Below are 57,671 nucleotides of genomic sequence, written 5' to 3'. Positions count from 1 at the left end.
TATGGCTTCTCTTATCGTGCTCAATTTTCGGCTTGGTATTCATTTCGGCCGTGACTATCCTAAAAGCTCAACAACAATTTACCGATTTAAAAGAAGAACAATACGAGAGATTAGTCAGCTCCGCGGTCCGAAATATTGAGTATTTTTATCAAGAATTTGCCGACGGTAGGCTCAGCGAAGTCGACGCCAAGAAAGCGGCAAAAGCGGCTCTAAAAAAAATGAGTCTAGACGAGCATAATCAATTTTTTATCCACAACTCCGACTCAACATTGTTAGTTTTTCATCCTAGATTGATTACTTACAATGATGATACTGAAACTACTCATCGGTTATCTCAGAATTTTGAAAAAACTCGAACAAAAACGATGACGGATAAGTTTGGCATCATCGAATCGGGTTTAAATTCAGGAACACTCTTTTTGGAAGCCTACCCAGAACAAGAATCTGGATTAATTGAATATTGGTATTATGAATTAGGGGAGCAGAACTTTCCTTTTGTAAGCAGAATAAATGCTGAAAAACCAACTGATTCTGCGACCCGTATTGGAGCGTATGGTAAACATTTCGAAGCATGGAATTGGATTGTTTTTACCGGCGTCGATCTAGATGCAGAGGAAGCCTCATTTGCTTCCTGGCTTACTTATCTTTTGACTGCCGCTGGCATCACTATTTCCATATTACTTTTCTTCGGATTTTGGATTTCGTCGTCAATCTCTAAGCCCTTACAGTCTATCACTACATTAATGACAGACATTTCAAGCGGCAGCGGAAATCTAACCAAACGACTAAGCTCGAAGGGTCACAACGAACTTACGCATTTCGCCGATAGCTTTAATACCTTTGTCGAAAAAATTGCTGACATTGTTCAAAAAGTATCTCGCACCACACAATCCGTTTCCGCACATTCTTCTGACTTATCGAAATCTATGGAGCGCACGGTTTCCCTAGCGGACGAACAGCTCGCTGAAACAGAGATGCTTGCTAGTGCGACCAATGAACTCTCTTATTCTTTGAAAAGTGTGGCCGAACGAGCGCAAAATTCTTCGAAAGCGGCAAGCTCCGCGCAAGAGGCATCGGATCAAAGTGCTGAGGTAATGACGAGAAACATTAAAGCGATTAATGCACTCACCGACGCACTATTGAATACTCAAGGAGAAGTTGAAAATATGGAAGCCTTTAGCGATAAAGTGTCTTCCGTACTAGAAGTAATTGTCGGTGTAGCCGAACAAACAAATTTACTCGCCTTGAATGCGGCGATCGAAGCAGCGAGAGCAGGAGAACAGGGAAGAGGTTTTGCCGTCGTTGCCGATGAAGTGAGAACGCTTGCCAGAAGAACACAGAAATCAACCGAAGAAATTCATACGATAATCGAAAATTTGCAGTCAGGCACAAAGAAAGTCGTCGATGCGATGAAGGATGGCCTAAGAAATTCTGAAATTTGTGTGACTACGGCTACGGAATCTAATCAGGTATTGACGCAAGTAAAAGCCTACGTAGAAGAAATTTCACAAATGAATATTGATATTGCAGCCGCAGTAGCTCAGCAATCTAAAACGACACAAGAAATAGCTGAGAGCAGCCAGAAAATTGCCCAGAATTCAAAACGAACGCTTGATGACAATGAAAAGAATCAACAATCGAATCAGAGCATGAGTACACAGGTGCAAGAAATAGACGGCTTAGTGAAACAATTTAAAATCGACTGAAGTCAGTCCTTGTCTATTAGCTTTATGAAAAAAGTAAAGTCGACACGATAGTCGTCCAGGTAAAAGCAACAAATACTAACGCGACAAAAACTGCCGAAGATCCCATATCTTTTGCTTTGCCACTAATCGGATGTATTTCTCCACCAAAACGATCTATTGCTGCCTCTACAGCGCTATTCAATAACTCCACGATCAATACCAACAATACGCTGCCAACCAAAGCAATCTTTTCTAATCCTGACACGTTCAGTAACATTGCCGTGGGTAACATAATCACCGCGAGTAAAACTTCAAAACGAAATGACGCTTCACCTTTCCACGCATGCCTAAAACCTTGGAAGGAAAATCGACCCGCATTAGCTAAGCGTTTTAACTCCGTCGTAATAATATTCATATTTTAAGTTCATTTAGGAATCGGTATTTACTATTGGATAAAATTAACTCGATATAGTTAAGCCGACACAGCGGCCTATGAAGTCTAATACTAAAATGTTAATTTTTTATTAAAACTCGGAAACCAAACAATGCCGCGTAAATACCTCTGCACAATCAGCCGGTCGCGGACATCGTCATTTTTTCGCTGAGTGGAGGCATGGGTAGTTTTGGCAAACTGTGGGTGGTCAACAGTAATCCCTGTTGATAATAGTCAGTGCTTAGCTGATGTTCGCCCAGATGAGCTAATAATCGAGCCAATTCCGCATACGTTTCAGGTTCTTTTCTTAACTTCAAACTACTTTCGAAATAATCACGCGCGCTTTTCCATTCAGCATTTCGCAAACATAAGCGACCGAGCGTAAGCAATAAAAATGGATTCCCGGGACGCTCCTTAAGCCAACCTTCCGCAGTTAACTGTTGCTTTTTAGTATCTCTGGCCTTAACTTTGCCAAAATACAAAATTAACTCGTCGTTCCATTGTCTCTTGAGTTCACGCCGCAAAAAAGTCGCCGCGCCTTCTTCATCGCCCATCTTTATCATCTGACTAACATATAAAGTAGTGATATCTGAATTAATTCGAATGGCTTTGGGTATTTCGCCCCACTCTTTTTCCAATAATTGTCTAGATTTATCATCAGGCAACGCTTTTGCTTTCTCAGCGACTTGATCTAGCAATGACAAATACATTGTGTGTTCCAAGTCATCTATCTCCGCATCAGAACGTATTTTATTACGTCTAAGTTCTGGTATTAGCGCCTTCAGCGCTCGCCAGTCTGAGAGAGAGGTGTAAGCCTGCTGCAATAGATCTAATACAACTGGATGATGTGGCACTAGCTGTTTTGCACGCTCTAAATTTGCAATACATTGCTCGTATTTTTTCCCTACTAAAAACATTCTCGCCTGAGTTAGAGCAATCGCAAGACCGCTCTGTGGTGATATTTTTTCAGCTTCATGTAAAAGAGAAAAAGCCTCTTGATGATTACCTAATTCATAAGTACTTCGTGAAGCAGCGAGGTAATTTATTAATGGGTACTCAGTATTTTTTACTGACTTTAAGAGGTTCGCCCTTGCTTGTTTCCAATTCCCTTCGATAAAAGCAATTAATCCCTTTGCCGTTAACTTTTGAGTTCGTTTGCTGCGCCGCGCTAAAAAGTGATTTGCGCCACTACCCAAAATACCAGACAAACCAAAAATTATGCGGGCAATGCCATACAAGGTGGCACAAACGACGATCAGTACAAAAACACCGGTCCAGAAACTCATCTCAACGCTAGTGCCACCTAAAGAAATATAGATGTATCCACTGCCTTCAGATATTTTCTGAAACAGAAATGCGCCTGCAACCAGACCAAGACAAAGCAATAAATACAAACGTTTCATTACTGTGTCACCGTTTGAACTGGCTGATCTAAAGATGAGCTTTCGACACTGGAGTCAGTGGGTTTTACTTCAGTAGGTTTTATCTTATGCAATTTCTCTAGGTAATCACCAAGCACAATCTGTGATTGCTGGATATCGGGAATAGACTGCTCAACCGGCTCGGCTTGAAGTTTCTCAATTAACGCCGATAATTTTTCAGCTTGCGCCTCGTCACTGTTGGCGCTTCCCGCAGAAAAATATATCAGCACTAGTTCTTTTGCTTTCGTTAAACTGGAATTATAAATTTCCTGCTGCTCTCGCAACAAAGCCAATTGTGCTGATTCCAATAGCATTGTTAATCGCACTTTGGCTATTTCGCTCTGCTGAATGGCAACTGAAATATCCACGTTGTCTTCTATGTGTCGAACACGAAAGTAACTTTGAAAATGACTTAGTAATTTTTTGAAGCTATTTTTTATCGCCCCGTCTTTGGCATCCCTACTGCTCTCCACAAGAGGGTGTTCTGATTCTTTAATATCTTGAAAATTTTCAGGAATAGAATTGGGCAGCCCGTCTAATTGTTTAATAATCGCCGCGAGCTGCAGGTAAATCCCTTCTCGATCAATAGTGCCTGCTAATTGCAATGCAGTTATATCATTCGCCAAAGCTTCTCGCACGCGATACAACTCAGGATCTTTTTGCGCCTTAACAATATCATCAGCTGCCTGCAATAATGCTAATGCACCGATAGTCGATTTTTCCATTTGCAATCGCTGTACCGCTAAGCGTGTTAAATAATAGGCTTCCGCTAATTTCCAATCGTCGGTACTCGTCGTTGACAAGGTTAATAGTTGTTCTCTATAACCTTCTAATTGTCGCTCCAAATAACTTTCGAGTTGCTGTGCGCGCTGATCATAACTAGAAGCGTCTTGCGACTGCTCCTGCATTTTATTTTCAACGGCAAGCAGTGCGTTTGACATATTCGAATACTGTTGAGATAACAGCTGCGCTTGTTGATTAATTTTATTATCTAAATCCGCAACGCTTTGTCGCTCTAATTGAAATTGCTGCCAACCGAAATATCCCGCGCCTCCCGCAGCAGCAAGTATCACAACTATAAACAGCACAAGTATTGCCGTTAAACCACTAGATTTTTTATTCGCCTGGACGGTATTTTCAGTTGAAGTTGTAGAAGTGGGTGTCGGAGTTAAAGATTGCACGTCGCTCGTCGGCTCATTGCCATCTTCAGATGCGGCGGTCTTTGGGAGTTCTTCTTTGCCAGCGGGAAAGCTAGGATCATGTTCCGGATTTGAAGCGGACTTCAATAATTCTTTTTCGGAACTTGATGCTTGATCTGGATTCTTGTTTTTACTCACAATAGCACTCGCCAATTCTGCTTACACATGATCCGGCATTCTACATTAAATGAGCTAAGCTCAACATCTCTACAATGAAGACGAAGCTCTAGTAATTAGCACGGGGATCATGCCAATAGAGCGCCAAATTTAAGACTGCCGCCACTTCATTAGCGCCTCAGTCATTGCGTCATCACTTGCATTCCTTGCGACAATAACCTTGCTAAATCCCGAGTTTTTTGCAATTTCTGCAACCCGAATACTCGGCACCAATATGGCCGATTGGAAAAGTGTTGAAAACTGGATGTTTTTCACCGCAACTAGCAAATTTTCCAAGCTTTCACCGCTATGAACACTGACTACCCACCGCGATTCTAAATGACGCTGCTGAAAAGACATTAACTGCTCATCGAGGTTATCGGGTAGTGCTCGTTCATATAGTTCGCAATATCGAACCTCTGCGCCTCGTTGCTCAAGTACTTCAGCGATTTTAGTTCGCCCACCAACGCCTCGAAATATAAGAACTTTGGAGCCATCTACCGACTGGAGTTGGGGCAGTTGCAATAGCGCCTCGCTATCCATGGCCTGCGTATTCGCTTCAACCTTCAAACCAAGGTTTTGTAGTGAGGAGGCTGTGCTGCTACCAATAGCGTAATAATTTTGCCCAACTGGTAGTTGGGGCCAATAATGCTCGACCCACGTCATCCCATAATTCACGGCATTTTGACTAACGAAAATAAGATGTTGGAATTGATCAAGCTCTTGAATGTTATTTTTAATTGCTTGCTCTTGCTCGATTTCGCTTACGGGTATTATTTCAAGAACTGGGATAGAAAGTGTTTCTGCGCCTAAGGACCGAAGTAAGTTTTGCCAGCGAAGCGCTTGTTCGCGAGGCCGTGTGATGAGTATATGCAGGCCAGATAAATCAGACACGACTAATGGGCGAAAGCCGTAAGAATTTTATCAGCGCCCGCTGCAATCAATTGCTCCGCTAATGTCGTACCCAACTGGTCTGCGTCCTGAACCGCACCTCTAATTTCTTTTTGAATTATTGGCGTGCCACTCGGATCACCCACCAAAGCACGTAACCACAACTGCTGTTCTTGTTCACCCTCTCGTACATGGATGGCGTAAGCGGCGATGGGCACCTGACAACCGCCTTGCAGTCGACGCACTAATGCTCGTTCCGCGGTAACAGTTTCGGTGGTTTTTTTATCTGCCAAGATATTTAACAGTTGTTGAGTTTCTTTATCACCGCTTCGACACTCAATACCGACAGCGCCCTGCCCACCCGCAGGCAAACTCGTTTCAACAACAATTTTTTCGCGAATGCGATCCTCAAAACCCAAACGTATTAATCCTGCCGCCGCCAAAATAATTGCATCAAAATCACCCTTATCTAATTTGCTCAAGCGAGTATTTACATTACCTCGTAAAAACTCAATTTTGAGATCGGGACGCAGCGCAAGTAGTTGGCATTGACGGCGCAGACTGGAGGTGCCCACTTTACTACCGGCGGGTAATTCTTGGAGGCTATTGAAATGTTCGGAAACAAAAGCGTCGCGAGGATCTTCGCGCTCACAAATAACTGCAAGCTCTAGACCGGGGGGGAATTCCATCGGCACATCTTTCATGGAATGAACCGCAATATCAGCGGTGTTTTCCAATAAAGCGTGTTCGAGCTCTTTAACAAAAAGGCCTTTACCACCGACTTTCGCTAATGGAATATCAAGCACCTGATCACCCCGGCTAGTCATCGGCACAAGCTCTACTTCTAACTTAGGATGCGCCTGCTCTAAACGCTGTTTTACATCGTTAGCTTGCCAAAGTGCCAAGGCGCTTTTGCGCGTTGCGATACGTAAAACTTTTGGCATTGGATATTCCCGATGAAAACTGTATTGTTTAAAACTTAATGACGCTTTGCTTCTTTATTTACTGATAGCTACATTGACATCAACTGACAACTACATGGAAGTCAGTAGCTCACGCAAACGAGAAACGTGTCGACGGCTTACAATGGGTTTTTCTTCTATATCTTTAAGGCGAACTCGGTACTGACCCTGCGCATTCCTTTCCATTCCTTCGATAGCTTTTATCGCCACCAATGCATTTCTATGAATACGTACAAACAAATTGGTAAATTCATTTTCCAATTCTTTCAAGGTGTCATCAATTAGCGTCTCGCCCTCAATATGATAAACCGTGACATATTTGTGGTCGGCGATAAAAAAGCGCACGTCGTCGAGTGGAATGAGTTCAACACCACGACGAGTTTTAGCACTAATATGTTTTCGCTGATCAGCTGGCGCTTTGCGTTCAGATAACGCTGCTAATTGAACTTTATTAAGTTTTTGCGCTTTTAATAATGCCGCTTCAAGGTCTTCTTGTTTAACCGGCTTTAGCAAATAACCCACCGCATCGGTAGAAAACGCATCGAGAGCATATTCATCGTAGGCAGTACAAAAAATTACCGCCGGGGGGTCTTCCATATTGGTTATTTTTTTCGCTGCACTGATTCCATCTTCTTCCGGCATGCGTACATCTAATAACACAACATCGGGATCATGTTCTGCAACTGCTAAAAGTGCCTGCTCAACATTTTCTGCTTGAGCTACAACTTCACAATCTTCTAGCTTGCTCACCATTCGCGCCAATCTATCGCGGGCTAAAGGCTCATCGTCGACAACTATGACATCCATAAAAAATGTTCCTATTGTTAGTTATTAGTGTTTCGAAATTATAAGCGTTTATATTCAAGACATTGGATAGCGAATCTCACTGATATAGTTTTCATCGCGGGGCCCAGCGATAAAACTTGCGGCATCGCCATAATAAGCCGCCAAACGGTGGCGAATATTATCGAGCGCAACACGATTACCGGGTTTTGAAGTTTGCTCAGCGCCTTGTGGTAAAGGATTGCGAACGGCAATGGTAAGCAAATTTTCCGTTGCTTGCACCGATATCTCAACAGTACCGCCATCTACCCGCGGCTGAATGCCGTGATAAATTGCATTTTCAATAATCGGCTGGAGCAGTAAGCTAGGAATTTTCGTCTCACTCGGAAAGCTGCCTACTTGCCAATCCATTTTCAAGCGCGGCCCCAATCGCAGTTGCTCGATACTAATATATTGCTTACACAATGCCAATTCATGACCCACCGGCACTAAACCAGGTTCTGCCAAACTCGCGCGAAATAAATCCGATAGGTCTTCAACTACATGTTCGGCTCGCTCTGGGTCAGAACCAATTAAGCTGACAATACTGTTCATGCAATTAAACAGGAAATGTGGCCGTATCCTCGATTGTAAAGCCTGAATACGCGCTTTTAGCTCAGCCTCTTCCTGCTCCAGCAATTGTTGCTGAATATAGAAATATCGCAGAACAATTCCCGCAAAAATTGCCGCTAATAAAAGATTGGTAAGAATTTGCCAATAATCAAACTCATCACTTCTTGACACCCATTCACCTAGCACAGAAACAAAAAGTGTTACCACCAGCACCAGGCCAAAACTCATTGATCCCGCGAAAGGCAGGGAGTGACGGCCGAGATAAGACCGCAGTGGACACAATAAGGCCGCACTCAACAGAATTATCCACTGCACCATAAAAGACACCGCGCCTAGCTGCTGCCAATCCACGGGATACACACCGACGTCTGCCAACACTAGTGCCACTGCCAGAAGTTCTCCACCGATGATCAAAGTAAAGACCGATTGCACTTTACATAAATCAGGGAGAAAGCCACCACCGGCTTCCAAAGATCTCATTGATTTGTTTGATGCCCGCAAATTAATAGCGCTACCCTCTCATCCCTTATCATTATTTGCTTTCGCCTGAGCTATAATGGCGCGCGGTAAATTTCATGGCTTACAAAATAAAGTAAGCACTGACCATGAAATAGGCGTCATCCTAGGTTGGACCGAGTCATAGAGTCAATTATTTTTGCCTTGACGCGTTCAAGAATTTCAAATTTTTTAGTTAAAAATCAATGTGGAAGCCAACATGAGCGATAAAAACCCTGCTGACAAACTATGGGGCGGTAGATTTACCGAAGCAACCGACGCTTTTGTTGAGCGATTTACGGCCTCCGTCAATTTTGACAAGCGCCTATATCGCCATGACATTCAAGGTTCGATCGCACACGCGACGATGTTAGCTAAGGTGGGCGTAATTAGTGATGAAGAAAAAGACGAGATCCTCGGCGCGCTCACCGCGATAGAACAAGATATAGCAGCAGGGCAATTCAGTTGGTCCGTCAGCTTGGAAGATGTTCATATGAATATTGAAGCTGAGCTAACGAAACGCATTGGTATTACCGGTAAAAAGTTACATACCGGCCGCTCTCGAAACGATCAAATCGCCACGGATATTCGCCTTTATTTGCGTGATGAAATTGACAATATTGCGAAAGAAATTACACGTCTACAGCAAGGCTTAGCAGAATTAGCAAAACAAGAAGCTGATACCGTGATGCCTGGGTTCACCCATCTGCAATCTGCGCAGCCGGTGTCATTTGGACATCATCTTTTAGCCTGGTACGAAATGCTCGAGCGCGACTTTGACCGACTGATGGATTGTCGCAAGCGTGTCAATCAATCGCCTCTTGGCGCTGCCGCTTTGGCGGGAACTAGCTATCCAATCGACAGAGAACTTACCGCCTCTCTTTTAGGTTTTGAAAATCCAACACGCAATTCGCTGGATTCCGTCAGCGATCGTGATTTCGCCATCGAGTTTTGTTCCTTCGCCGCGATGTTAATGACTCACCTTTCTCGCGCCAGTGAAGAAATTGTATTGTGGTCGTCTGCACAATTTAATTTTGTAAATTTACCTGACCGTTTTTGTACTGGCTCTTCGATAATGCCGCAGAAAAAGAATCCCGATGTCCCCGAACTTGTGCGCGGCAAAACAGGGCGCGTGAACGGCCATTTGGTCAGTTTGCTAACCTTAATGAAATCACAGCCTTTGGCTTACAACAAAGATAACCAAGAAGATAAAGAACCGCTGTTTGATTGCATCGATACTGTCAGCGATTGTCTGCGTGCCTTTGCGGATATGGTTCCAGCCATAGAAGCCAAACGCGACAACATGCGAACGGCAGCGATTTCAGGATTTTCTACTGCGACTGATCTTGCAGACTATCTCGTTCGTAAGGGTATCGCCTTCAGAGATGCCCATGAAATTGTTGGCAAGGCGGTTAACTATGGTGTGAGCACTGGCAAGGATTTGTCCGAGATGTCCCTTCAAGAATTGCGAAATTTTTCCGAACAGATCGACGACGACGTGTTTGCAGTTCTCACTTTAGAAGGCTCAATTGCCGCTAGGAACCATGTCGGTGGCACAGCGCCAGCACAAGTTAAACAAGCAGCGACGGCGGCTCTAAAAAAATTATCGTCGCGTATTTCATCTTAAACAGCTCGCACTAAAAATCATTTGGGTTTTGATAATTTTTTGTCCAAAACACGAATGATTTTCCCCTCTCGATATAACCAATTCTTATAGATAAAATATTTCAGATTCAGTTTTTGAGTACTCCGCGATAAATAGTCTATCCTTAACCTACTGAATTAATAAAATTTCATAATTGCGATATTAATTCTCAACACCAATCGACAACCTCGGTGATATTGGATAGCCAATGACCCGCAAAAAGAACTCCATAGGCGACATAAACAAAACTGAGGATTTTTCCTGGGACGATGAACCTTCGTACTCACGTATTGATTCTGAAGAGATAAAAAATAATTTTATTCACCTGATTTCAGAAGCCTCCAGTGTAGGCTTTCTCGAATGGTTTCCACCGAAAAGAGATTTTATCTACAGCGAGAGTTTAGCAAAACTCCTCGGATATCAAGACGGCCAACTTCCGCTTGATGCAGATAATATAACTGCACATATTTATTCAGAAGACTATCCAAGGATTCGCCGGCAGTTTGTTCAAGCCTATGCGCAAGGAACCGACTTCGTCATCGAGTTCCGTATGCACATGCAGTCAGGAGAACCGCAGTGGTTCCAACTAACGATGCGGGTCATTGAGAAAAATGAATCTGGCAAGATATGCAAAGCACTGGGTAGCGTAACAAATATAGATTTCATTACCAAAGCGATGGAGCGCTGGGAACAACATGCTGAAACGGAAAAATGGATAAATAAAACGATAAGCGATCTCCTCATGGAAGAAGACAACGCGAAAAATAAATGTCTTGATGCCTTGTGTCAGTTTTTGGATGCGGATCACGCACTGCTGAGGGAAGCTCATGGAACTGGAAAAACGTTGAGGCTCGCTGCTTACGGAAACCACCCTAGTTGCTCGCCAATGGACGATATTCCACCCTATATTTCACTCGAAGAATTTTCCCAGGCGTTTGGCTCAATCCAAGATAACAAACCAGAAATAGTAGAAAATTTAATACCAGATCACGACTTGCCATCTTTTATAGATAGGGAAGTAACATCACGAAAAATCACCTCCTACATGGTACTACCCATCTTTTATCAAGGCCGGTTTGATTATTACCTTTCCGTCATCTGTATGAACAGGACGAGATCCTGGTCCAAAAATGTACTTCGTATTGCTCAAATCATCGGCAACACCTTGGCAATGGTTGCCGCTCGGAAAAAACTAACGCGAGAATTTGAAAAAAATGAAATACGCTTTCAAAATGCATTAGATGCTACGCAAGACGGACTTTGGGATTGGAATATAGACACAGAAGAATTTTACGTTTCACCCTCTTTCTTGTATATGCTCGGTTATGACGAGGAGTATCTGCCACTAACAGAGAAAAAAATTAACCAATTTTTTACGAAACCAGACAACCTTAATTCAATTTTTTCATTAAAGGGGTCCGCGTCTAGTCAGAATCCTAATCAAATCGAACGACGATTAATCATGCGGCACCGTAAGGGAAATAAAATTCCAATTTTGTTGCGTGGCAAATACACAGAGTGGAATAATGCTGGAAAACCAACGCGTTGTGTCGGAATTAATATAGATTTACTTCGATATCAGCAACTTCTAATAATAAAAATGGACGATCAAACTGCCGCTATGCAACCTATAGATGAATCTCTTTCTAAAATAAAAATATTATTAGTCGAAGATAATCCTATCAACCAACAAGTCGCCCGTGGCATCTTAGAACGCAAGGGTGTAAAAGTGACAATTGCTAACAACGGCAAAGAAGGGGTGGAAATTTTGGAAGCCTCTCCACTTGGAACATTCGATATTGTGTTGATGGATATGGAAATGCCGATCATGGATGGCTATGAGGCAACGCGGGTACTACGCAGCAAAAATCAATTTTCTAACCTCCCTATTGTCGCGCTAACCGCTCACGCAATGCCGGAAGACAGAGCCCGGTGTCTTAGCATGGGCATGAATGATCACATACCTAAACCGGTCAAGCCCGACCTGCTCTACGAAACCATTGCGAAATATACCGCCGAGAGCTGAAACCCTTTCTATCTAGAATAAAAACAAATAATACCAGTGAATGGTTTATCTTTATTTATCCTCGACTTACTACTTTTCTCTCCAAAACCGCAACTACAAGCTCTTCAATTGTCACCAAAAAAACGGAGATTTAGCGCCAAGTTCATGTGCAGGGCTACTATTTAGCGGCTACGCTTTTAGATGATGCTAACAAACTGATAAGACCGTGAATGCCAGGGCTCAAAATCACCAACCAATCGATTGAAGATGGCTTAGATCGAAAACACCTTACAATCATTAAGCGACGTTTCCTTCACGTAAATGAAGAAAGGAAAACCCGCGCGCGCTCTGTACTCGCAAATCGCCAAAGAATATTCTTCGACTTATTACCACTAATATTTCATATCAACCATCCCATGTTACCGGGTTACGTAAGTGGTCTTAATTGTTTTGGAATTAATCAGTACGAGCCAAATCAAAACGAAATAAAACTTACTCAATCAATTTCAAAAAGTTTTCGCTATAACAAACGCGCCAAGATCAAAGATGATATTCAAGCAATTTATGTGATGGGTAGTGTTGGAACAATCGCCCATAGTGACAGCAGCGATCTAGATATCTGGATTTGTTACTCCCCAGATTTAACTCACCAACAACATCAAAAACTGCAACTAAGATGCGATAAAGTTAAGGCCTGGGGAGCGCAACTTGGGCTAGATGTTCATTTCTTTTTGATGGATCCCGATGTGTTTCAACGTGGCGAAGTTTCCAGCCTTTCAACGGAGTCCAGCGGCAGTGCACAACATTTTTTATTGCTCGATGAGTTTTATCGAACAGCAATTTATCTTGCCGGTAAATTACCACTATGGTGGTTCGTTCCTAGCAACTGCGAAAACAATTACTCGAGCTATTCGAGAATACTATTAGAAAAACGATTTATACGCGAAGCCGAAGTTATTGACTTCGGTCCCGTTGCGCAGATACCGAAAGAAGAGTTTATTGGCGCCGGTATTTGGCAGCTATATAAAGCCATCGAATCGCCTTATAAATCTCTGTTAAAGCTATTATTGTTAGAAGCCTATCTTCACGAATCTACTCATCGCGATCATGCGCACCCGCTTTGCCTCGATTTCAAACAAAAAATTTATGATAGCGAGCCAAACTCCGACGACCTAGACCCCTACATTATTATTTTACGGAAAATAGAACTTTGCCTTAACCAACAAAAGCAGATTGATAGACTACAGCTCGCTCGACGCTGTCTATATTTTAAAACGGATAAAAAACTGACCAAACCAAGCAGGGACAGCGAAATTCTTTGGCAGTTTAGTTTACTTAAGAAAGTAGTTGCTGAATGGTGTTGGAGTTCCGAGTATGTTTCATTTTTGGATAATCGAAAACATTGGAATATTAAACAATCAATATCAGAGAGTGAAAATCTTATCATTGAGCTTAAAAAAAGCTATCAATTACTTCTTGAATCAAAAAATGAATCGTCTAACACGGCATTAATCACCCAACATGAGTTTGACGTTTTAGGGCGAAAACTTGCCGCTAACTTCGGTAGCCGCGAGGGAAAAATTCCGCTGATCCATAAAGATTTATCGGATCAGGTAGGCACTACGATCCTCTGTTTTTTACATTCTGAGAACTCAAAAGACTCAGCACGTCCATGGGCCCTTTGTAGTGGAGATATCACATTAGGATACGATCGTAGCCAAGCACTTCAACAATCCACTGAAGTATTACCTTTGATTGTCTGGGCTCATTGGAATGGTGTTCTTACCAATCGAAGTCAGTTTAAAGTCGTTCACAAAAATAACACACCCTCGGTTGAAGAAATCCTAAAGGTTAGTAATTTTCTTCGCCACCAACTACCGAGGCGTTCAACAATTGCTCATGAGGCATTTGAGAAAAATGCTTCTACCGAGGCCTTGATTTTTTTGGTTAATTTCGCCAAAGAAAAATCAGGCAATAGTGAACTAAAGCAGATGGCCAGAATTAGCGATCAAGACGATGCATTTAGTTATGGTGTATTTCATGAAAATCTTATTTCAACTATTGATCTTGTCACGCGAAACAATTGGGGCGAAGTGACTGTACATCGCTTCGACCAAAATGCAGTAGTCGATTGCGCACAATTCATTTTAGATCTAATCGACAAAAGCGCGTCGAAAACTCCTCCAGGGTTTCATGTTTATTGCGACACTCCCAACTATGGCCTCGCAATCGAAAGACGTTTCAAGAGTTTGATCGGCGATTTGTTCGAACATTTTTTATTTCGCTCCTCACATACGACACCAAGCTTTTTCTTCGCGGTAGGCAGCGGGTACTACGCTTTATCGCGAAATTTCGGTGGATTCGAGTTTACTCATCTAGCAAACTACAGCGACTTAGTGCGCACACGTAAATTCTTTAATAATCGCCACACACCTTGTGTTCTCGACAGTCACATTTCGCCACCAAAAGAGTGGAAGCATCATTGATCGGCGACCGCTTGATTTAATTCGGCGGCGCACCTCAGTATGTATTTTTACCATCATATCTTTAGACCCAAACGCGATCATTGAGGCCAGCGCCCAACAACCGTATACTTGCCATCGCTTGGCTTAACGGAGTCGATTCTTTAAGCCAATACTAAGAACTTAATTACCCTTGTCGCCAAAACCATGATGAATGTAGCAATTCAGCAACATAGTCTTGCCCTTAGAATTCTCTCGATTGCGAGTTGCCTCGTTGTGGCTTTATTTTTGGGTGGCTGCGGTCAAAAAGGCGATCTTTACATCCCACAGGACGAGCAAGCACTGACGATGGGCACCGCTAAACCCGCTAACAATAAACCTACCGAGTTATAGTTTATTCGGTCATCTCTACGCCTCTATTTTTTATCTACATCTAATTAACTGAGTTTCCCAATGACAGCATTTGAATATCGTAACGATGAGTTACATATCGAACAATTACCGCTAAAAAATATCGCCGAGCACGTTGGAACGCCATGCTATATCTATAGTCGCTCGGCTATTACAGACGCTCTAAAAGTGTATCAGCACGCCTTAGGTGATCATCCCGGCCTGGTTTGTTACGCGGTGAAGGCGAATTCAAACTTAGCGGTTTTACACGCCCTAGCAAAAGCTGGGGCCGGTTTTGACATTGTTTCAGGTGGCGAATTGAGCCGTGTCTTAAAAGCCGGTGGGTCTCCAGATAAGATTATTTTTTCTGGTGTGGGTAAAACACGCGAGGAGATGCGCCAAGCCTTAAACGCTGGAATATCTTGCTTTAATGTGGAATCAACCAGTGAACTTGATCGCTTGGCTGAAGTGGCAAAAGACCTTGGCAAAATTGCGCCGATTTCTCTGCGGGTTAACCCAGACGTCGATGCAAAAACACACCCTTATATTTCCACTGGCTTAAAAGACAATAAGTTTGGTATTTCTATTGATATTGCCGAGCAAACATATCAACACGCACAATCATTACCCAGTTTAAAAATTGTTGGTATAGACGCGCACATCGGCTCCCAGTTGACTGATCTGCGGCCATTAGAGGACTCTTGTGATCGCTTGCTGGCCTTACATGATCGCTTAGCAGCACAAGGTATCGAATTTCATCATATTGATGTAGGTGGCGGTATTGGTGTCGTATATAAAGACGAAACGGCACCGCCAATTGCTGAATATTTCGCAACGCTAAAAGCAAAGATTGCTGATCGCAAACTGGCAATTTATTGCGAACCCGGACGCTCCATCGTTGCCAATGCCGGGGTGTTGCTGACCAAGGTTGAATACCTAAAAGAAACCGCAACGAAAAACTTTGCGGTTATTGATGCAGCGATGAACGACTATATTCGTCCCGCCCTGTACCAAGCCTGGCAACATATTTTACCCGTCGATAAAACTGATGAGGCAATTGATGAAAAAAACTGGGATATCGTAGGTCCGGTATGTGAATCAGCCGATTTTATTGGTCGTGACAGAGCACTAAAGCTAAAGCAAGGCGACTTATTGGCAATTATGTCGACAGGCGCCTATGGCTTCGTAATGAGTTCGAACTACAATACTCGCGGTAGAGCAGCCGAAGTTATGGTTGACGGCGATCGTTTTCAAATCGTCAGACAACGAGAATCCTTCGACGATATGATTCGCGGAGAGGAAGTCTTTAAAGATTAAACTGCGTTGTAATATTTTTTTTATCAGCAATGCTAAACATAGGAAGCCCCATTAGGGACGAAAATGCGCTTACGATTTACTAAAATGCACGGTTGCGGCAACGACTTCGTGATGATTGATGCGATCAGTCAATCGGTGAAGCTATCGCCGGAAAAAATTCGTTTCATTGCCGATCGACACAAAGGTATCGGTTGCGATCAGCTCTTAGTTGTTGAAGCGCCGCGTCGTCCTGATGTCGATTTTTTCTATCGCATATACAACCAAGATGGCGGTGAAGTTCAAAACTGCGGAAATGGCGCTCGCTGTTTCGCAAAATTTGTTCGCGATCGCCGGCTAACGGCTAAGAAAAAAATCAAAGTTGAAACCGTTAACGGTTTGATGACACTCGACGTCCAAGCCAACGGAGACATTAGCGTCGACATGGGCGCACCAATATTAAACCCGGCGGATATTCCTATGCTTGCCGATTCTCAGGCGATTAAATATCCGGTTCAGCTAGATGACAAAACGCTTGAGATTTTTTCGGTGTCCATTGGTAATCCCCACGCGGTGATTCTGGTTGATGATATTGATTCTGCGCCCTTGCAAACCACTGGCGTACAGTTACAAGCACATGCCATGTTTCCTGAAGGTGTTAATGTGGGCTTTATGCAAGTATTATCCCGCGATGAGATAAACTTACGCGTGCTCGAACGGGGCGTCGGTGAAACCTTAGCATGCGGCACTGGCGCTTGCGCCGCTGTAGTTGCAGGGATCCTTTGTGGCCTGTTGGACACTGAGGTAAAAGTTAATTTACCGGGTGGTCGTCTATTAATAACTTGGCCTGAACCAGGAGCTTCCGTTATTAAAACAGGGCCAGCAACAACGGTTTTCCACGGACAAGCCTACATCTAAACAATATAGACGCATCACAACTCTATTTTATTGAAAGCGATATGAAAAATTCAGACAACGGTTCTTCAAACAAGAATAACAAAACAAATGCAGTATCAGATCGCGATGTTCGTGGTTATTTAAAAGAACATCCCGATTTTTTTAGTCACCACCCAGATTTACTTGAAGACATCACTATTGCACACGATAGTGGCGAGGCGGTTTCATTAGTTGAGCGACAAGTTTCGTTGCTGCGTGAACGCAATATTGATATGCGACACCGACTCAACAAGTTACTCGACAACGCCCGTGAAAACGATAAGCTTTTTGATAAGACTCGCCGTCTAGTATTAACACTTATTGAGGCCCGCTCACTAACGGAAATCGTCGATGGACTGTATGGAAATCTTGATCGTGATTTTTCAATTCCATACGTTTCATTAATTATTTTCGGTGATGTCTCGCGGCTACCTTCATCCCCTGCGCGAGTCGTTCCTATTCAAGAAGCTAAACAAGCAGCAAGCCGGGTACTAAGCGCTAACAAAATTGTTTGTGGTGGGCTTCCCGAAGCAGAACTGCAATTTTTATTTGGCGAACAAGCAAAAGACATCGGCTCCGCGGCATTAGTGCCCTTGCTGCACGGAAACTGTTTCGGGCTTTTCGCTGTGGGGCATACCGACCCCCAACATTATCGTTCCAGCATGGGGACTTTATTTTTGAGCCATATCGGCGACGTACTTAATCGAGTCATCCCTCCGCATTTGACAAATTAATGAGTTTTTAATCTAAAGGCTGATAGCGAGAATGAAGATTGCCGAAGCAATAGAATTATTTCTTCAAACTCAGCAAGTCGAGAGACAATTGTCGATTCATACAGTTAACAGTTACCGACGAGATTTGGAAAAATTATCTGCGAGCTGCTCACTACAAAAACTCGAATCAATTTCTGAAATCAAAGCCCACAATCTTCGCCACGCGCTAACTCAACTTCACAAACAAGGTTTATCTCCTACCAGCTTGCAACGCTGGTTAAGCGCCTGCCGTTCGTTTTTTAATTTTTCACTGGAGAAAAACTGGCTCTCACTAAATCCTGCCCTAGGTATTCGTGGTCCAAAAAAATCTAAGTCATTACCTAAAACACTCGACGTTGATCAGGTTTCTCAATTCGTCACCATCACAGGCAATACAGATTTGGATATCCGCGATAGAGCAATATTAGAATTAACTTACTCTTGCGGATTAAGGCTGGCGGAAATAATAAATATCGATTTATCAGATATAGATTTACAGGCCGCTCAAATTTCAGTAACAGGCAAGGGCAATCGAACAAGAATGCTGCCCATTGGCAGTTATGCGATTAATGCGGTAACGAGTTGGTTAAAAGTCCGAGAAAATTTTTTACTGCTAGCAAAAAAATCGAAAAATATAAAAGAAGGGGCGTTTGAAAACGATCAGGAAGCGTTGTTTATTAGCAAGCGAGGAAATCGTTTACATCCCAGAACGATTCAAAAACGTTTCGCAAGTATTGGTGTAAAACAAGGAATCGAGATACCCTTACATCCCCATATGCTAAGACATTCTTTTGCCAGTCATCTACTTGAGTCGAGCGGTGATCTTCGGGCTGTCCAAGAATTATTGGGCCACGCGAATATATCCACAACGCAAATATACACGCACTTAGATTTCCAGCACCTTGCCAAGGTCTACGACCAAGCTCACCCTCGAGCTCAACGTAAGACGACGGATGACAATTAACGTTCTTTCTTTATAAATCGATTAGCGACTTTAGTTAGATAGGTCGGCCGCCGTAATTACTGGTTGGTTTTTTGGGAGGGTCTGCAACAACGTTTGGCGCAATTTCATTGATCGCCCCACCCATTTGTAAAAAATGTTCAATTTGATCTGATAGCTCAGTACGAACTACTGCTCTAGAAGTAACGGTGCGATCTTCTGGTCGATCGTCGCGACTGCCGAAAAAATCTTTTTCTGCGCTTTCCATTTATGGAACTCCAAAGTTTTTAGGTTTACAAAATACTTATTTAAAAGTTTTGAATGTGGACCACCAGTATCGGCTAATAGGCTGACTGACAGTCCGATTCATTTTTTAAAATGTTTGAGCAAACTGACCTATGTTGGTGCAATCACTCAATTAAAATTCTTGGGCTACGTAAACTACGTCACATTTATTTCGTAGCGAAGTTATTTATAGTTCAAGGGTTTTGACTCGCCAGTGATGACCACTGTTTTTTTTAGGCCTATTTGCTCTTAGAGTAGAGGCGTTTATCTCAATCGTTATATCGAGTGCTTCCGTTTTCAAATTAATACTTAGATTTCATTGCGCTACAGGCAGAATTGAATACCGCAGATGAACTTATCTACCACCCATCATAGAAACCCTATTAACGCCGTTTACTACGAAACGCCTTTTGAGGGCCTTGTATGTATTTAATTTCTAAAAACAACTCCACAAAGCCCGTAGTGGGTACCAGTGCCTGTTTAATGGGGGAGGCCGTTCGTTATGACGGTGCTGACAAAAAACATGCTTTGTTAAATGAGGTATTGGCTCCTCATCTTCAGCTTCAGTCATTTTGCCCCGAAGTCACTGCGGGCTTGGGGATTCCTCGCCCCCCTGTCAGGTTAGTTGGAAGCCCTGACAATGCGCGGCGCGCTATAGGGGTAGCCGACAGCGGGATTGATGTGACTGAGAGACTACTTGAAGTAAGTACAAACTATCTCCAATACGCAATAAGTTCGGAGCTTTGTGGCTTTATCTTTCAAAGCCGATCACCAAGCTGTGGCTTCCAATCAACCCCTATTTATGGCGCTAAGCCAGGGGAGCCTTTGGCGTTTGGTAATGGAATTTTTGCAGGCTTCATTCATAGCCAGCTAAATTATTTGATTTGTGTCGAAGATACTTGGCTTCGCGACAAAGGCCAGTGTTACTTATTCCTAGCGGCGGTCATCCTCACCCGGGGCCAAGAGTTTTCAGGACACGTGGATCCTGAGCTAATATCACTCATCACCGGTCAGCCGTCTGGCGATGGAGAAACGTTAAGGGATGGGATTGGCGAAGGTTTAGCGATATTGTTGAGCTTACGCGAGTTGGAAAAACCACTACCAGAGCTTTCATCCATCAGAAACGAAAAAGCCGCCTTGTGTCGGCGGCTTAGTGAATACTTCGAAGCTTAGACCCGTGCCCTATACAGCGTCAGCGCCTGTTTCGCCGGTGCGGATGCGAATAATCTGATCCAAGGGCGTGATAAATATTTTGCCATCGCCAATTTTGCCAGTCTGTGCAACCTTAGTGATGGTTTCAACAACCTGATCAACAATACTGTCGTCGAGGGCCAATTCGATTTTAACCTTAGGAAGAAAATCGACGACGTATTCAGCGCCTCGATAAAGTTCAGTGTGACCCTTTTGACGACCAAAGCCCTTAACCTCTGTCACTGTCATGCCTTGTACGCCAACTTCAGACAAAGCGGTTCTAACGTCATCTAATTTGAAGGGTTTTATTACTGCAGTAATCAATTTCATTAGGAGTTGTCCTTTTATTATCTTTCTTCTTCGATCAATTTTAGTTCTTAATCTCTACTTCAAGCAGGGCCGTAGACTCTACCGCTAAATATGCACCGGGCGCAATCCGAAAACCAACGAAGTTGCGGAACCGATTTTCGGCTAAAGATACACGCAATACCCGCAAAAATCATCTGCTCGATTGCGATGCCAAAGCAAGGCGATCAAAACGGCTTGAATTCAAAACAAAAAAGCCCAAGGTTGGCAACTGCTAACCTTGGGCTTTCGATTTTTTAGGGTATTTAGTTCTAGATAGTGGGCATCGCGTAGTGTTAAAAAATACTAAACTCCACGCTCCGCCTGACTATTAAGATGACTTAGTGAATTCAGGATAAGCTTCCATTCCACATTCTGCCAAATCAACACCTTCGTATTCTTCTTCTTCAGAGACTCGGATACCGATAACAAGTTTGATGATTATCCAAGTTACCAAGCTCGCCGCGAATACCCATACGAATATAGTGAGCGCGCCTATTAACTGCCCCATAAAGGTGGCGTCAGCATCGGTAAACAGTACAGCAAAGATACCGAATAGGCCTACAACACCGTGAACGGAAATTGCACCGACGGGATCATCAATCTTTAACTTATCAAGACCGAGGATACTGAAGACAACAATTGCGCCACCGGCGGCACCGATTAATGTAGCTTCCCAAGCAACGGGATCTGCCGGTTCTGCAGTAATTGCAACAAGGCCAGCCAAGGCGCCGTTAAGAGCCATAGTCAAATCCGCTTTGCCAAAGATGATACGAGCCACAATTAAAGCCGCAATCAATCCACCAGCCGCAGCTGCGTTTGTGTTTACAAAAACATTAGCGACTTCATTTGACACTGCGATTCCACCCAGCTTTAAGGTAGAACCACCGTTGAAACCAAACCAACCCAACCAAAGAATAAAAGTACCCAAGGTCGCTAGAGGTAAGTTCGCTCCAGGGATCGCATTTATTTCACCATTCGGGCCATATTTACCTTTACGAGCTCCAAGAATTAATACACCAGCCAATGCTGCAGCGGCACCCGCCATATGTACAATGCCAGATCCAGCGTAATCGCTATAGCTCAACTCAAATAATCCGAACACGCTATTACCGCCCCAAGTCCAACCACCTTCTAATGGATAGATCAAGCCAGTCATAACAACAGCAAAAGTAAGAAATGCCCACAATTTCATTCGTTCGGCAACCGCGCCTGAAACAATAGACATTGCGGTTGCTACGAAAACAACCTGGAAGAAAAAGTCAGATGCGCCTGAATAAACTGAATCGCCATCAAAACCATTTTCGGCGCTCGCCGCCAAGGCCGCAGCAACATCAAGAGATTCGACAGAATCAACACCCGATAAAAAGTAACCTCCACCGTACATAAACTCGTAACCACAAACCATATACATGGTTGAAGCCACCGCAAATAGGGCAACGTTCTTAGTTAAAATTTCAGTCGTGTTTTTGGATCGCACCAACCCCGCTTCCAACATTGAGAAGCCGGCGGCCATCCACATAACCAGCGCGCCGCACACCAAAAAATAAAAGGTGTCCATCGCATACTGGAGTTCAAAAATTTGATTTTCCATTGCAATTCTCCAAAGGAATTTATTAGTTTTTTATAGAGCGTCTTCGCCGGTCTCACCGGTGCGAATACGTACAACTTGCTCAAGTGGAGAAATAAATATCTTGCCGTCCCCAATTTTTCCACTGTGTGCAGTTTTGCTAATCGACTCTACTACGCTATCAACTTGGGAATCACCAACGGCAACTTCCAGTTTTGTCTTTGGCAGAAAATCAACAACGTATTCTGCGCCTCGATATAATTCTGTGTGGCCTTTCTGACGACCAAAACCTTTTACTTCAGTTACTGTAATTCCCTGTACGCCAATTTCAGAAAGCGCTTCACGAACAGCATCGAGCTTAAATGGTTTAATGATTGCTGTTACAAGTTTCATAAAAATATCCTCAAAGGTGTCTTAACTTTCCTAGACTATTGAAAAATTAAATGTCAAAAAAAACTGGTGGAAAATTCCACCAGTTTTTGTCGCTTGTCTTATTCAATAGGAAGGCTGTAAGAAACTACGAATTGCGCATCGTCATCTACGAAATCTTCATCTGCAATAAACTTGCTAACAGTGAAAGAAACGTTGTCGTTGTACGCATAGCTCAAATCTAAATGAGTTGGTTTTTCACCAGAGATTCCAACAAGCTCGTCACTGTGTTGGCCAAGCGTTACCGAAAAAGCACCAAACGTAGCGCCCAAAGTAATGTAGGTATAACCTGATCCGCCAGCAATATTGTCATAGTAAGTTAAACTTACTGGACCAAGACCTAAAGACAAAATTGCTTCTGATAATTCTCCAGCAGTTCCGTCTTGAGCACCAAAACCCGCTCCATTCAAACCGGCATCGGGGTAGTTGTAGTTCCAAACGCTAAGGTCATAAGAAAAAATACCCACTTCGCCACCGTAGCCAACGAATAAGTCGTATTCACTACCAAGAGCATCATCACCTGAAGAAGCCCAAACGCCGCCGTAAAAACCAGCGCCACTTAACACGATGTCACCAGAAACGGCCGCAGAGCCATCTCCTAAATCAAAACCGCGCCATAGGTACATATTGGCAACGCTGACGCTTGCACCAAGTTCTGCATTCGCAACAGGAGCGAAGCTCATAGTTGCTGCAATAGCCGAGGCAGCGATTGTGGTAGTTAACTTTTTAGTAAGCTTCATCTCTTAGTCTCCAAAAAATAATTGTTTTTTAGCTTTAATTAATAGCTCTATTGTTAATTCCCCCTAAATTTGCGTCGCACTGGTGCGGCTGCAAAATTCAGGACGTACAGTGAATCTGCGAACTAAGGGATAGCACACAGTGTGCCAGTCTACTAATTAGCTTCAATTTCAAGGAGTTAGCTCAAAAACGAGCGTGAATATATCTTAGGGAAAGAGAGGAGAGGCTCAAAAACAGGGCAAATATAAATTTATGCCCTGTTTTTTTGCACCCATACAGTGCGATTTGACAGTATTTTGGATGGGTTTAACGATAAAGAAGCGAACTAGTTCGCTTTTTCCATTTCGTCTAGACGCTTTTGGAGGGCTTCAATCTGTTTCTTCATCGCTGCAATTTCAGCGCTTTCAGTATCGCTATTGGTGCTTGATCCTTGCTTGGAAGGCCTTTCTTGTTCAGGATTTTCCTGGGCCATAGTAGGAGCAGGCGCTAACGATGCACTGCCAAGGAACAGCTCTTCGATCTCGACTCGCCCTGCAGCGGCATCTTCACCTGGTTTTCCTTGTATGCCTTGGACTCCGTTTTTACCACCTGGGGACCAGCGCTTATTACCGCTGAGCGAGCGTCTATTAACATAACGTCCTTCGCTGCCTTGCCCTTGTGCTCCGCCCTCACCAGCTTGACCCGCTTCACCCGCATTTGCAGTGACTGTTATATTCGCTAACGATTCGTGCGCGATCTTAGTGCTTGTACTTGCATCCCATAGTGAAACCCTAACGCTACCGGCATCGCCACCATTTCCACCATTACCGCCTTGCCCTCCATCGCCACCATCGGCCTGATCACAGTTAGCTTCTTGCCCGGCATTTTGGCCGCTTGCGCCATGACCACCTTTACCGCCATGGCCACCGCTGGTGTCAATTGCTAGCGCGCCAAATTTAGTCAGACCTAAACGCATTTGAATTCGGATGCCGTTTTCACCGTGAGTACCGGAGCCGCCCTTAGCACCAGGTCTACCAACCCCGCAATTCAAAGCTTCTGTAGTCCATTCGGCCCCGTCATCACCATTCACTCCTGACGATCCGACTCCATCAATCGTAACATTGTCACCAATCTGTGTTTCCAGGGCTTCGACAAACCAGTGATCAAGATCTTCGCTAAAGCGTATCGTTGCATTATCACCAATAGAAAGTTTTTGTAGTTTAAGCACTGATTGGGACTGTGTAACAAGGTAAGTCTCGCCTTGCCCAATGATCAATTCAGTCATTGAACCGGGAGCCTCAGATCGGGATTGCGAAAAAGTCTGATTGGCGAAAATTATGCAACTTAAGGCGATGAACAATATTTTTGAAAAATGACGAAAAAGAGGTTTTCTCATTTGAATGCTCACAATTTTAATTATTTTTTTTGGCAGAGATTAGATCGCAACGACGAAATTCTGGCGAAAATTAAACGGTCATATGACCACGGACTTTTTCTTCTTCCATCTCTGAGCCTTTCCCCGCCAATACGACCTCGCCCCGATCCATGACAATATACTCGTCCGCTAAAGCACGGGCAAATTCAAAATATTGCTCTACCAATAAAATTCCCATTTCACCCTGCTGCTTTAGGATGGTAATGACGCTGTGGATATCTTTGATAATTGAAGGCTGTATACCTTCGGTCGGTTCATCGAGTATTAGCAGCTTCGGTCGCATTATCAATGCACGAGCGATAGCCAATTGTTGTTGCTGTCCTCCAGATAAATCCCCACCACGACGGCGCAACATATCTTTGAGTACGGGAAACAAATCATAAATTTCATTGGAAATACTTCGCTGATCTCTTGGTAATGCAGCAAAACCGGTTTTTAAATTTTCATGTACTGTCAATTGCGAAAAAATTTCTCGACCTTGAGGAACAATAGCGATGCCTTTGCGGGCTCTTTCAGCGGGCGGCATTTTAGTAACATCTACACCTTGCCAAAGAATATTTCCCGAAGATATTTTTCGTCGCCCAGTAATAGCCTGCATCAGACTAGACTTTCCCACACCATTACGCCCAAGAACACAGGTGATCATTCCTGTATTCGCGCTAATGGACACATTGCGCAAGGCTTGGCTTGCACCATAATGTAAATCGATTGATTCGGCCTTTAACATTAATTACCGCCCTAAATAAACTTCTATTACGCGTGGATTTGCCGACACCTTATCCAAAGGACCTTCCGCTAAAACACTGCCTTCGTGTAGAACTGTTACGCGACTATCTAAAGCTTGCACAAAATCCATATCATGTTCTACGACTACAACGGAATGGTTTTTATTAATTTCTTTCAATAGTTCCGCAGTTGCCATCGTTTCCTGATCTGTCATACCGCCCGCGGGTTCATCGACTAACAACAATTCAGGTTCCTGAATAATCAACATGCCAATTTCTAGCCATTGTTTTTGCCCGTGTGAGAGATCACCGGCATAAGCACGCGACTTTTCCTTCAAACCAATGAGCTCTATTACTTCTTGAATTCGATCTTTTTGTTGGCTGTTTAATTTGCTAATTAGAGAATAAAAAACGGCTCGACTGCCCGCTAAAGATAAATCTAAATTATCCCAAACGCTTAAACTTTCAATCACCGTTGGCTTTTGAAATTTTCTACCAATTCCTAAGTTTGCAATGTCAGTCTCATCGTGACGAGTTAAATCAATATTATCTCGAAACCTTACCTCACCTTCGTCGGGTTTAGTTTTTCCGGTTATTACGTCCATCATTGTGCTTTTACCAGCACCATTTGGACCAATGATCGCGCGCATTTCACCAACGGCAATATCAATCGACAAGCTATTCAATGCCTTAAACCCATCGAAGCTTTTCGTGACACCGTTCAGATATAAAATACTCTTTACTTCTTCCATTTCAAACTACTCAATTGAATGTTGCTAGTTTACTGATTTGGGGAGGCTATTTCAGAATCTGTTTTTGATTCCTTATGTTGTTTTTGGGCCGTTTTACTGGCTTTATTTTGCCGGTACTCACCAATCACGCCGACAACACCTTTCGGCAAATATAAAGTACTAATAACAAACAGCGCACCAAGCATAAACAACCAAATTTCTGGGAAAGCGCCGGTAAAATAAGTTTTTGCATAATTAACTATCACCGCACCAACCACCGCGCCGTACAAAGTACCGCGACCGCCGATCGCTACCCAGATAACAATTTCGATTGAGTTAATGGGAGAGAATTCACCTGGATTAATTATGCCGACTTGCGGGACATACAGTGCACCAGCAATCCCAGCCAACACCGCAGAAATAATAAAAACAAAGAGTTTGAAATGCTCTACGCGATAACCAATAAAACGGGTACGACTCTCGGCATCACGAATCGAAATCAATACTCGTCCCAATTTACTAGAAACAATACGTTGGCTTAGCCAATAAGCGAACATCAAAAACAGCGCCGACAACACAAACAAAGTGCAACGCGTACTATTTGACTGCAAATCAAACCCCAGTAAATCTTTGAAATCGGTCAGGCCGTTGTTACCACCGAAGCCCATATCGTTCCTAAAAAACGCAAGCATTAGAGCGTAGGTTAATGCTTGCGTGATAATGGATAGATATACCCCAGTTACTCTTGAACGAAATGCTAGCCAACCAAACACAAAAGCTAATAAACCCGGAACAAACATCACCATTAACATGGCGAACCAAAAATTATCAAAGCCATACCAGAACCATGGCAACTGTTCCCAATTTAAAAACACCATGAAATCGGGAAGGATGGGATCACCATAAACCCCTCGGTCGCCAATTTGCCGCATTAAATACATTCCCATGCCATAACCGCCGAGGGCAAAAAATGCGCCGTGGCCAAGACTTAAGATGCCGCAATATCCCCAGATAAGATCGAGAGCTAAGGCTAGAATTGCAAAACATAAATACTTACCTAACAACGCAACCCAATAACTGGAGAGATGAAAAACAGACGACTCCGGAATCACTAGGTTAGCAACGGGTACAATTACAGATAAAGCAATCAAAACATAAAACAATCGCTGGCCTGCAACATCGCTACTCAATAAAAGTGCGATAGGTGATCGATAGTTTTTCATTAATCTTCCACCGCTCGACCTTTTAGCGCAAACAAGCCGCGTGGTCGCCATTGAATAAATAGAATAATCATCACTAGAATTAATATTTTGCCAAGTACCGCACCCATCGATGGCTCAATGAATTTATTTATGACGCCTAAACTCATTGCCGCGAAGACTGTACCGAATAAATTACCAACGCCGCCAAAAACAACGACCATAAATGAATCAATAATATATGCCTGACCGAGATTTGGTCCTACATTGGTCAGCTGACTAAGCGCAACGCCAGCGATGCCCGCGATGCCCGAGCCCAAACCAAAGGTTAATGCGTCAACCCAGCTTGAGCGAATTCCCATCGCATTTGCCATCGGCCTATTTTGCGTTACCGCCCTCATCTGCAACCCTAGCTGCGTGTTTTTCAAAAGTATCATCAGCGCGGCAACAACAATTAAGCTGAACCAAATAATATAAAAACGATTGTAGGTGAGTGATAGAGCGGCATTAATTTCAAAAGATCCACTCATCCAATCAGGCGTAATGACTTGGCGATTTAATGGAGAAAAAATGCTACGAACTGCCTGCTGCAGTATCAAACTAATTCCAAAAGTTGCGAGTAAGGTCTCGAGCGGCCGGCCATACAAATGACGAATCACGACCCGTTCTATCAAGATACCAACGGCGCCAGCTACTAAGAAAGCGGCGGGAATGGCTACTAATAAAGACCATTCCAAAAAATTTGGCATGATTAGCTGTACAACGTAAGTTGTGTACGCGCCCAGCATGATCATTTCGCCATGGGCCATATTAATTACACCCATTACACCGAAAGTAATGGCGAGGCCGACAGCCGCCAACAACAACACCGAACCCAAACTCAGACCGAAAAATAGATTTTCCATCGTGCCGTAGGTGCTCAATTTTCTCTCGATAGATTTCACACCATTCGCAGCGGCCTTTGCCACGACCACGTCTTGTTCTAAAAAGTCTCCATCGTCATTTAGGGCGGACAAACGATTTAGGACCGCCAAAGCTTCTGAGTCCACAGCCTCACTTAGTATGTCAATTGATTGCAGACGAACAGATTGGTCATCAGAATTAACATCAATCAATGCGAGCGCGATGGCGAGTGTTGATTTAATTTTTGCTACGGATTCTTTCTCGTACGCATCTCGAATGATTTCGACTAAGCTTGCGTCGCTATTATTAATAAGGTTTTTTGCTGCTGACATCCGTTTACCGGTATCTTCAGCATAAAGCTCTAAACTGGCAATTGCGGTACGTATATTTCTTCGCAGACGATTATTAGTACGTACTTTTTTAAAAGAATCTGAGCTTACATTAGTGACTATTTCCAGAGTAAAGGGATTCGTGTTGGTATCAGTGTTTTCATCGTAAATAATAAATTCGGCTTCTTCATCGTTGGTCAATAAGCGGCCCTCGAGCATCGCATAAAGCACAAGTAAAGAACGCTCATCATTTAATGATTGAAGATCATTAACCGCTTCAATTTTGTTATTAAACGATCCTACGTTAAGCGCTTTCACCGCATCAACAAAATCATCCGCGTAACTGTTGATAGACAAAACTGCGGACAACAGCAAGACCAGCAGAAAGCTATACTGTTTCATTTGAAATTTTCCAGGAGTAAAACCATTATAAAAATAAAGCAGTTGTCATTTAGCATCAAATGGCCAACTGCTTTCGGGATAGTTATTTTTTTCGATTAACCCTTAATGGCTATTCGTAGTTCTGACCTGAACACTTTTTGGTTTCAGTGTTGTAGTTACCGCAATTAACGTTAGCATCCTGCCAATCAGAAATAATTTTTGCGCTTTCTGGTAAGAAATCCGTCCAAGCATCTCCAGGAACTTCGGCTTCAGTTTGCCAAACAATTTCAAACTGTCCATCTTCTTGAATTTCACCAATTAACACTGGCTTTGTGAAGTGATGGTTTGGTAATACTTCAGCAATCCCACCGGTCAAGTTAGGTACCTTAATACCGTACATAGCGCTTCTGACTTTATCGACGTCGGTAGTTTTCGCTTTTTCGACTGCTTTAGCCCAGGCATTGAATCCAATGTAGGTAGCTTCCATTGGGTCATTGGTAACACGCTTGTCATCTTTAATGAAACCTAACCAGCTTTCAATAAATTCAGCATTCGCATCATCTTCAACGCTCATGAAATAATTCCATGCAGCTAGGTGACCAACAAGTGGAGAAGTATCAAAACCTGACAACTCTTCCTCACCAACAGAGAATGCAACAACTGGAATATCTTCTGCGCTGACGCCTTGGTTGCCAAGTTCTTTATAGAATGGAACATTCGCATCACCATTTACGGTCGATACAACAGCGGTTTTCTTACCGGCAGATCCGAATTTTTTAATTTCAGAAACACGAGTTTGCCAATCGGAATGTCCAAATGGTGTGTAGTTAATAGATATGTCTTCTTTCGCTACACCTTTTGACAAAAGATATGATTCAAGGATTTTATTGGTCGTTCGAGGGTAAACGTAATCGGTTCCTTCAAGAACCCAACGCGTCACGCCTTCATCATTCATTAAGTAATCAACTGCAGGAATCGCTTGTTGATTCGGTGCGGCGCCGGTGTAGAAAACATTTTTAGAACTTTCTTCGCCCTCATACTGCACGGGGTAAAAAAGTAATCCGTTAAGTTCTTCGAAAACCGGCAATACGGATTTTCTTGAAACCGAAGTCCAACATCCAAAAACAACATCTACTTTTTCTTTATCCAATAACTCTTTGGCTTTTTCTGCGAACAGTGGCCAATCAGACGCAGGATCCACGACAACTGCTTCTAATTGTTTTCCTAATAAACCACCTTTTTTATTTTGCTCGTCGATCATCATCAACACGGTATCTTTTAATGTTGTTTCACTGATCGCCATCGTTCCTGAAAGTGAATGGAGTACGCCGACTTTAATAGTTTCTTGCGCTTGTGCGATTGCTGCTGTGAGAGAAAGAGTGGCAACGGCAGCGGTCATAGCCGCACGTTGTACCCAAGTTGATAAATTCTTCTTCATTGTTAGCCCCCATATGGTGAATTTGTTACGACAAATATTGCCGTAGCCAAGGGGATAGCAGATATGGTGCCAATGTTCTTCGCACCGGCTTGAGAAAGCATAAGTTATTGTTTTTTAAAACAATAACAAAGTCAGAATAAAATAAAAGGAGGATAAGTAGATGTTCTTACACAGCTTAACAATATACGCGGTGCATCGAATTGATGCGTTGCGCACCGATTATGTGCGACAAATTTTAGCGGGCGCACCAATCATGTACGAGATGGTATTGCCACTCTTCAAGATACTGACGCAAGTTGATTAATTGTCTGTCAGGAGAAGTAAATCCATCAGGCGACTTCAGCAGTCAACATGCCTTGTTCAGTAATAAAATCAATTATATCTTGCAGGCCCTCGTCGGTTTTTAAATTGCTAAAAACGAAAGGTTTGTCACCACGCATTTTCTTTGCATCCCGATCCATCACCCCCAAATCAGCGCCAACCAGGGGCGCCAGGTCTGTTTTGTTGATGATGAGTAAGTCGGACTTGGTGATTCCAGGACCGCCTTTACGTGGAATTTTATCGCCCGCAGAAACATCGATGACATATAAAGTTAAATCGGAAAGTTCCGGACTGAAAGTGGCGGCAAGATTATCACCGCCGCTTTCAATAAAAATGACGTCAAGGTCCGGGAATCTTTTCTGCAATTCCGCGACCGCAGATAAGTTCATTGATGCATCTTCACGAATAGCGGTATGAGGACAGCCGCCTGTTTCCACCCCAATAATCCGATCTTCATCAAGCGCTTCGTGACGCAATAAAAATTCAGCATCTTCGCGTGTATAAATATCGTTGGTAATTACAGCGATATTAAACAGGTCTTTCATTTCTGCACACAAAGATTTTACTAGAGCGGTTTTTCCTGATCCAACTGGACCGCCAATACCTAAGCGAAGTGGTGGTTTTTTCATTTATTAAATCTCTTTCTCAATATTTTTGTGGATATCTATGAACGGAACAGTCGGGAATATTGTACTTCGTGCTGCATCGATGCAATGGCTAAGCGAGGTAAATTATTTCCAATATCCGCGTCTTCAATATTTTGGCTATCGCCAACAACAGTATTTACTTTCGGCATCAATAGTATCAAAAGCTTTTGCGCATCAGTTTGCCCAAGCGGTACCAACTTTACGGCGGCAGCAACTTGGTTTTCTAACCAGCTCCATAAGAAACCGTGGGCCATACTTGCTGAACTTATTTTCCAATGGTCCGCAGCTAAAGCAAACATGGTAACAAAACAAGGCTGGTCATCTGAAGACCAAGAATCTGCATTAGGAATATTTAATTCCATTAACAGACGATGTAAGGCCTCGCCCATTTGTGTATCTTCTAACAACAGTTCTTTCGATTCGCGGGATGCAATTAGAAACTCATTCCAATCGTTAACTTGTTGATAGTCATTAAGTGCCCATGCTTTTCGAAGTCGCAATAATATCGGTAAATCTAGTTGGCCAATCGCATGGCTCATCACATTACCGATCCAATCACCTGCAGTTTCAAAATCTTTTACCCAACGATTCTCAATTGCCGTTTCCAAACCTTGTGAATATGCGTAAGCCCCCACGGGAAGCGCTGGGCTCACCAGCTGAAATAAATGCAGCAGCGCCTCGGGGTTTTCGCTAGGAAGATCAGGCATTGCTATCTATGAACATGTTCATGTTCACCGTGGTGATGGCTATGAGAGGAATGACTATTTGCAGCTTGATTTTTTTCGCCATGGCCATGATAAGCGCCAGATTCGGGGGAGAAGGGTTTTTCTACACAAACCACCTCTGAACCCAAACCGCGAACCATGTCATCAAGAACGTGGTCGTGTTGGAAGCGCAAAACATTTTTTTCTATCTGCAGCGGGACGTGACGATTACCGAGGTGATAAGCAATACGAGTCAACAAGAGATGATCTTCACAACGTACTTCAGACAAACTTTCCAAAGCCGCGCTAACGCGAACCGTTTCACCGGTTCTTCCGATTAAGATATCTCCATCAGATAAAACATGGCCTCGTTCTAAAAACCAGCCAATTTTTTCGCCGCTATCGGCTAATGCTTGAGCACGGCTTTTTTGCCTTTGTTCAAAATTTAAAGCGATAAATAAATCTGCCGCACTTGCAGCCACGACATCAGACTTTTTGGTAAAGGAAAAACATTCGATCATCAACAATGCTCTCTTAACAAACTATTTATTTCTTATCGACCACATAAATACACTAGTCAAACACACTAGCTTCTATAGTCTTTGGTAACTTCCCCGGCCTGGCTAATCCAGTCTTCATGGGCTTGCTCTCGCCAAGGTTCCCGCAGCGCATCCGCATACCACTCTTGCATAGCAGAAAGCGCCAACATGGTTTCAACATAGGTTTTTGAGATTGCGCTTATCGGTAAGCCATAGGCTTGGATGCGAAATACGACCGGCGCAAAGAATGCATCTACCGCACTAAATTTTTTCCCTGCTAAAAAGGGGCCACCAAATTGCTTAATGCCCTCACTCCATAGACTATTCAGCCTATCCAAATCTTTTTGTAGTGCTTCATTAATTTTCGGCAAGCTTACTCTTTGCCCACAAGTCATAGAACATGTGTTGCGTATTCCTGTAAATCCAGAATGCATTTCCGACGTTGCGCTTCTCCCCCAAGCTCGCGCAGCCTTATCGATTGGCCAAACTTGTTTATACGTCTCTGCTAAATATTCAGTAATAGCCAAGGAATCCCAAAGCACAATATCGCCATCATGCAAACAAGGCACTGTAGCGGTCGGAGAAAAAATTTTAAAATCTTCCTCACCGAAAGGATGCACGATCTCGGCAAACGGAATTTCGAGCTCTTTCATTAACACCCAAGGTCGTAAAGACCAGGACGAATAATTTTTGTTAGCTATATGAAGGGTGTACATAGTTTTTCACTTTTAAAAAAATTCGTTTTTATTTGGCTTAATTTTCAAAAAAGAAAATAGCGTTGCGCCAAAGGCAACACGGCCATGGGCTCACAAACCAATAACTGCCCATCTGCTCTAACCTCGTACGTTTCTGGGTGTACTTCCATTTTTGGTTGATAGGCATTATGGATCATATTGGCTTTTTGAATACTACGGCAGTTTCTCACCGGAACTAGATTGCGTTGCAACGACAGTGTTTTCCCGATGTCATTCTTAATCGCTGCTTGACTGACAAAGTTTACTGAGGTCGCCGTCATCGATTTTCCAAAGCCGCCGAACATATATCGATAATGTACCGGCTGAGGTGTCGGTATGGATGCGTTTGGATCACCCATAGGCGCAGCGGCAATAACGCCACCTTTTAAAATTAGCGAAGGTTTTGCGCCAAAAAATGCCGGTTTCCAAAGCACTAGATCTGCCAACTTACCTTTTTCAATTGAACCGACCTCATGATCAATGCCGTGACTTATCGCCGGATTAATCGTGTATTTCGCGATGTATCTTTTTACGCGAAAATTATCCGACTTATCGTCATCTTCGGGTAAAGCGCCGCGCTGAACTTTCATTTTATGTGCCGTTTGCCAAGTGCGACAAACCACCTCACCAACTCGTCCCATTGCTTGTGAATCTGATGCAATCATTGAAAATGCACCGAGGTCATGAAGAATATCTTCTGCCGCGATAGTTTCTTTTCGAATTCGGGAATCGGCGAAAGCAACGTCTTCTGGAATATTAGGATCAAGGTGATGGCATACCATCAACATATCCAAATGTTCATCGACGGTATTTATCGTGTAAGGCCGCGTTGGATTCGTTGACGATGGCAACACGTTGGATTCACCACAGGCTTTTATAATATCTGGAGCGTGTCCACCACCAGCGCCTTCGGTATGATAAGTGTGAATAGTTCTGCCTTTAAAGGCCGCTAAGGTATCTTCAACAAATCCAGATTCGTTCAACGTGTCGGTATGTATGGCAACTTGCACATCGTACTTTTCCGCGACACTTAAACAATTGTCGATGGAAGCAGGCGTCGTTCCCCAATCTTCATGCAACTTTAACCCCATGGCCCCGGCTTCAATTTGTTCGTTTAGCCCTTCCGGTAAACTTGCATTGCCTTTTCCAAGAAACCCCAGATTCATTGGGAACGATTCTGCGGCTCGCAACATTTGATGAATATGCCATGGCCCTGGTGTACAGGTTGTTGCATTGGTTCCGGTCGCGGGGCCAGTGCCGCCACCTAACATGGTGGTCACACCACTCATGAGCGCTTCTTCTATTTGTTGTGGACAAATAAAATGAATGTGCGCATCTATCCCGCCAGCGGTGAGAATTTGGCCTTCACCCGCAATAATTTCGGTGCCGGGGCCAATTATAAAGTCAACCTTAGATTGAATATCTGGATTCCCAGCTTTACCAACACCGACAATACGACCATTTTTTATTGCCACATCTGCTTTAACGATTCCCCAGTGATCAATAATTAAAGCGTTGGTAATTACCGTATCGGGAGTTTCCGCGCTTGGTCGTTGGCTTTGTCCCATACCATCACGAATAACTTTTCCCCCACCGAATTTAACTTCTTCTCCGTAGGTGGTGAAATCTTTTTCGACGCGTATCCATAGCTCAGTATCGGCCAAGCGCACGCGGTCGCCAACAGTGGGGCCAAACATATCGGCATAGGCTCGACGATCAATTTTGCTCATGAAAAATTCCTTTGCTGATCTTTGTGTTGAGAAATTCTTGGTTGAAAAAAAAGATTATTCTAATAAGTATTTACAAAGCGCCCATCACGTCACCGCGAAAACCATAGACTTTTTTATCGCCTGCTAACTCTACGAGCTCTACTTCACGATCTTGGCCAGGCTCAAACCGAACAGCCGTTCCAGCCGCAATATTCAATCGAAAACCCTTTGTGTCTTCGCGTGTAAATTTTAATGCGGGGTTGGTTTCGAAAAAATGATAGTGGGAACCAACCTGTATCGGACGATCGCCGGAATTCTCAACAAGGACTGTTATTATTTTGCGGCCCGCGTTTAATTCCAATTCGCCAGCTTGGATTTCAAATTCACCTGGAGTCATGACCTTTACCTTATTTTTTTAAAATCAAACCAAATAATTTGTCTAGGAAGTTTATTTAGACAATAGGGTTATGGACAGTAACCAATTTAGTACCGTCTGGAAATGTTGCCTCAACTTGTACTTCATGGATCATTTCCGCTATACCGTCCATCACGTCATCAACGCTGAGTATCGTACGACCATAATCCATCAGTTCGGCAACGGTCTTTCCTTCTCTTGCACCTTCAACCACTTCCGCCGATATTAGCGCAATGGCTTCGGGGTAATTCAATTTTAAACCCTTATTTTTTCGCCTTTCCGCGACTAAGGCAGCAGTAAACAATAATAATTTATCTTTTTCTCTGGGGCTTAGTTCCATAAAAAATACTCTATTTATCTAAGATTTACAGTTTTGTACAACGCTATAATTTATTCGAGTTTAGGTATTCCAAATACGAGGTCGACAGGCTACTCGTCCATTTAGATCTGGGCGTAAACATTTCCACAATAATTCGAACCCGCTTTTTGCTTGTGCTGCGGATTGCCCAAGATAACGCGCCAAAAATAAATTTGGCTTTTGACTGATTCCCCACTCACCTGATAGCTCGAGCTCTGCCAGTGCTTGTCTCCAGTCATCAATTTGCTGCCGGGACGCCGATATCGTCGCATAAAATGTGCCGACAACAACATTACCGCCCAGACCCCAAGGTGATTGCAAACTTTGTTCACCTCCACGCAACTGCATTCTTTCGCGCATTAGCGTTTGGCTATTCTTAGTAACAGTAATTAATTGCGTACAATTTCCATTTTCAAAACGCTCTCCGCTCGCACGCCGTCCGAGACAAAGAATATCCCAACCACAGAGCTTCGCATCTTCTCCCAGGTCGAAATGCGTTTCTAAATTAATTTCCGCGCCTGAAAATATAATTGTTTCTTGGGGAAACCATTCTAAACAACTTCCTTTTGCCAACCTCCCTCTGACTACCTGTCGTTGAGGGCTGCACTGTTCATCGCTGCCATATACTTTGCCTGCAGACGGCGTCGTTAATAGCACTCGGGTTGAATGCTCTGCATTAAATTCAATACTGAGTTTATCTCCCGCTGCAATTCCCCCAGGAGGGTGCAGCAGATAAACATGACAACAATCGTCTTCAGGATAGAAAGGCCGCTGTACCCGCAAAGGTCCCAGGTGCTTTATTCTACTCAAAGTAGTTTTGGTTCCGCGTAATTTAAAACTCAAAGATAGTTCTGCTAGCCAATGCCTCGAAGGCAGGCTTTTCTTATCGTTCGAAGGCATATTTCCATCGGTCGGCTGAACGACGAGAGATTCTGGTTCATGCGTAGAATCATTGATTTTTATAGCTTGGGTCATGTCGTTAGAAAAATAAATGTACTGTGTTATTCAAAATTCGAGCACCAAGATTGGGCGTCCGCCCTTCCTCAAGTCCTTCAGTTAAAAACCGAGGCACGCTTAAACTTGTTCGAGGGTTCACACGTAGAATTCGATGGCTTATGTTTTTACTAGAAATCTGCGTTACACTACCAACAATTTATCAGTAGCACAAAGTCTCAGAGAATTTTATTTTGCAGCCTAAAACTCCCTTAGATAACTTATTAGATCGCGCTGGGCAGCTATTCGGTCAAACCGAATCGAACGCCGAGCTACAGCGCTCAATCAAAATGATTGTCGAATCGATGATATCTAAAATGAATTTAGTGACTCGCGAAGAATTTGATGCTCAAACACAGGTATTGCAAAGAACCCGTGAACGCCTGGAAGCACTAGAAGAGCAGCTTAAAAAATTAGAGCAAGCAGGCAAATCTGAATAAAGCCCTAGTAAGATCTACCGTCATTTATTGCAAACCGAGAAGGGCAACAATTAGTACGGACAAACCTAAACACGGTGAAATGGAATCATCTTATTTAGGTAACTGAAATTAAACACTTAATAGCAAGGATTGCTTATGTCACTCGCGATTGTCTATACCCGTGCCCAGTCAGGAATAGACGCCCCACCTGTTACCGTCGAAGTTCACCTCTCAAATGGACTGCCCAGTTTATCCATCGTAGGCTTGCCAGAAACCGCCGTTAAAGAAAGCAAAGACCGCGTTCGCAGCGCACTGATTAACAGTCATTTTGAATTCCCCGCACGCAGAATCATTATTAATCTCGCACCTGCAGACCTACCAAAAGATGGTGGCCGTTACGATCTCGCAATAGCTTTAGGAATTCTCGCAGCTTCGGATCAAATCCCGTCGGCAGAATTAGAAAAAGCAGAGTTTTTGGGAGAGCTCGCCCTATCAGGTGAATTGAGACGAATTAAAGGTGTTCTTCCCGCATCCATTGCCATTGGCAATGTTGATCGCAGCCTCATAGTGCCAAAACATAATGGCCCCGAAGCGGCGATGTGCAAGCACACCAAAGTCTATTCTGCCAGTTCTCTATTAGAAGTTTGCGCCCATATCCATCAGCGCCAACAATTACCGATAGCCAGCCCCGCGACATCAAAAATCTCTACATCCTACCCTGATCTTGCGGACGTGAAAGGCCAAAACCTCGCGAAGCGAGCACTAGAAATCGCCGCTGCCGGTGGCCACAATATTTTATTTTATGGTCCGCCGGGAACCGGGAAAACGATGCTCGCCAGCCGATTACCCGGTGTCTTGCCACCACTGGATGAAGCGGAAGCACTGGAAGCGGCGGCTGTTAGCTCAGTGGCAAACGGACGCGTACCCGAAAACGCTTCTGTACGGCCTTTTCGGTCACCACACCATACCGCTTCTGCGGTTGCATTAGTTGGTGGCGGAAGCAATCCGAAACCCGGAGAAATTTCATTAGCTCATCATGGCGTCTTATTTTTAGATGAATTACCAGAATTCCAGCGCCAAGTTTTAGAGGTCCTACGCGAGCCTTTAGAGTCTGGGGAAATTTGTATTTCTAGAGCCAATGCGCAGGTCGTGTTTCCCGCAAAGTTTCAACTTGTAGCCGCTATGAACCCCTGTCCCTGTGGTTATTTGGGTTCAGGAGACGGGCGCTGCCATTGTTCCGATCAGCAAATAAAACGCTACCGGCAGAAAATATCCGGGCCATTGATAGATCGCTTCGATCTTCATATTGAAGTTAAGCCTGTCGACACCAAAATTTTTCAAAAACAGAATATGGAAGAAAGCTCTGCTGAAGTTCGAAGCAGAATAATGCTCGCACGGACTCAACAGAAACAACGTCAAAATAAAATCAACTATCAATTAACGAGCAAAGAGCTAGAAACTTATTGCGTACTTAAGAAAGAACAAGAAGAGTTGCTGAAGCAGGCCATGAATAAGCTTGGTCTATCCGCTCGCGCATATCACCGCTGCCTGAAAGTAGCGCGAACCATAGCCGATTTGGCACAATCAAAGGATGTGGATTTCGAGCATCTGACTGAAGCCCTAGGATATCGAAACCTAGATAGAAAAAAATCTTCTACCATTATGACGACTATTTAACTACTTGACTTTGGTTTTTAACAGAAAAATCCAAAGTTTCGCCTTTAAAATTTGAGCGGAGCTACCTCGGAGATTTAACGTACTATTGAAACAATTTAGCGCCTTATCGAACTGTTTATCCAAATAATAAGCTTTGCCTAATGAATTATATTTTCTTTGCATTATGACATTAAAATCCTTCGCAAGCTTTCCACTTATAGAGTTATCGTTGTCGACCATTTCTTCTAGTATTTTTATTTTCGACTCTCTATTTAATAATTTATTTTTAGTCGCATTCGACTGATGAATTCTATAAAAATGGAGCGGTTCATCGATAAAATAATATTCGTAGTCACGGGTTATTCTCATCCATAATTCGTAATCTTCGCCAATTATATAGTTGGGATTAAAATAGCCGGCTTTCTCGAGACATTCCCGTCGAGTCATTGCATTGATCGACATGGGAAATTTTCCTGCAACGTAGTCGTACAGATTAACGCTACCTTGTTTAATTTTTTTTGAATTTTTCTTGAGTGAAATCTTGCCATCATTTTCATCTATAACGATGGTGCCCGTAACAACTACTCCCGCTTTCGGATGGCTTTCAAAACAAGCAACCTGTTTTTCAATTTTGTTACTATCCCACACATCATCTGCATCAAGAAAAGCAATATACTTTCCAGACGACTTCTCGATACCAATGTTGCGAGCGCTCGCCACACCTACATTTTCATTTAAATAAATAGGCGTAATTCGCTTATCTTGATTGGCCCATCGCTCAATGATGGTTTTAGAGACATCTTTAGAACCGTCATCCACAATAATATATTCAATATTGTGATGGGACTGTTGCACAACACTTTCAATGGCGCGACCCAGGTACTTACTACCATTGAAATTTGCGGTAATGACGGTTACAGAGTCCAATTAATCACCAATTGAAGAATTCTATTCATGGGGAAATGAAATGATTGTTGTCGGTTGCATCATTTGTATATGATTACGATTCATATTTCGAGTTTTTACAATCTTTGTTTACAAAAGTGCGTAGTGTAGACTGCTAAGTCCTCAAGCGGCAAGGCAAAACCTAAATTTGTAGATACCTGCATCACAACTAAATATCATGCGATCACGATTTAGATGCCAATTTGGTGCTTGCCTGTTATGCTTGCTTACATAATAATTAACGTTAATTTTTCTTGTGCTCAACACAATAATCCACATTTACCTGTGTAGTTTGCATTTCAATTTACATTCCTAATATTCTTCGTTCGGGAGAAACCGTGAAATATCAAAGGGCTGTCGACCGTCTTTCGCTTATCGAACCATATATTAAGGGTAAGAACGTCTTAGACATCGGTTGCGTTGACGCACGCCCCGGGTCAATCCGCAAATACGATACGACTGGGCTCCATAAATTTGTGAAGAGCCATGCCGAAACTTTGTTAGGCGTTGATATTGAAGCCGAGGGCGTCAAAGAAATGCAGGGTAAAGGCTACAACGTGGTTTGTGCAAATGCAGAAAACATGCGCTTAAATCAAACTTTCGACTGTATTGTCGCAGGAGAGATTATCGAACACGTCAACAATGCTGGTTTGTTTTTGACCGCAATGAGTGAGCATTTAAGTGATGATGGCGTGTTGGTAATCACCACGCCAAACGCCACTTGTATCAGTAATTTTTTTCGCGTTCTAAAACGGAATACGGTGAAAGTACACCCTGATCACACTTGTTGGTATGATCCGATAACAATTACTCAATTAATCCATCGCTTCCCACTTAGAGTAGAAAAGATCATTTTTACCAACAAAGAAAAATGGTATCGAAAGCGTTACTTTTATAAAGTTTTTCGTTACCAGATCCCTAAGTTGATTACGTGGCTTAGACCTTATTTTTCAGGAACTATTGTTGTCATTGTAAAAAAGGCTGTCTGAAGGTTCCAGATTTAGGCGAGTTCGTTTTGCTCCATCGTTAATTGATCCAGCAAACCATCAAAGTTCACTGCGGCTGCCAAATACTCTCCTGTACCTTCTTCGCAACCATTTAATTTGGCAGTCATTAGCTGCCAAGAGTTTTCAATCCCTTCGACAATAATTTTTTTGTCCATAATATTGCCCGCCGCAATTAGCGCAGCCAATACACAATCCCGAGTACCAATATTGATCTGCTCATTTTTTGTCGATTCAAAAATAGGATTTTCGTCGTCAGATGACGTCGGCAATATGTCTTTTATTTCAATACTTAATTGCTTGGCTGGAATGGTTTTTAGTAACTGAAATGATGTTTCTCCGGCGCCAAAGCGCGTTAAATTACAGGAAATATCCAACTTAGATAATTGAGTAAAAAATGTTTGGTACGATTTCGTACTGCTCATCAGTTCCGGCTCAGTAATTGATAACTCAATTTTATTGCTATGTTTGCTGAGCACCAAGAGCTGCTTTTTAATAAATTCAACAAAATTGTTTTCATTCACTTGTCTCGTCGAAACCGGGATCGAAACAGATATATCAGTTAAGTCCTGATCAGCCAGCCTTAATAGATCTGAGCACACTTGCTGAAATGCCCAATTTCCCAACGGTAAAGATAAACCTGTATGCTCGGCGTGCAGCATATATTCTTCTGGCTCCAACCAACCTCTCGCCGGATGATACCAGCGAACCTTTGCTTCAAAACCAGTAATTTTTCTATTCGATAAATTTATTTTAGGCAAATAAAAAACCGTAAATTCTTGATGCTCTAACGCTCGGTTTAGATCCGCTTCCATGAGCGTTTGTTTTCGTGTTTCAACATTCATCGCTTCAGTATAAAAACGAAAACAATTGCCATTGGCTGACTTAGCTTGGTACATCGCAATATCAGCATTTTTTTGCAGCGTTTCTATATCCCTTCCTGCTTCTGGGTACACTGCTATTCCCACACTACATCCGATAACTATTTCATGGCCATCTATAGTATGAGATTGTTGTAAAGTATCGATAATTTTTTGCGCGGTGGTTGCGATAGCGCTTGTTGTTTCAGTATGTTCTAACAACAGAGTAAACTCGTCGCCGCCCATCCGAGCAACTGAGTCACTTTTTCTCATACAGGCAAGCAAGCGTAATGCGCAAGACTGAAGAAGTTGATCGCCGGTCCCATGCCCGAAGGTATCGTTTATTTTTTTAAAACCATCAAGATCTAAATACATCAAGGTAAATGATTGTTGGCCGCGTTCAGCGAGCTGTAGGGCATGCTCCAAACGGTCGCGAAATAAAATACGATTGGGAACGCTGGTTAGGGGATCGAAGTGGGCGAGTTTAGATAATTTTTTTTCTGTTAATTTCCGCTCTATCGCATAACGAATTGTTCTTTCTAATAATTGATTATCAATACGGCCTTTTATTAAGTAGTCCGATGCGCCTACGCTAATCGCTTCTCGATCTACGTCAGCTTCCATTTCATCAGTCATCACCAAAATAGGTACTTCACAACCTTGCGCTCTCGCACTAATTAAAATTTGTTTCGCTGCGCCCTCAGGCGCCCAATGATAATCAAGTAACACAACATCATATTTTGAAGACAAAATCTCGACCCACACATCGGTGGCGCTATCGCAGTTAAATAATCGGTAGTCACGATGGTGTATCTGAGCGAATAGATCACTAATCTCTAGATACTCTTTGCTTTCACCAATGTGGAGAACTTGAATGATTGGCTGCATGTTGTGGGGAGCCCTGGCCTAATTTCAGATATACGCTCGTCAAAAGATTACGATGGCACAATACATTGAACCCGTATCTTATATAAATTGCGTGCTAGACAGTGGTTAATTATTGTCATTCTGCTGGAATTCTAGCATCTATCAGCGAATTTGCTTTTTAAATGACACCAAAATTAGGGTAGATCCGATGACTCAAAAAAAAGAGGTGGCCCACAATTCGATCTAAGTGAGACTTGCCGAATTATCTTGGCTCATTCAACGATTTCTTCAAGTTAATGCGTAGAGCTGGGAGGAGCAAATTGCTACAATGCGCGTCGTTCTTCACCCCCGTTATTTCTTGTAGCCGCACCTTTGACTCAGCTAAACCAACCGCAAAATTCCGCCGTCCACTACGTGGATGGCCCTTGCCTTGTGCTTGCCGGCGCCGGCAGCGGTAAAACCAGTGTTATCACTCACAAAATCGCTTATTTGATCGATAAGTGTAATATTCCCGCCCGTCAAATCGCCGCTGTCACCTTTACTAACAAGGCCGCGAAGGAAATGAAGGAAAGAGCCTCAAACTTAGTTCAAGGCTCAAAAGGTAAAGGGCTTTTGGTCTCCACCTTTCATACGCTGGGATTAAGAATTGTCCAAGCAGAGCATCGCGCACTCGGCTACAAACCTGGCTTCTCAATTTTCGATTCTGAAGACAGCCGAGTGTTGTTGAAAGAAATACTGATTCGCGATAACGAACTCGATAGCGATCACCTCGATCAAATCCAACATCAAATATCGAACTGGAAAAACAATGGCATTTCTCCCGAAGCCGCTTTAAATATTGCTCAGAGCGGCGGAGAGCAAACCATCGCGTTGGTCTTCCAACATTACGTACAAGCGCTCTTGGCCTACAACGCCGTAGACTTTGACGACCTAATTACTATGCCAGCTCAGCTCTTCGAGACCCACCCTGAAATACTAGAGCGTTGGCAATCGAAGATTCGATATCTCTTGGTCGATGAATACCAAGATACCAACCACAGCCAATATCAATTGGTAAAACAGCTGGTAGGCAATCGTGGATGTTTGACTGTCGTTGGTGATGACGATCAATCTATTTACGCGTGGCGTGGTGCAAACCCTGAAAACTTATCGCAGCTGCATAAAGATTTTCCGAGTTTGGAAGTAATTAAGCTCGAACAAAACTACCGCTCAACAACAACGATTCTAAAAGCAGCCAACACCTTAATAAAACAGAATCCTCACGAAATTTTAAAAACACTTTGGAGCCGTTTAGGTTCCGGTGAGCCAATTCGTATTATTCGAAACACCAACGATGATGCAGAAACGGAACGCGTCGCAACAGAAATACTGCATCAGCGTATTGGTAGAGGCGTAAAGTTTCGCGATTTTGCGGTACTGTATCGAGGTAATCATCAAGCGAAGTTACTTGAGCTCAAATTACAACAACACCAAATTCCTTACAATATTAGCGGTGGAACATCGTTTTTCGCACGAACCGAAATCAAAGACATAATGGGATACCTACGATTGTTAGTGAACCCCGATGATGACGGTGCTTTTCGTCGTATTATCAATACACCCCGAAGACAAATCGGCGTATCTACTTTAGAAACGATGGGTCACTACGCGAATGAACGCGGGTTAAGTCTCTGTGCAATTGCTAAAGAGTTTGGCTTGCAACAACTGCTGTCTAAAAAAGCCTTCGAACGTGTCAACAAATTCGTCGATACAATTGAATATACAAGGCAAGCTTGTGAGCAGCACGATCCAATCAAAATACTACACGAACTGATCGATGATATTGATTACTCCGGCTGGCTGCATCAGAACACCAGCAATGCAAAAGTTGCGGAAAAACGCATGGAGAATATTTACTTTTTGATTAGCTCAATAGAAAAGATGCTCGCGAAGAATGAAGAGGATGATTCGGTTACTCTAGAAACCGCCATTAACAAGCTTGTCTTACAGGATATTCTCGACCGCCAGGAAGAAGAAGATCTTACTGATAGGGTACAACTTATGACCTTACATGCCTCGAAGGGTTTAGAGTTTCCCTACGTTTTCGTGATGGGTTTCGAGGAAGATATTTTGCCCCATTCTAATAGTGTATTAGAAGGCAACATCGAAGAAGAGCGACGCCTCGCTTATGTCGGCATCACCCGAGCACAAAAAGCATTAACCTTAACACTTGCCGCAAAGCGGAAACAGTTCGGCGAAATAATAGAAACGACACCTAGCCGCTTTATCGAAGAGCTACCACAAGAAGACTTGGTGAAAGAAGGATTCGGCGGAACATCGATAGAAGCCAACCAAGCTGCGGGAACGGAAACGTTGTCAAATCTTAAAAATCTTTTTGATTGACTGCCTAATATTTTATTTTATAAATAAAAAAGGCCGCTAGAAATAGCGGCCTTTTTTTAACGATCTTCGCGAAAATTAATTCATTCGCCTTTAATCATATAGTCGATTGCTATTTTAATTTCTTCTTCAGAACAATCCATACAAATACCTTTCGCAGGCATTGCACCCATACCGTTCCAAGCGTTATTAAATACTTCGTCCATGCCTTTTTCTAATCGAGGCGCCCATGCTTCGGTATCACCAAGTTTCGGTGCACCACCTACGCCAGTACCATGACAAGAAAAGCATTTCGTTGTATATAACTCTTCACCACTGCGCGCTTCACCAGCAGCGACAACTACTGCACCGCCAGCACAATCGTCACCCGCCATACAAACTTTGCCCACCGCTTTTAGGCGTTCAGCAATGGCTTCTCCACCCTTATCACCCGCAGCCATAGCACCTGCGGCCATGAACATCACTGCGGAAACTGTTGCTACAGATATTGCTACTAAGATTTTTTTTCCAAAGTTCACTATCCAATCCTCATCAAAACCTATCGAATTTATCGCTTCGAGCTAAGCGATGCGCATTATATGCGTAATCCATTCCGAACGAAACCATACCCGATAAACAATTCCCAAAAATAGACCTTAAAAACAACCGTTAAAATCACCCGTTATAACAAGATCAAGTGATTAGTGGCGACAATGCTCACATTGATTATGACCACGGTACGCTAGCAAAACGCGTTGAGATATGAAAAGTTTAGTCTAGATTTGCTGTTTCGTGAATTTTGCGAGACTTATTGGTCTTGCCAGGTGGGCTAGGAAATCGCACTGAGTTTAAGCAGACATCAAATTGGCTTAGACCTCAATGCTATTCGTTCGGAACAATAACCAAAACAACTCGCCGATTCTTTCGTCTTCCCGCATCAGTACTATTATCAGCGATCGGAACGGCCTCACCGTATCCTTTGGCGGTCAATATACTTGGCGCTATGTTGTAATCAGCAATCAAGCGTGATTTAAGAGTGTCAGCGCGGGCTTGAGAGAGTTGAAGATTATAGGATTCCGATCCTACCGAATCGGTATGGCCCTCTATGATACCGCGAACATTTTCGTAGGAATTCAAAAATTCTGCCGCGTCCTTAATATCTTTATCGTATGACGAAACCAATTGCGCAGACCCATTTTGGTACTGAACATCGAGTCGAAAAGAGATGCTGTTATCTGCATTTCTCGTCACTCGCTCGTCTTGAGGTAGCGCAACAACACGCGCTTCTTGACGACGACGGCGCTCCTCACGGATCGCTTTGTCCAACACTTGCTGCCGATCCACTGCGATATCCGGCACAGAAATTAATGAGCAATGATTAGATAAACCATCGATTGATTGATCTAGATCCAAGTACTGAATTGCGTCATTCTGCAAACCGAGTACGTTAAACGCTTCAATTAGGCGTCCGCTCGCGGCAAGTGTTCTAAATTGTGCAATTTGCAAATCAATATCCGCGTTAACATAAGCGCGACGTACATCAAAATATTCATTTTCAGTATCAAGTAAATCGAGTAACGTTCGCTGGCCGATATCAAATTGATTACGATACGTAACGCGAACTTTTTCTGTAGCGATTTGATTGCGATCGAGCAACTCTCTTTGCTTGCGCAAGCTATTAATATCATTAAAAGCAATTGAAACTAATTGCGTAACGTTACGACATTCATTGTCTTTTAATTCTCTCGCATTATTCACGCGCTCGTAAAATTGGCGCTTAGTCGCAGAATCACTACCACCGCGAAAAAGGTTGTAGCTCACAACGACTTCAACAGCGGATTCATCATAGGCTCCGGTAACCAGGCTATTATTGTCATCCGCCTTATCAAAGCGCGCACGCAAGTCAACAGTGGGGTATAAAGGAGAATTTTTAGTTTTTAATTCTGCCTTTGCCGCCTCTAGTGAGTAAGCCGCTGCGAATAATCGAGGATTATTTTCGTAAGCATTCGATAGCGCTAAATAGCGTGTCGTTGGAATCAAGCTCGCTGGAATCGTAGGTACAGTTAAATTTTCGGATGGAAAAACGCCGACAATCCTACGAAAACGCACAGAGACATCGTGAAGGTTGGTCGTTTCCGTTAACAGGTTTGATTCAGCTAGGGCTAATCGCGCTTCGGCTTGCTCAAAATCAACGCGTCTACTTATTCCGGCTTGCGCTCGACTTTGAATATCATCGTATATCAAACGATGTTGAACATAATTTTCTTCCGCGAGTTCTACCAAGCGACGAAAACGCAACACATCTAAATAAGCTACCGCAGCATCAAGTGCGATACCTTCCGAAGTATCACGCAATAAAAAATAACTGGCTAATTTTGATTTATCAAGCTGATTGACAAGATTTCGCGTTTCAAAACCACGAAACAAATTTTGCGTAACCGATAATCGACCTGTCGTTGCATTGTAATCGTCGCCGCCAAATTGCGGTGCATCGGAATCGATTCGTCCGCTCTGCGCTGTAAAGTCTACTGAAGGATAGTAGCGGCCTTTTGCCACTCGTTGCTCAGCACGCGAAGACTCAAAGGTGTACCAGCTTGCTTTAACCTCTGGGTTGTTTGTTATGCTTTCAACAATCGCTTTCTCTATCGTGTTGATCTCTTGCGCAACAAGATTTTGTGTCACACCACCGAGCCCAAGACTTAATGCAGCTAATACCAGGATTTTGGGTCCGCTAGGGCTTAACAAACCTCGTTTTCGAGGCCGCAATTCCTGGCTGCTATTAAAGGTTTCAAATTTCACCTTTTGTAAACTCCTTATTTAGTCACCTGGTTGAAAACGTCGACCGGATCACACTCACAGACGGTTTTTTGGCACCAGCTATTGCAGAGCATTATAACTGCAATGCTGAATAAAACAGGGAGCCTGGTCGAACAACTTCGCCCACTCGTCGACTAGGTAGCATATTTTGTGTAACAAATTCTCAATTTACACTTATTTGTCAACGACTTAGCACTCCTGAACGAGAGCAGCTACGCTTAAAGGAGTGAGCATTTATTCGCCCCAGACGGGAATCGCTGGATTTATCTAAAAATCGCTGTGGTGACACGCTCAAGCCTCCGAATAACCAGGGTTCTTTGTGGTATTGCTCTATTTGTGAATACGCGCCGATCTTATAAATTTTCAGTGGTCTCGATCATCGGCTTACTCGCCTTGTCGACCATTGCAGATACAAGCTTTCAGCTACTGGTCGATCTCGCGCGCGATCGTTATGGCCTTGCTGCCGCTGAGCGAGTCGATGCTTGGCGAACACTGATTGACGAACTAAAAGATAAAAATACTGAACAGCAATTGCGAGCAACAAATGATTTTATTAATAAAAACGTTCGTTTTATGGATGACAAAGATATTTGGAATTTGTCAGATTATTGGGCGACCCCCCTTGAGACATTAGGCCGCATGCAAGGCGATTGTGAGGACTTCACAATCGCAAAATATTACACTTTAAAATCCTTAGGTGTCCCCATCGAAAAATTGCGTATGACTTATGTACAAGCACAGATCGGTGGCGTGCATAGTAAGTTGTTTCAGGCTCACATGGTACTGGCCTACTATGCAGAACCAGCTGCAGATCCAATAATTCTCGATAATTTAATTGATGATCTCAGACCTGGTTCGCGTCGAGCTGACTTAGTACCTGTATTTAGTTTTAATGATGAAGGGCTCTGGGTGAGTGGTTCGAGCGAAAAAGTTTCTGAACCAGAAGCGCGCCTATCGACACTCAGAGACTTATTAGCACGTATGCGCGCCGAAGGATTTATACAATGACCGAGTTTCGCGCAACGACGAAGTTTTACAATGATAGTTTTAATCGATTGAGGTTTAACCATGTCGCTTTTTAAACAGCTATGGGTCGCCATCCTTTTACTGATTGTTTTCGCAATAGGGGGCAGCGTTATTGTCAGTGCGCTAACCGCAAAAAATTACTTAAACGATCAGCTTTATCAAAAAAATATTGATAGCGCCAACGCATTAGCGCTCATAGTTGGCGGTGCAAATTACGAACCTGTAACCGCAGAACTACAGATTGCTTCTCAGTTTGATTCCGGTTTTTATCAGTCAATCCGTTTACGCGATCTCGAAAAAAATATTATTGTTGAACGCAGTGAAACTGTAAATACACCAGGTGTACCGAGTTGGTTTGTAAACTTAATCCCCATTGATCCTGAACCAGGCAATGCCCGAGTGACCAAAGGATGGCAACAAATCGGTGACATCGAAGTAATGAGCCATACAAAATTTGCCTATTCAGCCCTATGGCGTAATGGAATCCAACTCGCAAGTTATTTTGTTATTGCCGGACTTCTATGTGGATTTATCGGCACCGTACTTATTCAAAAACTTATCCGGCCGCTCAACAATGTTGTTGAGCAAGCTCAGGCCATTGGCGACCGACGCTTTATCACCATTGCGGAACCCAAAACCTTGGAGTTTAAATTTTTGGTTCAGTCGATGAATAAGCTGTCCCTGAGAATTAAACAACTCTTAGAATCGGAGACCAGCAAACTAGCCAGTGTAAAGTCGGAATCTTCAACCGATTCCGTGACGCAATTATTATCTGCGGATTATTTTCATAATTCTGTCAATGCAACCTTAAATCGAGATGATGCTTCGGCTTCTGGGATATTAATAATATTTCGCATTCTTGATTTAAATATTCTTAATGATCAATATGGCCGAGAGAATACTGACAATCTACTCCTTAGTGTCGCGAAGAAAATTCATCAATTTCAAAGCGAGTTCGACGATTCAATTTCTGGAAAATTAAACGGCTCAGATTTCGGTTTGTTATTGCCAGACAAATATGATCTAGATGAAATAGCTAGCTTATTACATATCCGCCTGGTAAACGCTGCGCGTGCTTTGGAAGAATTTGAGAGTATTATCATTCACGGCAGTGCCAGCAAGTATTTTCCAGGTGAAAAAGCGAAAACGGTAATCGCTCGTGTCGATCTAAGCCTCTCTTCAATCCAGCAAAGAAGCTCATCAATATTAGAAACCATTAGCGCAGATCAAGATAAATCTCTGCCTAACGACAGAGATTCTTGGCTCAGCCTATTCGACGAGGCGATCGATTCAGAAAGTTTTGAACTTGCTTCATTCCCTGTTAATAATCGTCAGGGCAACACGATTCATAATGAAGCTCCCTTAAGACTAAAAACCAAAGAAGGGAAATTATTAGCGGCGGGTCAGTTTATGAATTGGGCTACGCGTCTGCATAAAATTACGCAAATAGACACGATAGCGATTCGACGCGCCTTAGTTTTACTCTCAAATTCAAAGCAAAATATTGGAATTAATATTTCCAGCCAGTTGTTAACTAGCGAAAAAGCGATGGATTCTGTGATTGCGCTGATTACAAACCACTCCTCGCCACTCGACAGATTATGGTTGGAAGTTCCTGAACGGGGAGTGTATTCCAACTTAGCTGCATTTCGAAAATTGTGTAGCGCGCTAAAAATCAAAGGCTGTAAATTAGGGATCGAACACGCGGGACATAAAATAGAAAAACTCGGCGAGCTCCATGATCTTGGCTTAGATTATTTAAAAATTGATAGTGCATTTGTTTCCAATATTGATAGCAATACCGGTAATCAAATATTTTTGCGGGGGCTATGCTCGATATCGAATACGATGGGTGTCAAAGTGATCGCAGAAGGCGTGCGCACAAAAGCCGAGAATGATTGTTTATTTGAGTTAGGTTTTGAGGGGGTTACAGGGCCGGGAGTTAAATAAAAATTGCCGTAACAGATAGGGGTTTTTCAATTCGAAAATTAGATCAAACCATAGTCGTCATCGATGAGATCAATTTTTTTACCTATTCCTGCTCGAATCTGTTGTCGTGCTAGCATTTTAGCTTGAGCTTCTGGAGGTAGGTCAGTAAAACAAACAACATTTTTGTGAACCAACAACTCAATTAGATCTTCTACGACTCGAATAAAATCTAAGTCCGCTTTTCGAAGTACACTCTCATTCCCGCCAAACTGCACCACAAAAGCTTGCAATTCTGGATCTTCAGAATCCAACTGCTCACCGAAGCCCTGCATGTTAATTTGGCTAATTGCGCTTATTTTTCCGCTATCGTCACGGCTAATGTAGGGCACGATACTGCTCCCAAACTCGTAATATTTCCTCTGCGCTTAAATCTATAGTTAGCGCGCCTTAATAAAAGCCTAGCAGGCAAATTATCGGCTTGTGAGTTTTTTACGGCATGAGACTCGCTTTCTTTAGTCTCATTCTAATCTGGAAATAATGAACTGGAACAGAGACCGACATGAGCAGGGGAAAACCAGCCCGAAACACTCCAACTTAGAGTATTTCGGGTCTCAATCATGGCCTAGTCAGTGATTAACTTACCATTAGTTATTAGGTCTTGAATCAGGGCCGCTTGATCCGCGAAGCCATTTAGTAAATCGACATTCTCGATCACAATTGTCTGATCCTCTGCGCCACTGTCATAGCCGCCGCTGAAGCCTCCATCAGAGCTGATATGAACAACGGTATCTGAGCCTTGAGTTTCAAAATACATGAAATCTGACAAGGTCCCTGTGGTTTCACCGACCAGTAGATCTCGCAGGTCTAGCGCATCCCCGCCACCGCTAGTCGCAGTAACATTGAAGTCACTAATTGTATCCACATTCGGTGTACCGGCAGCTCCACCGTCCGCAAAAGACCATTTAAAGACATCTACTCCTAGGCCACCTAAGAGAACATCATCACCGGTCCCGCCAACGATAAGGTCATCGCCATCGCCACCATCGACCTGATCATTGCCCGCGCCTCCAAATAGTGCATCATCGCCATCGCCGCCTTCGATTCTGTCATCTCCGGCACCACCAAAGACTTGATCATCACCATCACCACCTAGGGCAATATCGTCGCCGGCACCGCCGTCAAGCAAATCATCACCAGCATCACCGGCTAAGTGGTCGCTACCAACTCCGCCTTGTAAATCATCAGCATCGTCACCGCCGCTGAGGTAATCATCACCCGTTCCGCCAACGAGCAGATCAAGGCCCGCGCCACCAGAAATATTATCGTGGCCTGCACCGCCCGCAAGGATGTCATCGCCATCATCGCCTACGATAGCATCGTTACTCGCACCACCAGCGATGTTATCGGCACCGGTCGTACCGAAGATTTCGTTATCAATAGAGTAAATTGCCAATTGCGCCGTGTCAGTTTGGCCATCAGTATCTGTAAGAGTGTAGTCCACAACGACCGGAGCCGTACCAGCAGGCGATGATACGGGAGCCTGTGTGTAAGTAACTGCTAACAACCCAACATTTGTTGCTGTGCCGTTGTTACCGGCAGCAGCATTCGGCCCAGTGATAACAACTTGTCCAACATTCTCATACGCGCTGAGATCAATCGTACCGCTGTCAATAATTAGACCCGTTACTAAGGCACCACCACTTACATCATAAACATCGATTTGTACTGCCTCACCATTTGAATAACTTCCAATTGTCAGGCTGACATCGTTGACGCCGTTAGTCATCGCAACGGTATCAAAATTGATTTCCATCACTTCGCCTTCGGAGATTCGATCGCCGTCGCCAAATGAAGGGCCGCCAACAATAATCGCTCCGTTGGTGTCGAAGCCCACTGAGGAAGCAGGCGTCGTTAAGGTGAAGTCTCCTGCAGCAACATTTCCAGCTGAGGTCGTGTTAATAGTAACCGGGCTAGGATCGACTACGGTCGTATCTGGGTTGTAGTTGTAGTAACCATTGCTTCGGAATATTAACTGGGTATCGTCGCTCGAATCAGTGATAACTGCCTGATTAATTTGGTTACCATCTAAGTCTGTATCGACGCTATAGACCCAAGATAGTGTGCCACTGGACCCTGAAGCAGGGTCTGGAGAAACCGTAACAACGTTAGCGTCGTAAGCAACGTTACTTAATTGAGCATCAAACCCACCACCTGAGTATGAAATATCAACTGATCCGACTCCGGTATATGCAGATAAATCAACGCTCTCAAAATTTCCTGTGTTTTGCGCCGAAACAACTTCGGTCCCGAGTAGACCACCAGCTAGATCATAAATACGTATTGTTAATTGATCTGCGTTGTTGCTTTGGAAGTCGTTGATTCCTAGAACGAGATTATCAACACCCGCCGTCAAAGTGGTTTGATCAAAGGTAATTGTCAGTGGTGTACCGCCATCGTTATCATCAATAGTGCTTCCTGCACGCCCACCACTAACACCTGCTCCATTTCCATTAAAACCAACACCTGAGGCGCTGCTCAATGAAAAATCGAGTGAACTAAAATCGGTGCCGTTGTTTATTGCAGCGTCTGCAGAAATAGTTGTTGGCGTTAATACTGTTGAAATATCTAAATCAATAATCGTATTACGATAAGTAATTTCCGTCACAACAGCATTATCAACAATTTTATCAATGCCACCGCCCTGGTTGGCAAAAGGTGTAAAACCAGTTCCAAACTGAGGGCCGCCATCGGTGCCTAAGCCATTAATAACATTGCCTTCCAATTCACCGATCGCTTGATAGGAATCAAGATCGTCGCGAGCATCAGGTTTGTCATCGACAATATTAATTGTTGCCATTGCCGATGCAGTATCTCCATCGCCATCAAGAACGGTGTAATTAAAGTCAAACGTTTCAGGCGCGGTGCCATTCGGTGCGCTAAACAAATAAGTACCATCTGAGAAATCAAATGTGAAAGTTCCAAAATTAAAACCGTCACCAGGTGCAGAGCTGCTCAACGTTAATTGCGAACCGTTAATACTACCGATGCCACCAGGTGCTGTAATGGTAGTTCCATCAAAGGTGAATGTTTCTGTGCCGGAGTCTAAATCCAAAATGATCGATTGAACAAAACCGTCATCAGCGCCAAATAAAATATTCGGTATCGATCCGTTGAAAGTAATGTTGCCACCGAAGGCGGTTGGGACCGTACTTAATAACTCGGACTCTAACAATGCGACATTAGAAACGATTAATGCAGGATCAACATTGCCACTGCCAAGTGAATCGATATTATGAATGTAATCAAGATCCGATAGATCACTAGGTAATCCGGTACCAATTCCAACTGAATACGAATCGATGGAGTTGTTATTTACGAAACTGTTAAAGCCATTTCCAATTGGCGAACCGTCAGCAGTAATTGTTCCGTCAGACAAAAAGTAAGAAATATTCTGCACATTATCTGCAGGATTCTGCGCACCTAAATCCGCAGCAAAAACATCATCAATCAAATCAAGTGCGTCAACATAGCTTGTAGAGTCAGTTAAATTTCCGGTACCAACATCATTCGAATAACTGGTTTGCGTATTATCAGTAACGCCATTAATTGCCGCCTGTGCGGCACTAAAGGTTGTATAGGTTCCTAACTCATGAGCGCCATTCGCAAATAGAAGAACGGTTAAACTCACTTGTGTAGACTGATTGAAATATTCATTCGCTAGAGCCACCAATGATTGTTTAGCAAGATCTAATCGACTTTGACCAGTGGCACCGACCTGTGCATTCATACTAGTTGAAACATCAAGGGTGAAAACAAGATTGAAAATCTTCTCTTCAGACTCAGGGATGTCTTCAACAAGGTTGTTAGCAATAGGCTGATCGTCGACAACGGTGATCGTCAGATCATCTGAAAAAGTTGTGCCATTGGTGAAGTTGTAGGTAAACGTTTCGGTAACATCATTACCGCTACCGTCCGCAACTTCTAGTTGATAATCATAATCGCCAATGTTGCGACCTGGTGTTGAATTGTCTGCATAAACTGTTAACAAACCTAGCGGTGTATCAACCGTTATCACGCCACCAACTGCAGTAAAATTACTCGCACCAAAATCGACGCTATCAATGGCGGTAGTTCCTATTGCATCGTTAGTTAATAAATTTCCACTAACGATTGCAGGGCCCGATTGAGTGCCATCGGTTAGTCCACTTTCGTAGACTGTACTGAAATCCGGATTCGTTGTACCAACATCAATTGTTGTTGTACCAATCGTAACAGCAGTGCCATCGTCGACGGTATAAGTTAACGTTTCCGTTCCTTGCACTGCGTTAGCATCGAACACAAGCGAGGTTAATTCTGCGATTGTTAGTTGCTGTCCATTAGTAACTGGCGTTACACCATCAGCCATCATCACCGTACCAATCGTTGTAGGGATTCCAGTAACAGTGATTATTAATGTCGCATCATCATTATCAAAATCTGTCGGTGCGATAATTCCTAATGGATTATCATTGGTTGTTTCCGCCGTAAATACATCGTTATCTGTTACTACAGGCGCGTCATTTACTGCAACAACTGTTATCGATCCGCTATCGCTATCGAAAACATTATTAAATTGCTGGTCATAAGCAGTGACATTTATGGTTCGCGCTGCAGTGCTTGGATTTTCAGAAGTGTTCTCGTAGGTCAAAGTATTCAGAACAGCTAAATACTCATTAATGTCTACGCCACCGGTTAGCGTTAATGTCCAGGTATTGCCAACCGCGTTTATGCTCGCGTTTACTGATGTACCTGATGTTAAAAAGTCCAATACATCTTGCGATCCAATGTAACCATTTATCTCGACAACTACCGACGATAATGTTGTGCTGTCAGCGTCAGTTAACGAAGTGCCCGCCAATAGCGAAATAGGCGTTCCGTTTTCAGTGAAAGATGAATCAGGTACCCCGGCGACAATTGGTGGTGTAACCACAGCTGCCGTTACTTCAACAGTCACTGTTGCCGTGCTCATTTCACCATCATCGTCAATTAAGGTGTAGGTAAATGAATCCGTTCCGCTAAAGCCGCCAAGCGGTGTGTAGGTAAATGTACCATCACCATTATTAACAACGGTCCCGCCACCAACACTTGTAGCATCGAAAGAATTAATTACGGCGTTGTCAACTAACTGATCATTCGCAAGAACATTACCAGTGACCAGCACAGTATCGGGTTGAGTAATGAATGAGTCGTCAGTCGCAACCGGCGCACCATTGTTTGCGCCAATTGTTCCGATCGCTTGAATTCCACCACTGATGGTATGCGCCGAAGACGGGAAGTTAACGGGCTGATCGAAGCCAGTTAAATTAAGATTAAATGTTTCATCTCCTTCGAAATTATTAGTATCGCTGTTAATCACAACATCGATGGTAACGAAACTTTGCCCCGCCGTGATTGTTCCGACACTGGTTTGCGCAACATAATCTGAACCAGCTAACGCGCTTATGTCAGAAGTACTGAAATTGAAGTTTAAATCGCTACCCAGTATTTCATCAACGCTTACGGTAAATGTCAGCGTCGTTGTACCTGACGTAGGTTCTTGAATAGAAACATCCGTAACGCTAACCGTCGGCAACGTAGTAATCGCAATTGTTGTTGATGCAACGTTACTAACATTTGTACCGTCGCTAACAGTTACATCAACCGTGCGAGATGAAGTTGAGGAGGAACCATCGTTTGTAAACTGAATTGCTCTGATCGCAGTTTGATAATTTGCTAAGGTCGCGTTACCAGATAAAGTAATTGTGCCGGTCGCCGGATTATATGCGCTAGCTGTAATACCAGATGGTAAAGTCCCAACCGTCAACAAATCTCCCGCTTCAACTGATTGCACGACAATAGTCGCACTATTAATTGTGCCACCATCTACATCGGTAATACTGACATCGACATCTGCAACAAAGGCAGGTGAACCGCCTTCAGTAAATGCAGTTGCGAAATCAGAACCCGCCGCCGTACTGTCGTTGGCATCAAGATCTAAAACGGGTGCATCGTTCACTGCATTCACAGTAATGTTTAAGCGACCCACATCCGTTAAGGTGCCGTCCGTTACTGTGTAATCAACAAAGTCCACGCCGTTGTAATTTAAGGCAGGGGTATAGGTGTAACTGCCATCGGCGGCAATCGTAATAGAACCACCGGCGTTTGTTGCAAACGTACCAGCAACAACAGAGAGTGCATCACCATCAACATCTAAATCGTTTGCATCTAAATCAATTATTGATGTGAACACCGTGTCTTCTGTTGCGGTAATTGCATCGTCGTTCGCGACCGGTGCATCGTTCACTGCATTCACAGTAATGTTTAAGCGACCCACATCGCTTAGCGTTCCGTCGGTAACCGTGTAATCAACAAAGTCCGCGCCGTTGTAATTTAAGGCAGGCGTGTAGGTGTAACTGCCATCACTCGCAATCGTGATTGATCCGCCTGCATTCGTTGCAAAGGTGCCAGCAACAACAGAGAGTGCATCGCCATCAAGGTCGGTGTCGTTTGCATCTAAATCAATGGTTGATGTGAACACCGTGTCTTCTGTTGCGGTAATTGCATCATCTGTCGCAACCGGTGCATCGTTCACAGCAGTGACCGTAATCGTGACC

General features: G+C 43.4%; 49 protein-coding genes. 17 read left to right on the top strand and 32 right to left on the bottom strand.

Features of this window, described 5'->3' with window-relative positions:
- Nucleotides 1-50: 50 nt before the first annotated feature.
- Nucleotides 51-1,706, top strand: a complete 1,656-nt coding sequence (locus tag ACYUCY_RS00245) for a methyl-accepting chemotaxis protein (RefSeq protein WP_460224423.1) — start codon at nucleotides 51-53, stop codon at nucleotides 1,704-1,706.
- A gap of 22 nt (nucleotides 1,707-1,728) precedes the next feature.
- Here ACYUCY_RS00245 and ACYUCY_RS00240 read toward each other — a convergent pair whose 3' ends face one another.
- The 7 genes from ACYUCY_RS00240 to ACYUCY_RS00210 form a co-directional block, all read right to left on the bottom strand.
- Nucleotides 1,729-2,100, bottom strand: coding sequence for a diacylglycerol kinase (locus ACYUCY_RS00240; RefSeq protein WP_460224422.1), 372 nt, complete (start codon nucleotides 2,098-2,100; stop codon nucleotides 1,729-1,731).
- A gap of 155 nt (nucleotides 2,101-2,255) precedes the next feature.
- On the bottom strand, nucleotides 2,256-3,521 hold the full coding sequence (locus ACYUCY_RS00235) for a heme biosynthesis HemY N-terminal domain-containing protein (protein WP_460224421.1): 1,266 nt from the start codon (nucleotides 3,519-3,521) through the stop codon (nucleotides 2,256-2,258).
- Nucleotides 3,521-4,876, bottom strand: a complete 1,356-nt coding sequence (locus ACYUCY_RS00230) for a uroporphyrinogen-III C-methyltransferase (RefSeq protein ID WP_460224420.1) — start codon at nucleotides 4,874-4,876, stop codon at nucleotides 3,521-3,523. Before ACYUCY_RS00230 ends, ACYUCY_RS00235 begins: the two co-directional genes overlap by 1 nt.
- Nucleotides 4,877-5,005: 129 nt before the next feature.
- On the bottom strand, nucleotides 5,006-5,788 hold the full coding sequence (locus ACYUCY_RS00225; protein WP_460224419.1) for a uroporphyrinogen-III synthase: 783 nt from the start codon (nucleotides 5,786-5,788) through the stop codon (nucleotides 5,006-5,008).
- A gap of 2 nt (nucleotides 5,789-5,790) precedes the next feature.
- Complete coding sequence (gene hemC, locus ACYUCY_RS00220; protein WP_460224418.1) at nucleotides 5,791-6,729, bottom strand: hydroxymethylbilane synthase; 939 nt, start codon at nucleotides 6,727-6,729, stop codon at nucleotides 5,791-5,793.
- Nucleotides 6,730-6,819: 90 nt separating this feature from the next.
- Nucleotides 6,820-7,554 carry a LytR/AlgR family response regulator transcription factor gene (locus tag ACYUCY_RS00215; protein ID WP_460224417.1) on the bottom strand — a complete coding sequence of 245 codons (735 nt, stop codon included), beginning with the start codon at nucleotides 7,552-7,554 and terminating at the stop codon, nucleotides 6,820-6,822.
- Nucleotides 7,555-7,608: 54 nt separating this feature from the next.
- Nucleotides 7,609-8,622 (bottom strand): sensor histidine kinase, encoded by a 1,014-nt coding sequence (locus ACYUCY_RS00210; protein ID WP_460224416.1) that lies wholly within the window; start codon nucleotides 8,620-8,622, stop codon nucleotides 7,609-7,611.
- 235 nt (nucleotides 8,623-8,857) lie between these two features.
- On the opposite strand from ACYUCY_RS00210, the gene argH reads away from it, so the two are divergent.
- The 8 genes from argH to xerC all read left to right on the top strand — a co-directional run bounded on the left by argH (nucleotide 8,858) and on the right by xerC (nucleotide 19,084).
- Complete coding sequence (argH, locus tag ACYUCY_RS00205) at nucleotides 8,858-10,264, top strand: argininosuccinate lyase (RefSeq protein ID WP_460224415.1); 1,407 nt, start codon at nucleotides 8,858-8,860, stop codon at nucleotides 10,262-10,264.
- A gap of 226 nt (nucleotides 10,265-10,490) precedes the next feature.
- Nucleotides 10,491-12,308, top strand: coding sequence for a response regulator (locus ACYUCY_RS00200; protein WP_460224414.1), 1,818 nt, complete (start codon nucleotides 10,491-10,493; stop codon nucleotides 12,306-12,308).
- A gap of 209 nt (nucleotides 12,309-12,517) precedes the next feature.
- Entirely contained in the window at nucleotides 12,518-14,773 is a 2,256-nt protein-coding gene (locus tag ACYUCY_RS00195; RefSeq protein WP_460224413.1) for a class I adenylate cyclase, read from the top strand.
- A gap of 183 nt (nucleotides 14,774-14,956) precedes the next feature.
- Entirely contained in the window at nucleotides 14,957-15,142 is a 186-nt protein-coding gene (gene lptM, locus ACYUCY_RS00190; RefSeq protein ID WP_460224412.1) for an LPS translocon maturation chaperone LptM, read from the top strand.
- Nucleotides 15,143-15,202: 60 nt separating this feature from the next.
- The gene (gene lysA / locus ACYUCY_RS00185) at nucleotides 15,203-16,456 is read left to right on the top strand and encodes a diaminopimelate decarboxylase (protein ID WP_460224411.1); all 1,254 of its coding nucleotides are present in this window, start codon (nucleotides 15,203-15,205) and stop codon (nucleotides 16,454-16,456) included.
- A 63-nt stretch (nucleotides 16,457-16,519) separates the two neighbouring features.
- Complete coding sequence (gene dapF / locus ACYUCY_RS00180) at nucleotides 16,520-17,350, top strand: diaminopimelate epimerase (RefSeq protein WP_460224410.1); 831 nt, start codon at nucleotides 16,520-16,522, stop codon at nucleotides 17,348-17,350.
- Between the two features lie 41 nt (nucleotides 17,351-17,391).
- Complete coding sequence (locus tag ACYUCY_RS00175) at nucleotides 17,392-18,102, top strand: DUF484 family protein (RefSeq protein ID WP_460224409.1); 711 nt, start codon at nucleotides 17,392-17,394, stop codon at nucleotides 18,100-18,102.
- A gap of 31 nt (nucleotides 18,103-18,133) precedes the next feature.
- Nucleotides 18,134-19,084, top strand: coding sequence for a tyrosine recombinase XerC (xerC, locus tag ACYUCY_RS00170; RefSeq protein ID WP_460224408.1), 951 nt, complete (start codon nucleotides 18,134-18,136; stop codon nucleotides 19,082-19,084).
- 34 nt (nucleotides 19,085-19,118) lie between these two features.
- Here the strand turns inward: xerC and ACYUCY_RS00165 are convergent, their stop codons facing one another.
- A complete protein-coding gene (locus ACYUCY_RS00165) occupies nucleotides 19,119-19,328 on the bottom strand; it encodes a hypothetical protein (RefSeq protein WP_460224407.1) in 210 nt (69 codons plus the stop codon).
- A 440-nt stretch (nucleotides 19,329-19,768) separates the two neighbouring features.
- Here ACYUCY_RS00165 and ACYUCY_RS00160 point away from each other — a divergent pair, with 440 nt between their 5' ends.
- Nucleotides 19,769-20,518, top strand: coding sequence for a 2-thiouracil desulfurase family protein (locus ACYUCY_RS00160; RefSeq protein ID WP_460224406.1), 750 nt, complete (start codon nucleotides 19,769-19,771; stop codon nucleotides 20,516-20,518).
- Between the two features lie 9 nt (nucleotides 20,519-20,527).
- On the opposite strand, the gene ACYUCY_RS00155 is transcribed toward ACYUCY_RS00160, so the two are convergent.
- The 10 genes from ACYUCY_RS00155 to urtA form a co-directional block, all read right to left on the bottom strand.
- Nucleotides 20,528-20,866 (bottom strand): P-II family nitrogen regulator, encoded by a 339-nt coding sequence (locus ACYUCY_RS00155; RefSeq protein WP_460224405.1) that lies wholly within the window; start codon nucleotides 20,864-20,866, stop codon nucleotides 20,528-20,530.
- Nucleotides 20,867-21,212: 346 nt separating this feature from the next.
- Nucleotides 21,213-22,475 (bottom strand): ammonium transporter, encoded by a 1,263-nt coding sequence (locus tag ACYUCY_RS00150; protein ID WP_460224404.1) that lies wholly within the window; start codon nucleotides 22,473-22,475, stop codon nucleotides 21,213-21,215.
- Between the two features lie 30 nt (nucleotides 22,476-22,505).
- Entirely contained in the window at nucleotides 22,506-22,844 is a 339-nt protein-coding gene (gene glnK / locus ACYUCY_RS00145) for a P-II family nitrogen regulator (RefSeq protein ID WP_460224403.1), read from the bottom strand.
- 98 nt (nucleotides 22,845-22,942) lie between these two features.
- Nucleotides 22,943-23,620, bottom strand: coding sequence for a TorF family putative porin (locus ACYUCY_RS00140; RefSeq protein WP_460224402.1), 678 nt, complete (start codon nucleotides 23,618-23,620; stop codon nucleotides 22,943-22,945).
- A gap of 323 nt (nucleotides 23,621-23,943) precedes the next feature.
- The gene (locus tag ACYUCY_RS00135; RefSeq protein ID WP_460224401.1) at nucleotides 23,944-24,882 is read right to left on the bottom strand and encodes a hypothetical protein; all 939 of its coding nucleotides are present in this window, start codon (nucleotides 24,880-24,882) and stop codon (nucleotides 23,944-23,946) included.
- Nucleotides 24,883-25,063: 181 nt separating this feature from the next.
- Complete coding sequence (gene urtE / locus ACYUCY_RS00130) at nucleotides 25,064-25,759, bottom strand: urea ABC transporter ATP-binding subunit UrtE (RefSeq protein WP_460224400.1); 696 nt, start codon at nucleotides 25,757-25,759, stop codon at nucleotides 25,064-25,066.
- Between the two features lie 3 nt (nucleotides 25,760-25,762).
- Nucleotides 25,763-26,509, bottom strand: a complete 747-nt coding sequence (gene urtD / locus ACYUCY_RS00125; RefSeq protein ID WP_460224399.1) for an urea ABC transporter ATP-binding protein UrtD — start codon at nucleotides 26,507-26,509, stop codon at nucleotides 25,763-25,765.
- Between the two features lie 29 nt (nucleotides 26,510-26,538).
- On the bottom strand, nucleotides 26,539-27,711 hold the full coding sequence (urtC, locus tag ACYUCY_RS00120; protein WP_460224398.1) for an urea ABC transporter permease subunit UrtC: 1,173 nt from the start codon (nucleotides 27,709-27,711) through the stop codon (nucleotides 26,539-26,541).
- Nucleotides 27,711-29,321: an urea ABC transporter permease subunit UrtB gene (gene urtB, locus ACYUCY_RS00115; protein WP_460224397.1), complete on the bottom strand. Its 1,611-nt coding sequence runs from the start codon at nucleotides 29,319-29,321 to the stop codon at nucleotides 27,711-27,713. The genes urtC and urtB overlap by 1 nt, the downstream gene beginning before the upstream one ends.
- Before the next feature lie 109 nt (nucleotides 29,322-29,430).
- Nucleotides 29,431-30,699, bottom strand: a complete 1,269-nt coding sequence (urtA, locus tag ACYUCY_RS00110) for an urea ABC transporter substrate-binding protein (RefSeq protein ID WP_460225097.1) — start codon at nucleotides 30,697-30,699, stop codon at nucleotides 29,431-29,433.
- A 199-nt stretch (nucleotides 30,700-30,898) separates the two neighbouring features.
- Here urtA and ACYUCY_RS00105 point away from each other — a divergent pair, with 199 nt between their 5' ends.
- Entirely contained in the window at nucleotides 30,899-31,042 is a 144-nt protein-coding gene (locus ACYUCY_RS00105; protein ID WP_460224396.1) for a hypothetical protein, read from the top strand.
- 25 nt (nucleotides 31,043-31,067) lie between these two features.
- Here ACYUCY_RS00105 and ureG read toward each other — a convergent pair whose 3' ends face one another.
- The 8 genes from ureG to ACYUCY_RS00065 form a co-directional block, all read right to left on the bottom strand.
- Nucleotides 31,068-31,688 (bottom strand): urease accessory protein UreG, encoded by a 621-nt coding sequence (gene ureG, locus ACYUCY_RS00100; RefSeq protein ID WP_460224395.1) that lies wholly within the window; start codon nucleotides 31,686-31,688, stop codon nucleotides 31,068-31,070.
- A 35-nt stretch (nucleotides 31,689-31,723) separates the two neighbouring features.
- A complete protein-coding gene (locus tag ACYUCY_RS00095) occupies nucleotides 31,724-32,413 on the bottom strand; it encodes an urease accessory protein UreF (RefSeq protein ID WP_460224394.1) in 690 nt (229 codons plus the stop codon).
- A gap of 2 nt (nucleotides 32,414-32,415) precedes the next feature.
- Nucleotides 32,416-32,931, bottom strand: a complete 516-nt coding sequence (gene ureE / locus ACYUCY_RS00090; protein ID WP_460224393.1) for an urease accessory protein UreE — start codon at nucleotides 32,929-32,931, stop codon at nucleotides 32,416-32,418.
- A 65-nt stretch (nucleotides 32,932-32,996) separates the two neighbouring features.
- Nucleotides 32,997-33,665: a glutathione S-transferase family protein gene (locus ACYUCY_RS00085; protein ID WP_460224392.1), complete on the bottom strand. Its 669-nt coding sequence runs from the start codon at nucleotides 33,663-33,665 to the stop codon at nucleotides 32,997-32,999.
- A 44-nt stretch (nucleotides 33,666-33,709) separates the two neighbouring features.
- Nucleotides 33,710-35,413, bottom strand: a complete 1,704-nt coding sequence (gene ureC / locus ACYUCY_RS00080; protein ID WP_460224391.1) for an urease subunit alpha — start codon at nucleotides 35,411-35,413, stop codon at nucleotides 33,710-33,712.
- A gap of 70 nt (nucleotides 35,414-35,483) precedes the next feature.
- Complete coding sequence (locus tag ACYUCY_RS00075; RefSeq protein WP_460224390.1) at nucleotides 35,484-35,789, bottom strand: urease subunit beta; 306 nt, start codon at nucleotides 35,787-35,789, stop codon at nucleotides 35,484-35,486.
- A 55-nt stretch (nucleotides 35,790-35,844) separates the two neighbouring features.
- Nucleotides 35,845-36,147, bottom strand: a complete 303-nt coding sequence (ureA, locus tag ACYUCY_RS00070; protein ID WP_460224389.1) for an urease subunit gamma — start codon at nucleotides 36,145-36,147, stop codon at nucleotides 35,845-35,847.
- A gap of 60 nt (nucleotides 36,148-36,207) precedes the next feature.
- Nucleotides 36,208-37,140 carry an urease accessory protein UreD gene (locus ACYUCY_RS00065; RefSeq protein WP_460224388.1) on the bottom strand — a complete coding sequence of 311 codons (933 nt, stop codon included), beginning with the start codon at nucleotides 37,138-37,140 and terminating at the stop codon, nucleotides 36,208-36,210.
- 212 nt (nucleotides 37,141-37,352) lie between these two features.
- Here ACYUCY_RS00065 and ACYUCY_RS00060 point away from each other — a divergent pair, with 212 nt between their 5' ends.
- Both ACYUCY_RS00060 and ACYUCY_RS00055 read left to right on the top strand, forming a co-directional pair.
- On the top strand, nucleotides 37,353-37,598 hold the full coding sequence (locus ACYUCY_RS00060; protein WP_460224387.1) for an accessory factor UbiK family protein: 246 nt from the start codon (nucleotides 37,353-37,355) through the stop codon (nucleotides 37,596-37,598).
- A 135-nt stretch (nucleotides 37,599-37,733) separates the two neighbouring features.
- A complete protein-coding gene (locus tag ACYUCY_RS00055; RefSeq protein WP_460224386.1) occupies nucleotides 37,734-39,254 on the top strand; it encodes a YifB family Mg chelatase-like AAA ATPase in 1,521 nt (506 codons plus the stop codon).
- Here ACYUCY_RS00055 and ACYUCY_RS00050 read toward each other — a convergent pair whose 3' ends face one another.
- Nucleotides 39,255-40,160 carry a glycosyltransferase family 2 protein gene (locus tag ACYUCY_RS00050; RefSeq protein ID WP_460224385.1) on the bottom strand — a complete coding sequence of 302 codons (906 nt, stop codon included), beginning with the start codon at nucleotides 40,158-40,160 and terminating at the stop codon, nucleotides 39,255-39,257.
- 356 nt (nucleotides 40,161-40,516) lie between these two features.
- Between ACYUCY_RS00050 and ACYUCY_RS00045 the strand changes: the two genes are divergently transcribed.
- Entirely contained in the window at nucleotides 40,517-41,167 is a 651-nt protein-coding gene (locus ACYUCY_RS00045) for a class I SAM-dependent methyltransferase (protein WP_460224384.1), read from the top strand.
- An 11-nt stretch (nucleotides 41,168-41,178) separates the two neighbouring features.
- Here the strand turns inward: ACYUCY_RS00045 and ACYUCY_RS00040 are convergent, their stop codons facing one another.
- On the bottom strand, nucleotides 41,179-42,930 hold the full coding sequence (locus ACYUCY_RS00040) for a two-component system response regulator (protein WP_460224383.1): 1,752 nt from the start codon (nucleotides 42,928-42,930) through the stop codon (nucleotides 41,179-41,181).
- A 351-nt stretch (nucleotides 42,931-43,281) separates the two neighbouring features.
- Between ACYUCY_RS00040 and rep the strand changes: the two genes are divergently transcribed.
- Nucleotides 43,282-45,291 carry a DNA helicase Rep gene (gene rep / locus ACYUCY_RS00035; protein ID WP_460224382.1) on the top strand — a complete coding sequence of 670 codons (2,010 nt, stop codon included), beginning with the start codon at nucleotides 43,282-43,284 and terminating at the stop codon, nucleotides 45,289-45,291.
- 80 nt (nucleotides 45,292-45,371) lie between these two features.
- Here the strand turns inward: rep and ACYUCY_RS00030 are convergent, their stop codons facing one another.
- Both ACYUCY_RS00030 and ACYUCY_RS00025 read right to left on the bottom strand, forming a co-directional pair.
- On the bottom strand, nucleotides 45,372-45,806 hold the full coding sequence (locus ACYUCY_RS00030) for a c-type cytochrome (RefSeq protein WP_460224381.1): 435 nt from the start codon (nucleotides 45,804-45,806) through the stop codon (nucleotides 45,372-45,374).
- Nucleotides 45,807-46,149: 343 nt separating this feature from the next.
- Nucleotides 46,150-48,066 carry a TolC family outer membrane protein gene (locus ACYUCY_RS00025; RefSeq protein WP_460224380.1) on the bottom strand — a complete coding sequence of 639 codons (1,917 nt, stop codon included), beginning with the start codon at nucleotides 48,064-48,066 and terminating at the stop codon, nucleotides 46,150-46,152.
- Nucleotides 48,067-48,420: 354 nt separating this feature from the next.
- Between ACYUCY_RS00025 and ACYUCY_RS00020 the strand changes: the two genes are divergently transcribed.
- Both ACYUCY_RS00020 and ACYUCY_RS00015 read left to right on the top strand, forming a co-directional pair.
- Nucleotides 48,421-49,092 carry a transglutaminase-like cysteine peptidase gene (locus tag ACYUCY_RS00020; RefSeq protein ID WP_460224379.1) on the top strand — a complete coding sequence of 224 codons (672 nt, stop codon included), beginning with the start codon at nucleotides 48,421-48,423 and terminating at the stop codon, nucleotides 49,090-49,092.
- Between the two features lie 60 nt (nucleotides 49,093-49,152).
- Nucleotides 49,153-51,060, top strand: coding sequence for a bifunctional diguanylate cyclase/phosphodiesterase (locus ACYUCY_RS00015; RefSeq protein ID WP_460224378.1), 1,908 nt, complete (start codon nucleotides 49,153-49,155; stop codon nucleotides 51,058-51,060).
- A 38-nt stretch (nucleotides 51,061-51,098) separates the two neighbouring features.
- Here ACYUCY_RS00015 and ACYUCY_RS00010 read toward each other — a convergent pair whose 3' ends face one another.
- Nucleotides 51,099-51,428 carry a hypothetical protein gene (locus tag ACYUCY_RS00010; RefSeq protein WP_460224377.1) on the bottom strand — a complete coding sequence of 110 codons (330 nt, stop codon included), beginning with the start codon at nucleotides 51,426-51,428 and terminating at the stop codon, nucleotides 51,099-51,101.
- A gap of 233 nt (nucleotides 51,429-51,661) precedes the next feature.
- The gene (locus ACYUCY_RS00005) at nucleotides 51,662-57,664 is read right to left on the bottom strand and encodes a tandem-95 repeat protein (RefSeq protein WP_460225096.1); all 6,003 of its coding nucleotides are present in this window, start codon (nucleotides 57,662-57,664) and stop codon (nucleotides 51,662-51,664) included.
- Between the last annotated feature and the right edge of the window lie 7 nt (nucleotides 57,665-57,671).

It is taken from the genome of Aurantivibrio infirmus, assembly GCF_054767315.1.
This window is presented reverse-complemented; position numbering and strand designations above follow the sequence as displayed.

What these genes read in the sequence shown, in the direction of transcription:
- ACYUCY_RS00240 (WP_460224422.1), bottom strand. Translation starts at nt 2,100, where the DNA reads ATGAATATTATTACGACGGAGTTAAAACGCTTAGCTAATGCGGGTCGA.
- ACYUCY_RS00235 (WP_460224421.1), bottom strand. Translation starts at nt 3,521, where the DNA reads ATGAAACGTTTGTATTTATTGCTTTGTCTTGGTCTGGTTGCAGGCGCA.
- hemC (WP_460224418.1), bottom strand. Translation starts at nt 6,729, where the DNA reads ATGCCAAAAGTTTTACGTATCGCAACGCGCAAAAGCGCCTTGGCACTT.
- ACYUCY_RS00215 (WP_460224417.1), bottom strand. Translation starts at nt 7,554, where the DNA reads ATGGATGTCATAGTTGTCGACGATGAGCCTTTAGCCCGCGATAGATTG.
- ACYUCY_RS00210 (WP_460224416.1), bottom strand. Translation starts at nt 8,622, where the DNA reads ATGAGATCTTTGGAAGCCGGTGGTGGCTTTCTCCCTGATTTATGTAAA.
- argH (WP_460224415.1), top strand. Translation starts at nt 8,858, where the DNA reads ATGAGCGATAAAAACCCTGCTGACAAACTATGGGGCGGTAGATTTACC.
- ACYUCY_RS00200 (WP_460224414.1), top strand. Translation starts at nt 10,491, where the DNA reads ATGACCCGCAAAAAGAACTCCATAGGCGACATAAACAAAACTGAGGAT.
- ACYUCY_RS00195 (WP_460224413.1), top strand. Translation starts at nt 12,518, where the DNA reads ATGCCAGGGCTCAAAATCACCAACCAATCGATTGAAGATGGCTTAGAT.
- lptM (WP_460224412.1), top strand. Translation starts at nt 14,957, where the DNA reads ATGATGAATGTAGCAATTCAGCAACATAGTCTTGCCCTTAGAATTCTC.
- lysA (WP_460224411.1), top strand. Translation starts at nt 15,203, where the DNA reads ATGACAGCATTTGAATATCGTAACGATGAGTTACATATCGAACAATTA.
- dapF (WP_460224410.1), top strand. Translation starts at nt 16,520, where the DNA reads ATGCGCTTACGATTTACTAAAATGCACGGTTGCGGCAACGACTTCGTG.
- ACYUCY_RS00175 (WP_460224409.1), top strand. Translation starts at nt 17,392, where the DNA reads ATGAAAAATTCAGACAACGGTTCTTCAAACAAGAATAACAAAACAAAT.
- xerC (WP_460224408.1), top strand. Translation starts at nt 18,134, where the DNA reads ATGAAGATTGCCGAAGCAATAGAATTATTTCTTCAAACTCAGCAAGTC.
- ACYUCY_RS00165 (WP_460224407.1), bottom strand. Translation starts at nt 19,328, where the DNA reads ATGGAAAGCGCAGAAAAAGATTTTTTCGGCAGTCGCGACGATCGACCA.
- ACYUCY_RS00160 (WP_460224406.1), top strand. Translation starts at nt 19,769, where the DNA reads ATGTATTTAATTTCTAAAAACAACTCCACAAAGCCCGTAGTGGGTACC.
- ACYUCY_RS00155 (WP_460224405.1), bottom strand. Translation starts at nt 20,866, where the DNA reads ATGAAATTGATTACTGCAGTAATAAAACCCTTCAAATTAGATGACGTT.
- ACYUCY_RS00150 (WP_460224404.1), bottom strand. Translation starts at nt 22,475, where the DNA reads ATGGAAAATCAAATTTTTGAACTCCAGTATGCGATGGACACCTTTTAT.
- glnK (WP_460224403.1), bottom strand. Translation starts at nt 22,844, where the DNA reads ATGAAACTTGTAACAGCAATCATTAAACCATTTAAGCTCGATGCTGTT.
- ACYUCY_RS00140 (WP_460224402.1), bottom strand. Translation starts at nt 23,620, where the DNA reads ATGAAGCTTACTAAAAAGTTAACTACCACAATCGCTGCCTCGGCTATT.
- ACYUCY_RS00135 (WP_460224401.1), bottom strand. Translation starts at nt 24,882, where the DNA reads ATGACTGAATTGATCATTGGGCAAGGCGAGACTTACCTTGTTACACAG.
- urtE (WP_460224400.1), bottom strand. Translation starts at nt 25,759, where the DNA reads ATGTTAAAGGCCGAATCAATCGATTTACATTATGGTGCAAGCCAAGCC.
- urtD (WP_460224399.1), bottom strand. Translation starts at nt 26,509, where the DNA reads ATGGAAGAAGTAAAGAGTATTTTATATCTGAACGGTGTCACGAAAAGC.
- urtC (WP_460224398.1), bottom strand. Translation starts at nt 27,711, where the DNA reads ATGAAAAACTATCGATCACCTATCGCACTTTTATTGAGTAGCGATGTT.
- urtB (WP_460224397.1), bottom strand. Translation starts at nt 29,321, where the DNA reads ATGAAACAGTATAGCTTTCTGCTGGTCTTGCTGTTGTCCGCAGTTTTG.
- urtA (WP_460225097.1), bottom strand. Translation starts at nt 30,699, where the DNA reads ATGACCGCTGCCGTTGCCACTCTTTCTCTCACAGCAGCAATCGCACAA.
- ACYUCY_RS00105 (WP_460224396.1), top strand. Translation starts at nt 30,899, where the DNA reads ATGTTCTTACACAGCTTAACAATATACGCGGTGCATCGAATTGATGCG.
- ureG (WP_460224395.1), bottom strand. Translation starts at nt 31,688, where the DNA reads ATGAAAAAACCACCACTTCGCTTAGGTATTGGCGGTCCAGTTGGATCA.
- ACYUCY_RS00095 (WP_460224394.1), bottom strand. Translation starts at nt 32,413, where the DNA reads ATGCCTGATCTTCCTAGCGAAAACCCCGAGGCGCTGCTGCATTTATTT.
- ureE (WP_460224393.1), bottom strand. Translation starts at nt 32,931, where the DNA reads ATGATCGAATGTTTTTCCTTTACCAAAAAGTCTGATGTCGTGGCTGCA.
- ACYUCY_RS00085 (WP_460224392.1), bottom strand. Translation starts at nt 33,665, where the DNA reads ATGTACACCCTTCATATAGCTAACAAAAATTATTCGTCCTGGTCTTTA.
- ureC (WP_460224391.1), bottom strand. Translation starts at nt 35,413, where the DNA reads ATGAGCAAAATTGATCGTCGAGCCTATGCCGATATGTTTGGCCCCACT.
- ACYUCY_RS00075 (WP_460224390.1), bottom strand. Translation starts at nt 35,789, where the DNA reads ATGACTCCAGGTGAATTTGAAATCCAAGCTGGCGAATTGGAATTAAAC.
- ureA (WP_460224389.1), bottom strand. Translation starts at nt 36,147, where the DNA reads ATGGAACTAAGCCCCAGAGAAAAAGATAAATTATTATTGTTTACTGCT.
- ACYUCY_RS00065 (WP_460224388.1), bottom strand. Translation starts at nt 37,140, where the DNA reads ATGACCCAAGCTATAAAAATCAATGATTCTACGCATGAACCAGAATCT.
- ACYUCY_RS00055 (WP_460224386.1), top strand. Translation starts at nt 37,734, where the DNA reads ATGTCACTCGCGATTGTCTATACCCGTGCCCAGTCAGGAATAGACGCC.
- ACYUCY_RS00040 (WP_460224383.1), bottom strand. Translation starts at nt 42,930, where the DNA reads ATGCAGCCAATCATTCAAGTTCTCCACATTGGTGAAAGCAAAGAGTAT.
- ACYUCY_RS00015 (WP_460224378.1), top strand. Translation starts at nt 49,153, where the DNA reads ATGTCGCTTTTTAAACAGCTATGGGTCGCCATCCTTTTACTGATTGTT.